The following is a 50243-nucleotide window of genomic DNA, read 5'->3' as shown; positions in this document are numbered from 1 at the left end:
TAGCTCCCAAAGAAAAAGCAAAATTTGTTCTAGCTTCATCAAAGAAATCTTTAATCTCAGCTTTGGAATTAAAGTGAATTTTTTTATTTGTAAAAATATTTCTCTTATTTAAAACAACATGGACATGCGGATTGTTTTGATGAGTGTGTAAAACAAAAGCGTATTTATGACCTGTAAAATTTGTTCCCAAAGTATCCTTAACAGCATCACATAAAGCATTTAATTTTTTCTCATCATTGCATGACTCATTAATTGAAAAAATCAAATGCCATGCATCTTTTGAGTTTAAATTTTTGCCAAAATCTTTGCTCCAACCTTTCATTATCTCATCACTGCTTACCTTGTTGCCATTCTCATCAATAGCAAGTCCATCAATAGAATTTTTTAAAGTATAATCAATACATCTTTTAATGGAAGTTTGTGGCAAATTTGAAATCATTTTTATAACTGATTGCTTTGAAAAATTATTTTTTGAAAAAGAAGTCCTAGCTTTTGAAAATCCACCACCACTAAAAGAAACATACTTGTGTTGACTTTTCGTGTATTTAGTTCGTCCAGCTCTAACTTTTTTTAGATTATCAAAAAACTCATCCCAATTAATATTGCTCACAATAAAAACTCCTAAAAATTTATAAAAAAATTAAAAAATTAAAAAATTAAAAAATAAATTCTAAAAAAATAAAATCTTTTTAAAAAATATTTTTATCCCTTTTATAAAAATCTTTGTAAATGTTAGTGTAGATAAGATTAAAAAAAGATTATGCGAGAAGTTAGGCAGGATAACCCCTTTTATATATAGTTTTTAGCCTTAAATACCGATATAATTGGCATTTAAGAGCAATTTTTGATATTTTAACAAATATCAAAAATAAAAAATAAAAATGAATTTTTATTTTTTTAGATAATGCTGGAAATTTTTTAAAAATTTGAAAAAGTTTTTGAAAAAAGAAATTTATAAAAATATTTGCAGAATTTTTATATCAAAGAAAATAAATTATAAAAATATTTGAAAAATTATAAAGCTAAGAAAAAATATTTACTATTTGTAAAACTCAAATAGATAAGAAAAAATAAAAATATCAAGCAATAGTTCAAAAAATATGTAAAAATTTAAAAAATATGCAAAAATATTAAAAAATAAACAAATTTTTTTATACCGACATTTTGTCAAAGATATTTTTTTAAAAAAATAAACTCAAACAGCGACACTATAAGCAAAGTAAAAAAATTAAAAAGTAAATGAAAACTTATTTTAAAATTAAATCAAAAATTATAAGTGCGAATACACCGAACTTTTAAAAATTCGTTTTACAAAATGTCGCTTTTGAAAATTTAGTATAGTGCTTGAAATATTAAATTTTTTAAAAAACAAGGACAAAAAATGAAAAAATTTTTTTTACTTTTAACTCTTTTTTTAACAGGTTCATTTGCTGCAGGTGGAGGAGATAATATAGCTAAAAAATTATCAGATGCTGCAAACACTCAAATCACAGAAGTTGGAAAAAGCGTAGCCTCTATTGTTAATACGATTTCAATTACGTTCGGTGGACTTTGGATAGTCATTATGCTTTTAATTGCTTATTTTAATATTGAAGCTTTTAAAAACAATGCAAAACTTTTATTTGGTGCATTGGCAATTATCGGAATAGTTTATGCATTATCTTCATCAATGATGTGAGTTAAAAAATGATTGTGACAGATTGCTATATGGATCTTACCAAAAAAACAAAAATCTTAGGTTTAACTACAACAAGCCTAGGATTAACAATCATTATAGGATTTATTTTTTGGTTCATTATGATTTTATATTCTTTAATCGTAGTTGTATTTTTATATTGCTTTTTTTTCACAATTGAATACTTAGACGAAGATATATATGACATCATTGGCTCAAAAATGAAAATATCTCAAAACAAATTTTATGCTTAGGAAATAAAATGACTCTATTTAAAAATTTTAAAAAACCAAAGCAAGAAAAAAACATCGAAAACAAAAAAGATAAAAAACAAAAGAAAAATAAAAATAGTTTTTTATCTGGAATTAATAAAAAAGCCGATGAAATAATAATGCTAAAAGAACCACAAATTTATACTCTTGCAAAGGAAAATAATATAGCTTGTAAATATGATGAAAATTTTATTATTACAAAAGATGGTAATGTTTGTATTGGCGTAGAATTAAAAGGGACAAGCTATGCAGGAATTAGCTTAGACGATGAGACTGATTATTTGTTAAGCCGTGTAATGTTTTTTACAACACTAAAAAACGATGTGGAAATTAATTTAATTATCAAAAAAAGAAAACAAGAAAATAAAAGCTATATAGAAAAAAATATAAATCCATATGCAAACGAAATCATAAAAAAATGGGAAATTAATCAAGATATTTATGAAATCAGATATTTTTTATTTATTTCAACAGTTACAAAAAATATAACAGGTATGCTCGAAAGCTTTAAAACAGGCGTAACAAGTGAAAAAAGGGAAGAAAATAAAGATAGTGTAAATTTAACTCAAAAAATGGAGCTTTTAAAAGAAACTCTTCTAAATATAAAAAATCATTTATCAATTTATCAGCCAAGACAAATGGATGGTAATGAAATTCTAAACTTTTATGCAACTTACTCAAATGCACAAGAAACAAATTTAAAATACACAAATGAGTTAATTACAGATTGTTATATTAGCTCAGACGTTGAATTTAAAAAAGACTATATAGAATTTCATTTAAATGATGGAAGAACGAAGTATGGTAGATTTGTAAGCGTAAAAGCATATGAGACAGAGCAAATAAAATCAATTATTACATCAAATTTAATTAAAAGTAATTACGAATTTATGGTAATGATATATTTAAAGCCATATGAAAAAAGAAAAGCTCTTAAAAAAATTAAAGACACAAAAACATTTTCGGTTGATTTAGTTAAAGCAGAACTTGATCAATTAATGGAGTTAGTCCAAGCAGATAGAGAAAACCTAGTAGAGACAAGCTTTTCAATTTATGCTTTAGCAGACGACTTGGATGAATTAGACGAGAAATCAAATCAATTAAAAAATATACTTGAAAATCAAGGCTTGAATGTAGTTAGAGAAACAATTAACCAAAAAGCTTTATATTTTAGCTTTTTTCCAAGTCGTGGAAATTTAAACGCAAGAAAAAAGACATTAAACATAAGTAACCTTGCAACAATTGCTAGTTTTGAAAATGAAGTAACTGGCTTTAATCAAAACGATTGGGGAAATGAAGCAGTAACTACATTTAAACACTTAAACGGAACACCTTTTTTATTTAATTTTCACTGCCAACCAGCAGGTGATCGTCCAAGTGGACACACAATGATCATGGGTGGAACAAGTAGCGGAAAAACAACACTTGCTCAATTTTTAATGACAAATTTATTTAAATATCCAATAGACATATTTGCAATGGATAAGCTTCGTGGTATGCATAATTTTACAAATTATATGGATGGGGAATACCATGACAGTGAAAGTAGCGATTTTAAATTAAATCCATTTAGCTTATCCAATACAAACGAAAATAAAGACTTTTTAAAAATGTGGCTAAGATTTATGGCTGAAGTTAAAAATGATGAACACAAAGCAATAGAAGATATAAGTAGCACAGTAGAAAGAATTTATAACAACAAAGAAGATGATCAAGTAATGTCGTTGAGTGATTTTATAACATCACTTCCAGCAGAAGATGAAGCAAAACTAAAAACTAGATTTGGAAATTTTAAAGACTCAATATTTGATAACAAAGAAGATGCTTTAAATTTTACAAAACAACTATCAGTTTTAAATATGGATGGAATATTAAGCGACAAAAAAGCGTCTGGATTAACAGCCATGTATATATTTCATAAACTCAAAAATCAAGCAAAAAACAACACCCAAAAGCGTGGCTTTTTTTGTTTTATAGATGAATTAAAAGATTACTTACAAGATCCTACAATGCAAGAAAAAATACTAGAAGCCATCCTTGAAGTAAGAAAAATAGGTGGCGTAATGTGCATGGGTTTTCAAAATATTAATTTGTTTAGTGGAATTGAAAGGGGATCATCATTTTTAGATAATATTGCAAATTTTATAATTTATCCAACAAGTAACGATGAAACAATACAACAACTTAATAATTCGATCGGAATAACGCCAACAGAAGCTAAATTCTTAAAAGATACAAACTCAAATGCAAGGCAAATTCTTTTAATGATGAAACAAAGAAACGAAAGTGCAAAATTAGATATAAATTTATCAAGACTTGGCGATTATATGAAAGTATTTTCATCAAGCTCAGATAAGGTAATGCTTTTAAAACAACTAAAAAAAGATAGTCCAAAACATTGGCGTAAATTTTATATAGAAGATAAAGGAGCTAATAAATGAAAAAAATAGCAGTAATTATGGGAATTTTAATGATTTTTTTAACTGGATGTGCAGATAAGCCAAAAAAAATAGAAAAAATCAGCCCTTGTGCTTTTAGTAGTTTAATTAAGGTTGGGTAAATGGCATTTGAAGATAAAAAAGTAGATCCAAATTTCATCTTTAAAACAGAAAGAACGATAAAAGCTTATATGTTTTGCATAATAATAGTACTTTCAGTGGTTAGTATAAGCTTATCAGTAGCATTGATTTTTTTAACACCTTTAAAAGAAACAAAACCTGTGCTTTTAAAATTTTCAGAAGCTGATGCAAGATTTGTGACGATAGATGATACGGATTTAAATGTTAGAAATAGTGAAGAGCTTTTAAAAAGCATTCTTGCAGGTTATGTAAAAAATAGAGAAATGATAAATAGAATTGATGATATAGAAAGATACAACGAAATAAGAACGCAAAGCAGTCGTCAAGTATGGGAAGCATTTCAAAATTTAGTAGCAAATCCAAATTCAATCTACACAGCAAAAAATTACTTCAGAGATATACAGATTTTAAATGTCTCTCTTTTGAGTAGTAGTGTCGCAACAATTGACTTTCAAGCAGAAATCACAAATGCAGGAAGAACAGAAGTAAGTTATAAAAAATATAGAAGTGCATTGGAATATGACTTTATAACAGATGGAAACACATATGCAGATGTAATGAAAAATCCAACTGGCTTCATTGTAAATAAATATCAAGTTACACAAATACTTGATGAAAAGGTAAAAAATGAAAAATTTAATTAAATTTTCACTAATTGTAATGTTTGCTTTAAATTTAAATGCAAACAATAACGATGCTGGATTAAGCCAAGCACAAATGGATGAAATAAGAGCCATTATGAAGCAAACCCAAGAATTAGCAAACGAGCAACAAGGAATGGGCGAAAGCATATTTAACGATAAAGAAAAAGATATAAACAAAAATATAAGATCGAATTTTAAAATAAATCCACTTGGGATGCGTGGAGAAGAAACACAACCAAATATAGAAAGTTTTCACAATTCACAAGATAGCTTTAATGCAAATATGGAAGTAATAGATTTTAGCAAAGAAGAGCTAGAGCTAATGCAAGGAGCTATGAGAAATCAAGACTTAAAAGCATTACAGAAAAAATTTCACTCAAAAAAATATAGTGGTTATGAAAACACTAAAACAATACCCTACACCCCAAATAAAACACATAAAATAAGAACTCGTCAAGCAATGGCTACAACTTTAATATTTGAAAGCGATATAGATAATTTTATACTAGGAGACCAAAAAGGCTTTAAAATAGCACAAATTCCAAGCAAGGCAAATGCTATAGCCATAATTCCACAATTAATTGGAATAGATACAAGCTTAACCATTTTTACAAATGATGGAAAAATTCATACTTTTTATCTTTTTTCAACAGACTATAAAAATGTAAATGATCCAAGTTTTGTGATAAAAATAGAAGATGAAGAAGCAAAAAAAATAAAACTAGCAAAACAAGAAGCAATCAATAAAGAATATAAAATAATAAAAGATGGCATTGCAGAAGTAAAAGTCAAAAAAAGCGATATTTATAGTGGATACACTCAAAAAGCAAAAGAAGAAAATGAATGGCTTTTATCAGCTGAAATATTTGACGATAAAAAATTTACATATTTTAAATACTCAAAAGATGAAATGCCACAAATTCCAGCAATTTTTGCAGTAATTGATAAACAAGATAGTCCAGTAGAAACAAGAATAGTAGGAGATTACATCATAGCAGAAACTACAAATCCAAAATTTACAATTAAAAGTGGAAATAGTTATGTGTGTGTAAATAGGCAACCAAAACAAGCTGAAATTCAAAGAAGAGAAGAAAGAAAGAATTTAAATATAGAAAACAAAAAAGAAACAATAAAAAACAATAATAAAATAATAAAAAATAAAAAAGAAAAACAAGAACACGAAGCTGTAAAAAAATTAAGGGGAATATAAATGAAAAAAAGGGAAAAAACGCTTATTTTTAGCCTTATTGTATCTTTATCATCTCCCCTTTTTGGTGGTGATATTTTCACAGACGAAGAAATTAAGAATTTACAAAATCAGTCAAATTTGGATCATCTGTTTAATAATTCTAAATTTCCAGTTGATGATTATATTTATAAAGCTGGTAAAAAAGAACCAAAACAAGATGGAGCTAGTATGGTTGAAGTTATTAAAAAACTTGATGAATTTGAAGAAAAAACCAAACCAAATGAGCAAACAAGTAGCCCAGAAGATACTTTAAAAGAACAAGAAAATTTAAAACAAAAAGCAATAGAAAAACAAAAAGTTTTAAAAACACAACAAATAGAATTAAAAAATGAAATTCAAATGGATAATCAAAGAGCTTATGAATATAAAATGAAAAAACTAATCAGGGCTCAAATTTTATCAGATCGTGGAAGTGAAATATCAAGCATTAATCAAAGCTCAAAATTTGGTGTTGATGGCTTTTCAAATCAAAAAAGCATAGATATAAGCACAAATGAACATAGGCTTTATAGAACAATCAGAGCTGGAAGAATGATACCTGCAATTTTAACAACTGCAATCAGTTCAGATTTAAATGGGGTCGTAACAGCTCAAATAGAACAAGATATATACGCAACAATGGGAAAAGCAGTATTAATACCAAGGGGAAGCAAAGCAATAGGATTTTATACAAACGATACAGAAATTGGTCATGAAAGATTGGAAATTATGTGGAGAGAAATTATCACTCCACAAGGTATTAACATAATGCTAACTGATGCTATTGTTGCTGATAATATGGGAATGAATGGGGCAGTTGGTGCAGTCAATAATAAATACTGGGAAAGATACGGCATAGCTTATTCAATATCAACCGTTACAAATGCTTTACTTCTAACAATTGCATCAAAAATGAAAAATTCAAACCAATATGCAACGGAAGTGTATTCAAATGCAAAAAGCGATATAAGTAGCGTAGTCCAAGACATAATCCAACAACAAAGCCAAATAAAACCAACAATTGAAATTCAAAGTGGTAGTAGGATATTTTTAGTGCCAACAAATCATATGTGGTTTGCAAAACCAAAAAATGGCGAAGTGTTAATGCAATATTTTAATGATTAAAAAGGATAAAAAATGGAATATGAAAATATAAAAAATCAAATTAAAGCTGAAATCGAAAATAAAAAAGCAAATGATAAATTACTTGTAAAGATTTCAAACCAGATAAAAATTACAGAAAAAGCACAAGCAAATGTAGACAAGGAAAAAGAAAAACTAGAAAAACTAATGGAAGAAAAGCAAAACTTAGCTAATCAAATCCAAGCAAATTTTACGAAAGAAAACGGTAATGAGTGAAAGTGTAATATTAAATAATATTTTAGGTGTTTTAAAGCCATATTTAACACTAAAAGCAAATGAGATTATTTTTAATAAGCCTTGTGAAATTCACATTGATTATGGAGATCACTGGGAAATAATGCATGACCCAAAACTAGACATTACATTTTTAAACAACTTTTTAATTGAATTAGCAACAAGGAGAAATCAAAGATTTGATGAAATGCATTGCAGTTTATCATGTGAGTTACCAAGTCCATATTTAAGATATAGAGTTCAAGCACAGCATAAATCTAGCCTTTTTAACAGTGATATATCTATTTGCATAAGAATACCAAGTAAAGAAATTTTTAAATTAGAAAGCTTTATTTTAAGCGATAAAGTAAAAAATGATGGTTGGAATTATGAAAAAATAAAAGAGCTAATCAGAAAAAAGAAAAATATATTATTAAGCGGTGGAACAGGTAGTGGAAAAACAAGCTTTTTAAACTCTTTAATGGGCGAAATTGACCAAAACGAAAGAGTCGTAACAATTGAAGATAGTCAAGAATTACGAGTAGAAAATATTAATAAAACACAACTCGCAGTTCCAAAAATTGCAACTGAAATTTATAGTTATCAAATAGCAATAGATAATGCTATGAGATTAAGACCTGATAGATTATTCTTAGGAGAAATTGACATCAGAAACACTTTTTCATTTTTAAGAGTAAATAACACAGGACACGCTGGAAATTTAAGCACACTTCATGCAAATAGTCCAAAAGATGCTATTAAAGCTATTAAAACAAATGTGATACTAGGTGGTGGATTAACAAGCGTGGATGATAAAATGTTAAATAGCTTAATTGTAACAGCAATTGATTACATAATTCAAATTGAAAGAGTTAAAAACAAAAGAGTAGTCACTGATATTTTAAATTTAAAAGCACTTGATATGCAAAAGGTTGGATTATGAAAAAACCTTATTGTATATATTTTACCGAAACAAATATGCGAGTACTAAACCGAATTGCCAAACAGAAAAAAGAAAGTAAATCATCAGTTGTTAGAAAATTAATAAGCGTAGAAAAATATACAAACACTCTTAAAGAAATTGAAATAAGAAATAGATTAATTGGTGAATTGGTACAAGAACTAAATCATGTAGGAACAAATTTAAATCAAATAGCATATCACTTAAATGCAGATATTACAAACATTAAAGAAGCTAAAAACGATTTAGAAAAAAATATGTGTAAATTACAAACTCAAATTAACGATTTAAAAAAAGAAATAAAAAAATTAGAAATAGACATAGGAGTAAATCATACTAAAACACCAAGTGAGTTTTTAAACAAGGAAGAAAATGGATAAGGAATTTAGTAAAAAAGAGTGGTTGGCAATGTTTATCATCTCTATACTTATGGGTGTAATATTGTATTTGATTATGATTAAAGTAATTTTTAATCCAATTTTAGTCAAAGTTCCAGTAGTAGCACTTCAAATATTGCAAAACATTGGAGAGCCAACACTTAAATTAAAGGCTTATGTTGCTATATTTTTATTAATTGCTCCATTTTTAGTAGTTTTGGCTTGGTGGCTATTTCCATTTTTAAAAGATAATGGAGAATACGGCTCAGCTAGATTTGCAACACCAAGTGATTTTAAAAAAATGAAAATAAATTATGACACAGGTCTAGTTCTAGGATGTTTAGATATTGAGAGCGAAAATCCTAAATTTATAAGAGCTACCCAACCTTTATCAACACTAGTAGTCGCACCCCCTGGTTCAGGTAAAACAGCAGGTATGATTATTCCTAATTTGCTAAGTGTTTCAAATTCATGCTTAGTACTTGATATAAAAGGTGAACTATATCAAAAAACAGCTGGATATAGAGAGAAAAATTTCAATAATGAAGTTCAATTATTCTCCCCTTTTAGCTGGGATAATACACTGTTTTTTAATCCATTTGATAACTCAATTGTAAAAGATATGCAATACATTCATATTAAAAAATTGGCAGAACAAATAGCCTCTACAATTTTTGTAGGCGAAAAAGGGAAAGAAAATGATCACTGGATAATATCAGCAAAAACAATGTTTGTATTCTTTGCCGAATATTTTATGCAAAAAGATAAACATGCAACACTCTCTCAACTTGCAGAAGCTCCAAAAATGGATTACTTTGAATACTTAGATGAAAAATTTGGAGAAGAAGCAATGCTTCCTGAAAATGAAGATGACCCAAGTGAGCCTAGAAAAAGAGATTATGATGCAGACACCTTTAAAATTTGGCTAAAACAAACCAGCTTTGATGAAAGTATTGATCCAAGCACAAGAAATCAGGCAAGAGCCTATTCAAAAGCAGCCGAAAATGAGTTTGCAAGTATAAAATCAACTTATGATACATTTATGAAAGTTTTTAGTAATCCGCAAGTAGCAAATGCAACAAGTAAAATGAGCTTTGCATTTGAAGACTTAAGAGAAAAGCGACTCTCAATGTATGTAGTAGTTCAAACAGAAGATATGGAAATTTTAGCTCCTTTAATTAGAATTTTTATAGAAACATTATTTAAAAAGTTAATGAGTGGACAAGAAAACTCAGACCCTGATAAATTTATATATTGCTATTTAGACGAATTTGTAAGATTTGGAAAAATGCCATTTTTATTAGAAGCACCAGCACTATGTAGAAGTTACGGACTATTACCAGTATTTGTGACTCAAAGCTATGAGCAAATTAAAAAATACTACGGAGATGACGACACAAATATAGTTAAAAATAATAGTGGATATCAAATAATTTTTAATATGAATAGTGATAAAGACGCAAAAGATACGAGTGAGCTAATAGGAGATTATACACATATTAAAATCAGTAAAAGTCAAGGAAATATGGACTTATTAAAAAGCAATATTTCAAAAAGTAAAGAAGGTAAAAAATTAGTAACCTCACAAGATCTTAAAAATCAAGATAGTAGCGATGTAATAATTTTAGTAAAAGGCTTTTATAAAATGCCAATTAAAGCAAAAGTTCCTTATTGGTTTAAGATGAAACAATGGGCTGGAGCAGATAAAATAAAATTAGAAGATAAAGAAAAAACTGATGAAAACAAAACAAACAATAAGACAGAAAATACAAATATAAAAGATAGAAATAAAGAAAAAGAAATAAATCAAGAAAAAGATGAAAATTTAAAGCAAGTTCAAACAGAAATAAAAAATGAAGAAGAATTAAAAAAGACAGAGGAAAGGAATCAAAAATATGAGTTATTAAAATCATTAAAAATCAAAGTTGAAAGGGATTAAAAATTATTGTTTTATTATATTAATTTTAGTAAAAAATTATATATTTTATTTCTTATTTTATTAATAAAATTAGTGAATATATAATTTATTTATTTTATATTTTATTATTTTTTAAAGATTTTAATCTAAATTTTAAGAAAAAAATAAGATTTAAATTAGAGTCTTAAAAAAGCTCTAAATCTATCCTAAGGAGTAAAAAATGACTTACGCAGAAAAATTGGCACAAGATAAAGCATATAAAGAATATGAAAAACATCTTGCCGAACAATTTGAAACAAGCGAAGATGGTGAGTTTGAAATCAGCGATGAAGAAAGCAAGGAGTGGGATTATTTAAATAAATCCAATCAAAGCTTAGAAGATTTTGATGGAAACGAACCCAACACAGACTCATAGCCCAAAAGTTATGAGTAAACAACAGATATAAGGAATACAAAATGCCAAGAAAAAAAGAAGTTAATGCAGAAATAAAGCAAGAACAAAAAGCAGAAGTAAGAAAAAGCTGGAATGAAATGAGTAATGTGGAGAAAAAAGAGAGTTTTGATAAACATGTCAAATACAAGCTTTTTGAAGCACATAAAACAGCAAAGGCAGACTGGCAAAAGGATATGACCAAAGAACAAGTAGATAATACAATGCCATATAACGCCTCAACTGGAAAAACATACTCAAGAGAAACCAGCATGATGCTAAGAGCTGAAATGGCAATCAAAGGTTATGATAAAGCTCAATTTGTAACAATGGAGCAAGGTAATGCGATGGGTGGAGTTTTAAAGCTTAAACACGACGAAAAAACTGGTGAAGTTCTAAAAACAAAAAGTGGCAAAGATGCAAGAGTTGATGGTGTAAAAATGTTATATATCGCAACTCATGAAATAAGACCAAAGCTTGATCAAAACGGCAATGAAGTTAAAGCAATTGCCAAAGACAAGGATGGAAACGATAGGCTTGATAAAGACGGAAAACCAATCACTTATACAGTAAAAGAAAAAATTCCAATCAAACCAAGACTTGAAACTAAGACACTTTACCATGTAAGTCAGTTTAATGGGCTTGATGAAAGTAAAATAAAAGAACGAGACCTAACTGCAATACAGAACTACCGAGAAAAAGCAAAAAGTCAACCTTTTGAAATAGAAGTAAATTACGGAAAAACTCTTGGAATTGGTGGAAATTTAGCAAAACAACTAGATAATTTAAGCATTGCACAAATTAAAGGAGTTGATTATTACAATCCAGCACAAAAGCTTGATATGAACAAAGAACAAGACAAAGCTAAAAAGCAAACCAAAGACAGGGGCATGGAAAGGTAAATTTATGAAACTTAGGATAGATGGGGCGAAAGCCCCAAATTATAAGGATAAAAAATGTTATTTGAATTTTTAAATTTTTTAGGCTTATCAGATAATAAAATAAATAATAAAACAAAAATAAATAGCAAAAATAGTGAAGATACAGAAATAATAAATAGCAATGAAAAATATAATATAGATATAAAAGAATTTACAAATTCAAAGAACGAAAGAATACAAGAAGCAACAGAAATTATACCATTGGGAAATGGTAAAGCCTTAAAAAGAGTAAAAACAAAAATTATAGGCAGGATATAGAAATGGCAAATGAAAAACAAGTAGCAAAAGAGCTTTTACAAGATAGTAATTGGCTAGACAAAATTCAAGGGGTAATGCAAGATAATGTGTTTAGTTTATTTGAAAAATTTTATAATGGAGCTCACGATTTAGTTTATTCATCAGCATCGCTTACAGCAATTTCAATAATTGTAATGTTTTGGCTACTTGATAAATTAAAAAATGGATACCCAACAAATCAAGAACTTTTTAAAGCCATAAAATACATAATTATATTATGCTTTATTTTTGCAACACTTAGCTCATATGGTGCATATGAAGGTGCTTTGTATGTGTTAAATATTCCAGTAAATATGGTTAAAGGTGTAGTTGGATCAATGTTTCAAGGTCAAGATTTTGGGGCAATGATAACAGATGCTCTAAATCAAGTCGAAAATATAAGAAAGATGATGTGGGAGTATGGAAAAAATGAATTCTCAAGTGGTGTAAATTTCCTTGGTTTTACAATTAAAAATCCTATAGATGCCCTAACATCAAGGATATTTACTATTTTTGCAATGATACCATTTTGGATATTTTACATAATATTTTTTATTTTACTAGTAGGAATTACAGCAGTTATACTCATATCAACATTTATGGCATATTTAATTTTAAGCACAATGCCTATCATTATCCCTTTTTTAATTTATAGGGGATTTTTACCATATTTATGGAGTTGGTATAAGCTTTATTTATCATATGCTCTTATTGCACCATTATCATTTATAGCTTTAAATTTAGCAATTAATCCAATTATGAAACTTGCAAATTATGAAAACAATATAGGCGATTTATTCGTAAAACAATTCGAATATTTATTAACTGGAACAATTACTTGTATTACAGCATATTACATTATAAAGAAAATTCCAAATTGGATAAATGCAGTTTTAGGAACACAAATGGAAAGTGGAGCAGGTGGAGTAGGTGGAGCATTAATGACAGGAGCTATAGCTGGAAAAACATTCCTTGGTGGACTTACTGCAAAATCAATGGGTAAAAGTTTCTTAGGTGGAGCTATGAGTGGATTAGGAAGAGCAACTGGTGGTTCAGCTGGGGCTAGAATTACAAGTATTGGTGCAGGAGCAACAGCAAATGCAATCAAAGACATGGGAAAAGGAGTTGGTAAGATTTATGATACATATAAAAAATTTAGAGGTGGGTATGCAACACCTTAATGATTGAATTTTAAAAAGGAGAATAAATGAAAAAAGAAAACAGCATTGGAGATATAAGCACACATGTAAATATAAAAGAAAATATATTTAAAATTGTTTTTAGTGATAAAAATGCTTTTTTTAATTTTTTTATTTTATATATGGATTTATGCAAAGAAGCAAATACAAAAGACTTAATAAACAGCAAAGTAAATATGCAAAGCAAATTATTTTTTTATAGATTTTTACAATCTTTTAAAGAGTATATAGAAGAAAAATCAAAAGAAAAAATAAACATAAAGGAAAATGAAAACCAAAGAATTTACGAAAAAGATGGTAATGGAAGTGGAAATATAATAATAAATGATAATGAACTAGTTATAGAGTTTTCAAATAAAGAAATCATGAATGACTTTATAGCCTCGTATTATAAATTACTACATTACCATTTAATTAGAATAAAGCAAGGAAAAGACTATAAAAACTATCCAAAATACAATTACATAGATGAAGTAAATCAAATTTATTTTATGAAATTTTTAGAACAACACATAAGTGAAAAAAATAAACAAATAAAGGATGAAAAATGACAAATACGATAATCATAATTGAAAGCCCAAACAAATGCGATAAAATCGCAAAAATTACAGGTGCAAAAGTTTATGCAACACAAGGACATTTTAAAGAATTAAGTAAAGAAATTGTAAAAGATTATGAAAATTATGAACCGATATTTGAATTTAAAGAAGCAAAAAAAGGAAAAATTAATGCAATATTTAATGATTGCAAAGGTAAAGATGTAATTGTAGCAACAGACCCTGACCGAGAGGGCTATGGAATCGGTTACATGGTGTATGACACAATCAAAAATATAGCAAATAGTGTAAAAAGGGCAGAATTCCACGAAATAACAGAAAGTGGAATTAAAAAAGGGCTTGAAAAAGCTGTACCATTTGCAAACTCAAATTTAAAAGAATTTGATAGCTTCAAAGCAAGAGCAGTTGGCGATAAGTTGGTGGGCTTTATAATGTCGCCAACTTATATCAATAAATTAAATGATAAAAATTTAAGCGTAGGAAGAGTTCAAACTCCAGCACTTGCCTTGATCGTAAAAAGAGAGTTAGAAATAAAGGAATTTTTAGAAAATCCAGCCTCAAAACAAGTAAGCTACAAATTAAAAGCAAATTTAAAGACAAAAGATGGCGTAGAATTTAGTGCAATTAATGACAATATTTTTACACAAAAAGATGAAGCAGAAGCAAAAATAAAAGATTTAAATGGATCATTAGCAAAAGTTTATCAAATAGAGACAAAACAAAGCGAAATTAAACCATCAGCACCACTAAGAACAAGTCAATTACAAGAAAGTGCAAATAAAAAGCTAGGATTTTCAAGTGATAAAACAATGGGACTAGCTCAGAAATTATTTGAAAAAGGATTGATAACTTATCATAGAACAGATAGTAATGCATTATCAAACGAATTTATAAACGAAGTAGAGTCAAAATTCAAAGAAAATGAGTGGTATCAAAAAAGAGAATATAAAGCAGGAGCTCAAAGCCAAGCCGAAGCTCATGAAGCTATCAGAATATCACATGTGCATGAATATAACAAAATTGATGAAATAGCAAAAAATGAAAATTTATCAGATGATGAAAAAGCATTATATGAGTTAATCTTTTTAAATTCAATTCTAAGTCAAGCCAAAAATGCTATCAATGAAAATACTACATACGACATAGATATTAAAACTCTTAGCTTTAAAACCAAAACAAGTAAATGCGTTTATAAAGGTTTTAAAGGGGCTTTAAAACAAGAAGATGAAGATAATGAAGATAAAGACAAAGACTTATTAGAAATAACGCTAAATTTACAACAAAACGACGAGTTGCAAATAATAGGATTTGAATTGCAAGAAGTTAAAAAACAAGCTCCACAACATTATAAAGAAAGCAATTTTATCTCCCTTTTAGAAAAAGAAGGTATCGGAAGACCAAGTACATACGCTTCATTTTTACCGATTTTACTAAAAAGAGATTTTATAGAAATACAAACAAAAGGTAAAAATAACAATATTGTAGCCACAAATAAAGGTATGAATTTCATTGAAACAATAAAAAATGATGATGAATGGATCACGCAAAGTGAATTCACAAAACAGATGGAAAGTGTGCTAGATGAAATAAGCAGTGGTAAAGTAAATTATTTAGATTTTATAAAGCCACTGCACGAAAAAATGAGTTTTAAAAAGATAAATAGCGGAGAAACTAAACCACCAAGTGAAAAACAGCTTGAATGGGCTAGAAATTTATCAAAAAATTTAAATATAGAACTGCCAAAAGATATTGAAAAAAGCTGGAAAATTTGCTCGGAATTTATAGAAAAGAATAAAGATAAAGATATCAGACCACCAAGTGAAAAGCAAATCGCATTAGCAAAAAAGTTGGCACAAAGTAACAATGTAGAGCTTCCAAAAGACCTAGAAAAAAATGTCAAAGTGTGTTCTAAATTTATAGATAAATATATAAAAAAGAAATAATATGAAGCATAAAACACCAAAAGAAATTTTTAACTTTAGAAATCAAAAAGAAGAACTTGGGAAATTGGAGAATACATTACAAGAAATTACTAATAATTTTAAAGATATGCTTATTAAAATTTTAAAAGAATATTCAATAATTTTTAAAAATATTAATCAAAATAAAGCAACAAGAGAAAATATTTTTAATATTCAAAACACAGTGGAAGAAACAAATGATTATGTAATTAAAACCATTATAGAAATGGCAAAAAATCATATGCAGTATGAATTAAAATTAAAAGAAAACATTTTTTTTCTTGCTGATTTAAGCATACTTAGTAATGAGAGATATGAAAAACTAGAAAATTTAGTAGAGAAGTATTTAAATAAAAAGAGTACTAAAGGTATAAAATGAGTCAAATTTTCAATATTCAAAGCAATAACAACGAAAAGCAAAGCTGGATGGATGACAAAGAAAAAAAGCCAAATATCTATCTCATGAGAGCAATTTATACAAGCTTTGATGAAATAAGAGAAGAACTTGAAGACTATAAAATTCACTTTAAAAATAAAATTGTGGTATGTCCCTGCAATGATGGAAAGAAAAGCAATTTTTACAGATATTTTGCTCTAAATTTTAAAACTTTAAAATTAAAAAAATTAATAACAACAACATTTAATATAAACGATCCAAAGGCAAAAGGAACAAAGATAGAAATAACAGCTGACAGCATAGAAGAGACAATACTTGAAGGTAGTGGTGATTTTAGAAGCAAAGAAGTAAAAGAGATTATAGAAAGTGCAGATATTATAGTCACAAATCCACCTTTTTCTCTTTTTAGAGATTTAATAGACATTGTACAAGAAAAAAATAAGAAATTTTTAATAGTTGGAGCAACATACTCAATAACATATAAAAAGATTTTTGAACTTTATAAAAAAGGCAAAATTTGGCTAGGAAATAATCAAGTAAATATATTTACACGACCTGATGGAAGTAAAAAAAGATTTTCAAATGTATCATGGTTTACAAATTTAAAAAGTATGAAAAATTTTGAAGGTATAAGGCTAACTAAAAAATATAAAGGAAATGAGCTCAAGTATCCAGAATATGATAATTATAAAATAATTGAAGTAACAAATTTAAAAAATATTCCAGTTGATTATGACGGAGTAATGGGCATTCCACTAACACTTTTTATAAAACATAATCCAGCCCAATTTAACATACTAGGGTGTGATTTTGAAATTAAAGAAAAATATCCTGAGCTAGTAAAATGGGACTATACAAAAAACAATACAAAATCAGCAATTTTAAATGGAAAAGAACTATTTACAAGAATTATAGTTCAAAAAGCAAACAATATAAAACCAAGGGTTATGCTAAAAAACCAAATTTAAAGGAAAATATCGTGGAAAAAGAAGTAAGAGGATAGATGAGTAAAGGCTTAATATGGATTATTTAGCACTAGTTGGAATAACAATAGGATATTTTATAGGATATCTTTTTGATAAAAGAATAGAACAAATTTTAAAGGAGAAAGAATGAACAATGCAATTTTATGTGGAAATTTAGGAAGTGATTGGGAGATACTACAAAGCCAATACGGAATAGTAGCAAAAAATAGTATAGCAATTACTAAAAAATATACGCCAAAAGATAGCAATACTCAAGTAACAAGAACTCAATGGCTTAAATTAGTTGCTTTCAACAAACAAGGCGAAATATTGGCACAATATACAAAAAAAGGAGATAAGTTACTCGTTCGTGGCGAAATTAAAACAAATGATTATGAAAACAATCAAGGAGAGCCTAGAACAAGCGTAAATATAAAAATAGAAGAATTCACACTTCTAGGATCAAAAAATCAAGAAGAAAAAGAAACAAATTTTAATAATTATTCAGATGGTAATATTGAGAAGATGTATGAAGATGTTTTTTTAGGGCAATCAAATAACTACACCCAAGCTTATCAAAACCAAAACAAAAATAACAATCAACACAATACAACAAAAAACAATCAACAAAATAGCAATAAAACGCAAGGGCAAGGAAATTGGAACAATCAAACACAAGTACAAAATAGCCAAACAAATGGCAACACATCAAACTTCAACAACATCCAATCACAACATCAAAACATAGGTCAAACAGACAATGAAAAAAAGAGAAGTTAAGCTATTTAACAGCCCACTTAAAATATTTATGTGGGTATTTTTTGTAGTAAACTTATTAGGTTTTGGGGTAAATTTTATACTTTATTTTTTTAATAAGCCAAATAGAGTAGAAACTTTGCTAAATGCTGATTTTTTCTTTATAGCTATGGCAATAATATGCTATATAGCTTTTAATCTAATTTTATATCTAATCATAAAAATACATTTTTTATTATCAAAAAAAGAGTAATCAATATGGGGCTAAAATCAAAATTAAATTTTAGCCCATTTTTGAACTTTAAGCTTTAACTAAGATTTTATTATCCTTTGTTTTTCCCCTTTTTGTCGTGGTTTGTAGCTATTTGCAAAATGTCAAAAAATTACAAAATGTGCCGTTACCCATAGGGCTTTTGCATTTTCTTTAAAAAGGGAGAAAAAGCAGATTTTAACTTAAAATAAGCTTAAATATTATTGTTATTTTTATGTTTTTTTATTGTTTTTATATTTGTATTTTTTATTTTATTTAGTTATTTTAATTTTGTTTTATTTTAATATTTATTATTTTTTAAGTTATAAAATGGTATAATTTGAATTATAAAAAGGATGTTAAACATCCAAAAATAAAAAAGCAAAAGGTGTTGAAATGAACAAATTTAAAAAATACTGCCCAAATGTATGGATAGCAGAATGTGAAGCAGAACATACCAAAGGAGAAATAATAGAATTAACCACCAAATATGGCAAAGGTGTAGAATGCGAAGTATATAATTTACTTTATAAAAAAGATAATAAATTTTATTATTCAATTATAAGACTAGATGAAAGTTATGCACAAAGAAGATTAAATAAACACCAAAATGCACAAGTAAGACATGAAAAACTAAGTAAAGAATGGTATGAAAAATCACAAGAAGATAAGGAATTTTTAAGCCTAGGAGAGCCAATCAAAGTAGGACACCACAGCGAACAAAGACACAGGAAACTAATTGAAAAGAACTGGGAGAGAATGGGGAAAGCAGTTGAACACGAAAAACTAGCAGAAGATAGACAATCTAAAATAGAATATTGGGAGAAAAAATTAAAAGAGATTAATCTCTCAATGCCTGAAAGCTTGGAGTATTTTGAACTAAAATTACAAGAAGCCACCGAAAGGCACAAAGGGCTAAAAAATGGAACAATACCGAGAGAGTATGACTTAGAGTTGGCTTATGCAAATAAGGCAGTTAGAGACTTTGAAAAGAAGTTAGAAATCGCCCAAAGGCTATGGGCTTAAACAATAGGGGACTTAACTCCCCTTTAAATATATAAACAACAATAGGAGATAAAAAATGAAAGACTATAACGAGACCATAAAAGAGTTAAAAAGACTTTTGGAGAAGAACCCGCGTAATATTTTAAATGAAGTTATAAGAGAGACGCTATTAGATCACAGCAAAGACATCAGGACGATTAAGAGCTTTTTGCAACTCACTAGTATGGATTATGGATACGTTGCTGACATATACTTGAATCGAGATATCAATGTGAGCGACTTTTATGAGAGATATAAGTATGAGATCGGATACCTTTTAATAAGTGAAAATTTGCAGGTGGTGGATATTGTTGGGGAACACGCTTATAAAAATGATCCTCTAATTTTAAATGATTGTAGCATCAAGGCGAATTTACTGTACTATGCTTTTGCTAGAGTGACTACTATACTTTATAGGTTTTTATTTGAAGACGATGAGAGTCTTTTGCTGGAGTATGAAAAAATTCAAGATGAGATAAAGAAAGAAAATGATAACAGATAAAGAATTAGTATGCCCACATTGTGGGCATAAAAACAATGTTGATAAATTTATTAAAACGTTAAATTTAGAATTGTGTTTAATACGTTTTGATAATGAGATAGACTGGGAATGTGAGAAATGTAAACAAGAATTTATAGTCAGAATATATCTCAATATTAAATACAGCATTGATTATACAATAGAAGACATAAAGGAGAAAAAATGATCATATCAATTTGCAACGAAAAAGGTGGAAGTGGAAAAAGCACATTAGCTACAAATATAGCCATAAATCAAGGAATAGCTAAAAACAAATTTATGCTATTAATTGATACGGATCCACAAAAATCAATAGCTACATTTCTAAATATAAGAAATGAAGAAAACCATAATAAAGCTTTTGATTTTGCATATAAATACGGCGAAAATTTAAAAGAATTTTTGCAAAACGATAAAGGGGAAAAAGATATATTAATAGACACAGGTGGAAGAGATAGCAGAGAAATGCGAATAGCAATTGCATTAAGCGATATAGTGATAATTCCAACAATTCCAAGCCAGTTTGATGTAAGTGTTTTAGATAAAATGATAAATGTCGTAAAAATGGCAAAAGAGCAAAATAATAAACTCATAGCATATATTGTCATTAATAGAGCATCTCCAAATCCAGTTTTATATAAAAAAATTGAAAGTCTCATAAGCTATATAAACGACATAGAAGAAGATTATATAAAATTAGCAGATACGATTATTTATGAAAGAGAAAGATATAAAATTGCAACACAACTTGGACTTGGAGTAGTTGAAATTAATGATGGCAACAAAGCAGAAAATGAAATAAAAAATTTATGTAATGAAATTTTATAAAATTATGCTTTTATTTTTTAAATTTTAGTATTTTTTTATATTATTTATTATATTTTTAGTTATAATAATTCTATAAAATACTTTTGAAATATTTTTTATTTCATTATTTATTAAGACAAAAGGGAAAAAAATGAATTTTAAAAAAACAACAAATTCAATTGAAAATTTAGATAGTTTTATCGATGGAGCAGAAACACAAAAAGAATTATCATCTAAAAAAGGAAAAGAGTCATTTGGGGCAAAATTTTCAAAAGAACTTGGAGTAAAAATAAGAAAAAAATACACAACATACACCTTAGCTAAATTTATAGAAAATTCACTTGTGTCACAAATTCCTTATATTAAAGACGAAGTTTTAGTTTGGATATTTGATCAAGCAAAATGGTACAACACAAGCATGAGTGAGTTTGTAAAATTTAAAATGGGATTAGTAGAAGCACCACAGCCAAATGATGAAAAAATAAAAGAACGTATGACAAATTATATTATTTATATAAGCCATGAAAACAAAGAATTAATCCGCAAAATAGCTGACAATTTAGGAGTAAGTATGGCTACTTATTCAGAAATTAAGCTCACAGCAACATATGAGTTAAAAGATATTTTTACATTTGATCAAATAATGCAATTCAGAGCAGAAGCTATGAATTTTGATTTAGATTTAGAAGAATATATAGCAATGAGAATAAAAGGGTAAAAAATAAATAAAGATTGAAATATTTAAGATTAATTTAAGTTGCCACAAGCCCTAGAAAGCAAAAACTAAATTTAAGTTGATGTAGTATAGGGCTAAATAGCTTTAAACGACTTGCTCATTAAGCATAAATTTAAATGAATATCCAGTAATTTCTTTTTTATTTTTCTTTGAAAATTCTCTTTCAAACATCAGCTTTTTAAAGTATTTTTCGTTAAGTTCATTAACTGATGGTTCAATTACACGACGATTTAAATCAGTAGAATCATATTTTATAGGAACACTCATTAAGTTTTCAAAATCAAATCTAGTAAATTTAACACATTTAAAGCCATCTTTATCTGGTTTCAGATTATCATATTGGTGCAAAAGACGATAAAGAGTTTTTGCAAATTTTCCGTTAATTGAAACAAAATCATAAAGATCAATTTTCATAAAATTCAGTGTTTTAAATAAAATGTCCAAAGCTCTAGGATTGAGTCTAAATCTTAAAATTTGTTTATTTCTGAAAACATCTATATCAATGAAAAATACACCAACGCTTGAAATCTCATCATCTTCTGTAAATTCCACTGTTCTATAAATTGCTGCACCATTTCTACCCAAAACCTTATCTCTAAAAATTTTAATTTCATTATTAAATCTAGTCTTGTTTATGTCTTTTTCATAAAACTTAGCAATTTCAGAGTATGGCATTTCAATAGCCCCTCTATTCTCGGCGTAGCCCATTTGTTTCGCATACCAACAAATCGTGAAAAATACATCATAATCTCTAGCTGTAAAATTTACAGGAAATAATATAGAATTCATTTTATTACGAAAAACAAGAGTCCCATTTGGTGTTTTTTTAATTGTTTTTGTAGCCTCGATCACAAATTCATCCTCTCTAAAATAGAAAGAAAATTCGCTCATTTTTACCCCTTTTTTATAAAATATGGGCAAATTATAAGATACCTTTATTGTATTGTAACTTAAATTAGCTAAAATAAAAACTTTGAAAGGAATTAATGAAAAAATTTAGGCAAGTTTTAGCAGATATTAACGAACTTATTGTTTTTAAGCACTCAGTTTTTGCTCTGCCATTTATTTTTATAGCTATGATTACGGCTTCAAAACTTGAAAATAACACGATGTGGTTTGGGTGGAGACTACTTATTTTAGGAATTTTATGCGCAGTAAGTGCAAGAAGTTTTGCTATGGCTTTTAATAGATTTATGGACAAAGACATAGATGAACCAAATCCAAGATGTGCAAATAGACCAAGTGTTGATGGAAGAATTGGAAAGACAAATTTACTTATTTTCATAGGAGTAAATGCTTTAATTTTTATAGTAGTAGCATATTTTATAAATAGTTTAGCCTTTTATTTATCATTTCCAATTTTACTTTTTTTAGGTGGATATTCAATTTTTAAAAGATTTTCACAAACTGCTCATATAATGCTTGGATTTTGTCTAGGGCTTGCTCCAATAGCAGGAAGTGTAGCAGTTTTAGGAGCTATTCCTCTTTGGGCTATTTTATTATGTTTTGGAGTTGCTTTTTGGGTAGCTGGGTTTGACATACTCTACTCACTTCAAGATATGGAATATGATAAAAAAGCTGGTCTTTATAGTATTCCAGCATGTTATGGAAGTAAAGCAGCTATGTTTATATCAAGTATTTTTCACGCAATTACAATTTTATTTTGGTTACTTTTTTGCATAGCTTCAAATTTGGGATTTTTTGCATATTTGGGTGTTATAATTTCAGCTATTATTTTGTATAAAGAACATGAGATTGTGAATAAAGACTTTACTAAAATAGACAAAGCATTTTTTACACTAAATGGCTATTTGGGAATAATGTTTTTTTGTTTTATATTTTTAGATCACTTATTTTAAGGAGAAAAAATGGATGCTAATAGCATTATTATTTTAGGGCTTTGCGTAGTGCTTTTTATAGTACTGATTTTACTTTATGTAAAGGATAGCCAAACAAATAAAAAATTTGATAGATATGATCATATAGTCAATGATAATATGAACGAAATTTTTATCTTAAAAAAAGAGGTTGCAAAACTAAAAGAAGAACTTGAAATGTTTGATATAGGTATACTTGCCGATGAGCTTGATAAACAAATCGATGATAAGATTGAGCCTGTTATTAAGTCTTTGCAAAACATAGATAAACTTGTTAATAAATAAATTTTATTTGTGCTAAATTTAAAAAAGTCTTTTATAATCCAACAAAAGGATAAAAGATGTTAATAGACGGGCATGGAAGAATTGTTGATTATTTAAGAGTTTCTGTTACTGAAAGATGTAATTTTAGATGCAAGTATTGTATGCCAGATAAGCCATTTGAATGGGTACCGCATGAAAAAATTTTAAGCTTTGAAGAGTTATTTTTATTTATAAAAGTTGCAATTGATGAAGGTGTTAAAAAAATAAGAATAACAGGCGGAGAACCTTTAGTTAGAAAAGATACTGACAAATTTATCAAAATGATAAGTGATTATGCCCAAAATATTGATTTGGCTATGACTACAAATGGATATTTCTTAAAAGATTTTGCTAAAAAACTAAAAGATAGTGGACTAAAAAGAATTAATATGTCTCTTGATACATTAAACAAAGAAAAAGCTTTTAAATTAACTGGAAAAAACGTCCTTGAAAAAGTTATAAGTGGCTTTGAGGAAGCCCTAAATGTTGGACTTAAAGTCAAATTAAACTGTGTAGCTTTAAAAAATTTTAACGATGATGAGCTTATAAATCTTTTAGAATTTGCTAAAAATCACGGATGTGAAATTAGATTTATCGAATATATGGAAAATATCCATGCAAAAAACTTTTTAAAAAGTCTTAAAAAAGATGAAATTTTAGCTATTTTATCAAACAAATTTAAATTCAAAGAAAGCATTAAAAAACTAAACTCCCCGGCCACTCTTTTTGAGCTAGAAGATGGATATAAATTTGGAATAATTGATCCACATAAACACGATTTTTGCGATACTTGCAATAGGATTAGGCTAAGTGCGGAAGGGTTTTTAATACCTTGTTTGTATTTTGAAGATGCACTAAGCATAAAAGAAGCTGTTAAAAGCGGTGATATTATAAAAGCAAGTGAAATTTTAAGAGAGGTTTTAAAAAATAAACCTGAAAAAAATAGATGGGAAAACAGCATAAATCAAAATGAAATTTCAAGTAGAGCTTTTTATAAAACTGGTGGCTAAGACATGAATAAAGTTTTTATATTTAGAGTAAAAAATTAAATGTCTTTAAATCTAGTTGAGGTATTTCACAGTATTCAAGGTGAGGGAAAATATACTGGCATAAATGCTATTTTCTTTCGTTTTGCTGGGTGCAATTTAAAATGTCCAGGCTTTAATGTAGTTAAAATTTCTCCAAAAACAGGGGAGGCTTTAAAAGGATGTGACACAATCAAAGCTGTTTTTACAAGTCATTTCAATTATAAAAAAATTGATTGTGTAAAAACTCTTTTATCAAAAATTCCAAAACTAGATTATAAGCCAGCCATTATAATAACAGGTGGTGAGCCACTAATTCACCATAAAAATCCCATTTTTTATGATTTTATTACCGAAATTTTACATCAAGGCTATGAAGTTCACTTTGAAACAAATGGGACGATTGAGATTGATTTTGAGAAATTTCCTCTTTATAAAAACTGCATTTATGCAATCTCTACAAAACTTTCAATTTCTGGCGAAACAAAAGAAAAAAGGCTAAATTTTAAAGCTTTAAATTTATTAAAACAAAACACAAAAGAATGCTTTTATAAATTTGTAATAAGTCCTGATTTTAATCCAAATGATGAAATTTGTGAGATTTTAAACGCTATTAAAGATGCTAAAAAAAGTGATGTTTTTTGTATGCCACTAGCTAAAAACATAGATGAGCTTGAAAAAAATGCTAAATTTGCATTTAATTTCTGTCTTGAAAACGGCTATAATTATACAGATAGAGTTCATATTAGAATATTTAACGATAAAGAGGGTGTATGATAATAAGAAAAATTTATGACTTTGAAAATGCACATATTGTAAGATTTTGCTCTTCAAAACGTTGCAGGACGAGTATTCACGGACACTCATATAAGTGCGAAGTAATGCTTAGTTCAAATTTTTTAGATAGTGCTGGAATGGTATATGATTTTGGATTAATGAAACAAGGCATAAAAGCAATAATTGATAGTTTTGACCATGCTACAACACTTTTTTCAGGCGATAGTGATGAATATAAAAATGATATTAAAAAACACTCAAAAAGATGGATAGAAATTCCACAAAACCCAAGCGCAGAGCAGTTTTGTAGAGTTTTTTTTATTTTAATTGACAGACTTTTAAGCCTTACAAATATGCACAATAATGAAAAAAATGTTACACTTTATAGTATTATAGTTCATGAAACAGCCACTGGATATGCACAATGCTTTAGAGATGATGCATACAATGAAGATATGGGAAAAATAGAACTTAAAGATATAAGTTTTAGTCCTGAAATTTTAGCTGATTTAGATGATAAAGAGTTTTTTACAAAACTTAAAAATGGCATTAAGTTTAATTTTCCAAAAGATTGCTAAATGATAGAATTTTATGATTTGAGTCTTGCTTTACATAGTTTTTTTTCAAAGTTTTTTATAGTCTTAAGCTTGATTTTTTTAATTTTTATTTTTTCTAACTCGCAAAATGGTATTAAATTTCATAAAAGAATAAGATTTTTTATACCGCTTTATAGTTTTAGTCTTTCAGCTTTAATTTTTACAGGCATTATAATGTTACCTGTTATTAATTTTCACATAAGCTTCAAGGTTTTTTTGATGATTTTAGCTAGCATTATTTTTCCAGCGTTTATTGGCATTAGTTTTAAAGCCTTAAAAAAAGGATATTACACAAAAAGTTATGAAAATTTTAAGAAAAAAGCTAAAATTTTAGTTAGCATAATTTTAACAATTACACTTATTTTGGAGATTTTATAAATGGTTTTTTTATATGATAAAAATGCTGGGGATGAGCTTTTAAAGATAAACGACTTTAAACATCTAAAAGCTAGACGCGTTCAAACAAGTCAAAGAATTGATATAAGAAATTTAAAAGATAACTATAATTATATTTATGAAATAACAGAAATTTCAAAAAAAGAAATCTCTTTAGAACTTGTTTTTAAACATTCCCTACCAAAAGATGAGCTTTTTTTAAGCATTGCATGGGCAGTTGTAGATCCTATAGTTATAGAAAAAACTCTTCCAACTTTAAATGAAATCGGAGTTAAAAAGATATTTTTTATCTATACTGAGTTCTCACAAAAAAATTTTAAACTCGATATAGAAAGATTTAAAAGAATTTTGATAAACTCATCTCAACAATGTGGGCGAAACTCTATAATAGAGTTTGAAATTTACAATAGTTTTGATGAGTTTTTAACTAAATTTGATAATGTCGTGCTGGTAGATTTTGGTGGCGAAAAAATCCAAAATTTAAATAAAAATAAAATTTATTTTATAGGACCTGAGGGTGGGTTTAGTGAGAATGAAAGATTAAAAGTTAAAGATAGGGTTGGACTAAACTCACCTTTTATTTTAAAATCAAATAGTGCTGTCGTAGGAATTGCATCAAAAATTTTACTTTAAATTTGATTTTTTATATTTTTTATAGTAAAATGCAAACTTATTCTAAATTCAAAACTAAAAATATAAAAAGGAAAATTTTATGAAAAAAGATATTCATCCAGATTATATGGATTGCACCGTAACTTGTGCTTGTGGAAATGTTTTTGAAACAAAGTCAAACAAAAAAGAACTAAGAGTTGATATTTGCTCAAAATGTCATCCATTTTTTACAGGAAGTGAAAAAATCGTAGATTCAGCAGGTAGAGTCGATAAATTTAAGAAAAAATACGGTATGAAATAATTGCTTTATTTTATTCCTACACCAATAGGAAATTTATCTGATGTATCCTTGCATATTTTAGAAGTTTTAGCCAAATGCGAGGTTATTTTTTGCGAGGATACAAGAGTTACTAAAAAATTTTTAAACCTACTTCAAACTCGCTATTCTTTAAAACTAAAAGATGTATCTTTTTACTCACTCCACTCACACAATGAAGATGAAATTTTAAAAAATATTGACTTAGATATTTTTAAAAAAATATGTGCATATATGAGCGATGCTGGAATGCCATGCATTAGCGATCCTGGAAATAGCTTAGTTAAATTTGCTCAAAAAAATAAAATTAAATACGAAGTTTTAAGTGGCTCAAATGCCTTAATTTTAGCAGCTGTTGCAAGCGGATTAATAGAAAAAGAGTTTAGCTTTTTAGGTTTTTTACCAAATAAAGGCGATGAGAGAAAAGTAGCTATCCAAAATGCTTTAAACTCACCTTATCCAACAATAATTTATGAATCCCCAAAAAGAGTTTTGAATTTAATAAAAAATATTGCAGATATAGACCCACAAAGAGAAATTTTTATCATAAAAGAAGCAACTAAAAAATTTGAAACAAAATATTTTGATAAAGCTATAAATTTAGCTCAAATTTTAGAAAATGAAAATTTAAATGGTGAGTTTTGCCTCGTATTAGATAAGAGCAAAAATACAAAGTTTGAAACCATTTTAGAAAGCGATATTTTAGATCTTGATATACCTCCAAAACAAAAATCAAAACTTTTATCAAAAATTACAGGAATAAACCAAAAAGAAATTTATAAAAATTTAATAAAATAAGCTATTTTTTAAGGCTCTTTGGATATGATTTTAAAATGATAATTTATGGAAAACAGTTATTTTTACATCTGTTAAAAAATCATAAAGATGAATTTTTAAAGATTTTTCTTGCCAAAGAGTGTGATAAGGCTTTATTTAGGGAGATTTCAAAGCTTAATATAAAAATAGAAAAACTTGACTTTAAAAAAGCTCAAGCCCTAGCAAGGGGTGGCAATCATCAAGGTTTTTTAGCTGAAGTTAAAGATTATAAGTTTAGTGAATTTAAAGATTTAAAATCTAAGAATTTTTTGGCAGTTTTATATAATCTAAGCGATGTTGGAAATATAGGCGCAATCGTTCGATCAGCTTATGCACTCGGAGTTGATGGTGTGATTATCGTAACCAAAAGTTTAGCAATAGAAGGTATTATTAGATCTAGCAGTGGTGCTGCATATGAAATACCAATTTGTAAATTCGAAGATGGGCTAACTCTTTTAAATGAGTTAAAGCAGGTTGGTTTTAAAATTTACGCATCAGATGCAAAGGGTAAAAATTTAAAAGAATTTGCCAGCAAAAAGGTGCTTGTGATGGGAAGCGAAGGTGAAGGAATTCCAAATAAGGCCATTCAAAAATGCGATGAATTAATTGGCATAAAAATGAGAAATAACTGGGATTCTTTAAATGTTAATGCAGCATTTGCAATATTTTGTGACAGGATGACAAATGGACAACAATAAAAATAATGCTTTAGAAAAATTAGAAAGTATTGGAATCAACGAAATAGCCAAAACAACACATATAGAAGTTGATTATATAAGGTGGATTTTACAAAAGGATTTTGATTCACTAAAAGAAACAAATGTAAAAGCATATATAAAGATACTAGAAAGAGAATATGGGGTTGACTTGCAACCTTGGCTTGATGAATTTAATGCAAACAACATAGAAGATTTTACACTAAAAAAAGAGACTAGATTCAACAATCCTTTAAAGCAAGAAGTTGCAATAACAGAACATAAAAAACTTCCAAAATTTTTATTTTGGTTAGTTTTATTTGTTATCATAATTTGGGTTATTTTCAACTTTAAGCTTTATGAAATAGATAAGTTTTTAAATTTTAAAGATACTAAAACCGAAGTTTACTCAACAAATTCTACAATGATAGATGAAACAAACCTAAAGCTTGAAAAAACAGGAATTGAAATTTTAAATCTTGATAATAAAACACCAGAATTTAATATTAAAGAAGATGAAAAAGAACTTAACAATGAAGAAAATTTAGAAGAAATAGTTGATGAAAATGAAAGCCTAAATGCTCTTGAAAAACTTACCTTATTAAACGAGGATGAAAATTTAAGCAATGATAATTTGAATAATAAGGAGTCTTTAAGTGAAAATTTAGCAAAAGATCAAAAACAAGGCATAAATCCAACTGAAAAAATTTGGATAGGCATAATTGATTTAAAAACTGGATCAAAAACTACAAAAACAACAGACAAATTCTTTGAATTTGATATTAATAAAGATCAACTTATTCTAACAGGACACGGACTTTTTACACTAAACACAAAAGAAAAAGAAGAAAAATTTAATGATAAAAATCCACATAGATTTCTAATAAAAAAAGGTAATGTAAACACAATAAGCTATGACGAGTTCTTAAAGTTAAATAAGGGCAAAGCGTGGTAAAAAGTTTAATTTTAACACTATTTTTTTTAAACCTAGCATTTGGAGTAACACCTAAAGAAATATCACTAAATTTAGGTGGAGATGGTGAGGGTGTGAATGAGTTTATAGACGAGTATCAAAACCCAGATATTAGAAAAATCACAAAAAAATTGATTGACGATAAAATTTTAAGCAACTACTCAAAAAACTCAAAAACTGAGATTGTTTTTAATTCGAATTCAAAAGGCGTCATTTTATTGAAGCTTGTTAGTGATGTTTTAGAAGAGCTTGGATTTAAAAACTATCAAAATTTAGAATTTACAAACAGCCAAAACTCAAGTTATAAAATTTTAATAATAGGCTCAAGAGTTTTAACTCCAGATAAAGTTTATGATGAGTTTAAAAAAAGATCAGCATATATTAAAAATGTATCAAAAAAAAATGATATTTTCACATATGAGGTAAATTTATCAAATTTAAATTTAGCACCTGAGTTTATATATGACTTGCAAAAACCACAAAAACCATATTTTTTAAACATAAAAGGCAAAAATGAGATAGATATTATCTCTCAAAATATGGATGCTTGGCATCCAGAAGTTAGAATTTTTGACAATGAGTTAAACCTATTGCAAAGCATTAGGGAGGATGATGCAAAAAAAAGCTTAAATTTAACTATCCCAAAAGATGCAACATATATACAAATTGGCGATAGCGCTAGCTTAGATAATATAAAAAATGGACTTAAATTTAACCTTAAATAAAAAAGGAGAATGCTATGTTTGATGAAATTCGTTTTAATAAAATAGAACGCCTTCCAAACTATGTTTTTGCTCAAATAAACGAAATAAAAATGAAAGCAAGACACGAAGGTAAGGATATAATTGACTTTTCTATGGGAAATCCAGATGGAAGAACTCCACAACACATCATTGATAAATTATGCCAAAGTGCAAACAAAGACAAAACCCATGGATATTCTGTTTCTCAAGGAATTTATAAATTAAGACTAGCGTGTGCTTCTTGGTATAAAAGAAAATTTAATGTCACTCTTGATCCAGATAAAGAAATAGTTGCAACAATGGGAAGCAAAGAGGGATTTGTTCACTTAACAACAGCTATTATAAATCCTGGTGATGTAGCTGTAGTACCAGATCCTGCATACCCTATACATACTCAAGCCTTCATAATAGCTGGTGGAAATGTTGTAAAAATGCCACTAGTCTATGGAGATGACTTCTTTTTGGATGAAGATAAATTTTTTAAAGACCTAGAGCAAACTTTTGAAGAAAGCATTCCAAAACCAAAATATGTAGTTGTAAATTTCCCTCATAACCCAACAACTGCGGTTGTAAATTTGAGTTTTTACGAACGTCTTGTAAAAATGGCAAAAGAAAAAAGATTTTATATAATTAGTGATATTGCTTATGCTGAACTTTCTTTTGGTGGATATAAAACCCCATCTATACTAGAGGTCGAGGGAGCAAAAGATGTAGCAGTTGAATTTTATACACTATCAAAAACTTATAATATGGCAGGCTGGAGAGTTGGTTTTATGTGTGGAAACCAAAAACTAGTATCAGCTTTAAAAAAGATAAAATCATGGTTTGACTATGGCATGTTTACACCTATTCAAGTTGCAGCTACAATCGCACTTGATGGAGATCAAAGTTGTATTGATGAGATAAGATTAAAATATGAAAAAAGAAGAGATTTTTTAATAAAATCTTTTGAAAATGCCTCTTGGGAGATTAAAAAACCAGTTGCCTCCATGTTTGTTTGGGCAAAAATTCCAGAAAAATTTTCAAAAATAAAAAGTCTTGAATTTAGCAAAAAACTGCTTGAAGAGGCAAATGTTGCGGTAAGCCCTGGAAGTGGTTTTGGAAGTGGTGGAGATCAATTTGTAAGAATTGCTTTAATAGAAAATGAAAACCGAATCAAACAAGCAGCAAAAAATATAAAAAATTTCTTAAAAGGAAATGAATGAATGTAGCAATTTTAGGTGTTGGAACAGTTGGAAGTTCTGTTATTAAAATTTTACAAAAAAATAAAGATCTAATAAGCGCAAGAGCTGGAAAAAAGATAATTCCAGTAGTTGGTACAGTTAGAGACCTAAATAAAGATAGAGGTGTTGATATCCCATTAACTGATGATATTAAAAGTGTACTAAATAGAGATGACATAGATATTTATATTGAACTTATGGGTGGTGTTGAAAAGCCTTTTAATATAGTTAGCGAAATTTTAAAGAAAAAAAAGCCGGTTGTAACAGCAAATAAAGCCATGCTTGCATATCATAGATATGCCTTACAAAATCTTGCAAAAGATACACCTTTTGGCTTTGAAGCAAGTGTTGCAGGTGGCATTCCAATCATAAAAGCCCTAAGGGAAGGACTTAGCGCAAATAGGGTTGAAAAAATAGTAGGAATTTTAAATGGAACAAGCAACTATATTTTAACAGATATGATGCAAAATAACTCAAATTTTGAAGATGTACTCAAAAAAGCTCAAAGTTTGGGCTATGCTGAGGCCGATCCAACATTTGATGTTGATGGTATTGATGCAGCTCACAAGCTTTTGATTTTAAGCAGTATTGCTTATGGCGTTCACGGCGATCCTGAAGATATTTTAGTTAAAGGCATTAGAAAAATTTCAAATGAAGATATCTTTTTTGCAAAAGAGTTTGACTATACCATAAAGCTTTTAGGAATTTCAAAAATAACTGATGGCAAAGCTGAACTTAGAGTTCATCCGGCATTAATTAATAAGGATAGGATAATTGCTGAAGTTGATGGTGTAATGAATGCAGTTAGTATAAATTGTGATGCACTAAATGAAAGTATGTATTATGGCCCAGGTGCTGGAGGAGATGCAACTGCAAGTGCCGTTATTGCAGATCTTATAGACATTGCAAAAGGAAATAAAAATCCAATGCTTGGATATGCTCAAAATTTTAAAAAAATGGAGTTAATCGAACAAAAAAACATCCAAACAAAATACTACCTAAGGGTAAAAGTCGAAGATAGAACTGGTGTTTTAGCTAGTATTACAAATGTAATGAGTCAAAACAATATCTCAATAGATAGTTTTTTACAAAAACCAAGAAACAAGGGTGAAAAACACACTACGCTTTATTTTACAACCCATTTGAGCCTTGAAGCAAATATTAAAAGAGTTATGGGAATTTTAGAAAATTTTGAATTTGTTCTAAACAGACCTTTTATGATAAGAATAGAAGAGTAAATTTAGGATTAAAAGAGTATATTTTGGATTTTGAAGGCAAATAAAAAGCTATAAAGTTTTTTTAAAAACTCAAATTTGAAATAATTAATAAAAATTTTAATTAAATTTGGTGAAACTGATATCATCACTAAAAAAGATGATGCTTATCATTTCATCAAAGAAAAGCTACAAATGGTAACCATAAGACAATTTATTGCACAACTTCTCAAAAATTAGAAGAAATTTTTAAATCTTTAAATTTTTATCTTTTAAAAAACTAAAAACTACAAACTGCCAAGTCGATACTTTGGTGTTTTAAAAAGATAAATTTGAATTTATAAAAAATATTGCTTATTTGATAATACATATTGTTTTTTGGTTAATAGTTTTTTCGATATAATCTATAATATTAATTTTTCTAAAAGGAGAAAAAATGGCAAAATATATAGAACTTACATCAAAAAATTTTGATGTAGCAAAAGAAGGCGTTAGCTTAGTTGATTTTTGGGCTCCATGGTGTGGACCTTGCAGAATGCTTGCTCCTGTTATTGACGAGTTGGCAGAAGAATTTGAAGGAAAAGCTAAAATTTGCAAAGTAAATACTGATGAAGAGCAAGACTTAGCAGTTGAATTTGGTATAAGAAGCATTCCAACTTTACTTTTCTTTAAAGATGGCGAGATAAAAGATCAGCTTATTGGCGCTCAGTCAAAACAAGCAATCACTGATAAAATAAACTCACTTTTATAGTAAATTTGAAGCTTTTTAGCTTCAAATTTTATTATTAATCTATTTTTTTAAAATAAATTCATAATAAAATTAAAAGGATTAAAATGTTAAATTTAGCTATCATTGGCGGCGGACCAGCAGGTCTTGCAGCAGGACTTTATGCCACAAGAGGCGGACTTAAAGATGTTGTTTTATTTGAACTTGGTATGCCTGGTGGCCAAATCACAGGAAGCTCTGAGATAGAAAACTATCCAGGAGTTGCAACCATAATGGATGGGCTTAGTTTTATGCAGCCTTGGCTTGAACAATGTTTTAGATTTGGCTTAAAACAAGAGAGTAAAAAAGTTGTAAAAGTTGTAAAAAACAAAGACCAAAGTTTTAGCATTTTTACAGATAGCGGTGATGAGTTTAAGGCAAAAGCTGTTATCCTAGCAACTGGCTCAGAACCTAGAAAAGCAGGCTTTAAAGGTGAAAATGAGTTTTTTGGAAAAGGAGTTAGTACTTGTGCAACATGCGATGGCTTTTTTTACAAAAATAAAGAAGTTGCTGTTTTGGGTGGTGGTGATACTGCATTAGAAGAAGCCATTTATTTAACAAACATTGTCTCAAAAGTCTATTTAATACACAGAAGAGAAGGCTTTCGTGCCGCACCAATAACAGTTGAAAAAGCTAAGAAAAATCCAAAAATAGAGTTTGTTTTAAACGCTATTGTTGATGAAGTTTATGGAGATAAATCAGGCGTTACTGGAGTTATAGTAAAATTTAATGACGGGAAAACAAAAGAGTTAAAAGTTCCTGGAATTTTTACTTTTGTAGGGCTTAATGTTAGAAATAGCATTATTAAAAATGATGATAAATTTATTTGCAACACAAATGAAGTCGGCCAAGTAAAAGTTGATTTAAAAATGCAAACAAGCATTAAAGGTCTTTTTGCAGCAGGCGATATCAGACAAGATGCTCCAAAGCAAGTTGTCTCTGCAGCTGGAGATGGTGCAGTTGCAGCACTTAGCGCTATGAATTATATAGAAAACCTACACTAAAACTTAAAATATTCAAAGAGTAAATTTGCTCTTTGAATTCTACTTACTATAATGACCTACTTTTACTTTAATTAAAAAATCATATTAAAATCATTAATATTCACTTTAATTTAACTATTTTTTAATTTAAATTTCATCTTAAAGTTTAATGCTAGATTAAATAATATTATTTTATATCATATTTATATTATTTATGATATAATTCATAAATAGTTATAAGGAGGGTATATGAAAAAAATTTTATTATTTGTCTCTGCCTGCGCTTTTGCATTTGCAAATGAGATAGTTTATAGTGATGTTGTAAAGTCTCTCTATGCAGATAAAGGCGATAAAAAGGCTATTGGAAGGCTACTTCCAACGGCACCTGTAGAAATATTAGAAAAAGATGGCAATATACTTAAAATTAAAATTGAGGGCTATATCCAAGATGATGTAAGTGAGGCTATTTATTTTAGTGAGGGAAAAAGAATCTTAACCGCAGCTTTTGGAAAAAATGCAGCCGTAGATGTTAAGGTTCTAGATAAAGGTGCTTGGAGTAAAGTAAGTGTTGAAGCCTATACCGATGATAAGGATTTTTATAAAGAATTAAAACCTATCATGGATAGAGCTGCTAGTATCTACACTGAGAGTTGTTCAATGTGCCATGCTCTTCACAACATTAACGAATACAACGCAAATCAGTGGCCAAGTATATTAAAATCTATGTTAAGTAGAACTGTAATGGATAAAAAAGATAGATTTTTAGTTTCTCAATATTTACAAAAAACTACTACAAAGGAGTAAGAAATGTCAGTAAATTTATCAAGAAGAAATTCACTTAAAACAATTGGTGCGGCATTTTGTGTGCCATTTTTTATGAAAATGAACCTTTTTGCGGCCGAGAATGCTACTAAAAATTTCAAGATTATTAAAGATGGTGAAGTTATAACAGGAGCTCACTGGGGAGTTTTAAAACTTACCATAAAAGATGGTAAAATCGTAAAAAGTGAGCCTTTAAACAAAACTTCAAGCATAAAAAATCCTCTTCAACACTACACAGCTGATTTGGTTTATGCAAAAGATAGGGTCAAATATCCTTATGTAAGAAAAAGCTATTTAGAAAATCCAGATAGCCCAAAACCTGAACTTAGAGGAAGCGATGAGTGGGTTAGAGTAAGCTATGACAAAGCTATAAAGCTAATTGCAAACGAACTTAAAAAAACAATAAAAGCAAGCGGAAATACTAGCGTTTTTGCAGGAAGCTATGGATGGAAAAGTCCTGGAAATATGCAAAATGCAAGAATCTTACTTCATAGATTTATGAACCAAATAGGTGGTTTTACAGGAACTTTAGGTGATTATTCAACTGGTGCATCACAAATTATTATGCCACATGTCCTAGGAACAATTGAGGTATATGAGCAACAAACTTCTTGGCCTTTAGTATTAGAAAATGCCGATGTTGTTGTTATTTGGGGCGCTGATCCATACTCAACTTTAAAAATAGCTTGGACTGTAAGCGATGAGCAAGGTTTAAAATATCTTGAAGAACTAAAAAAGAGTGGAAAAAAAGTTATTTTCATAGATCCTATAAAAAATGCAACTTGCAAATTTTTAAACGCCCAGTGGATAGCACCGTTACCAAATACCGATGTTGCGATGATGCTTGGTATGATGTATGAACTCTATGAGTCCAAAAAATATGACCAAAAATTTATAGAAACCTACACAACAGGATTTGATAAGTTCTTGCCTTATCTTCTTGGAAAAACAGATAATACTCCAAAAACTCCAAAATGGGCTTCCCAAATTTGTAAAATTGATGAAAAAACCATAAAAGAGTTAGCTCATACACTTTATGACAATAAAACTATGATAATGAGTGGATGGGGTATGCAAAGAGCTCATCATGGCGAGCAACCACATTGGGCACTAGTAACTCTTTGCGCGATGCTTGGACAAATTGGAAAGCCAGGATGTGGATTTGGATTAAGCTATCATTACAGCAACGGCGGAACGCCTGATGCAAAAGCTGGAATTGTTGGTGGTATAAGCTCAGGTGCTGCAAACGTTGGAACTGGTCAAAGCTGGCTTCAAAAAGCAACCGATTCAGCATTTCCACTAGCTAGAATTTCAGACGCTCTTTTAAATCCTGGAAAAACAATAGATCACAACGGTAAAAAAATAACCTATCCAAAAATTGACTTTATCTACTGGGCAGGCGGAAATCCTTTAGTCCATCATCAAAATACAAATGAACTTGTAAAAGCTTGGAAAAAGCCACGAACTGTTGTAGTAAATGAAATTTACTGGACTCCAACTGCTAGAATGGCAGATATTGTTATGCCTGTAACTACAATCTATGAAAGAGATGATATTTCTATGATTGGTGATTATGCAAATTTAGGAATAACTCCAATGAAACAAGCTGTTGAAAAAATAGGTGAGAGTAAAAATGACTATGAAATTTTTACCGATTTAGCAGCAGAGTTTGGCGTAAAAGACAAATATACAGAAAATAAAAGCGATATTGACTGGATAAAAGAGTTTTATGAAAGCGCAAGAGATCAGGCAAAGAAAATGCAACTTGAAGAGTTAAATGGTGTTGTTATGAAGCCATTTGAGGAATTTTGGGCTGATAATAAGCCGATAACTTTCCTTCAAACTCAAGAGGGCTTTGAATATAATAGATATGGCGATTTTAGAGAAGATCCTATTTTAGAGCCACTTGGTACACCATCAGGCCTAATTGAAATTTACTCAGAAGTAATTGAGAAGATGAATTATGATGATTGTAAAGCTCATCCAACTTGGTTTGAGCCAATTGAATGGCTTGGTATGAAAAACAAACCTGCTGAGTTTCACCTAGTTACTTCTCACCCTGAAGATCGTCTTCACTCTCAGTTAAATAACACAAGTCTTAGAGATGAGTATGCTATCTCAAACTTAGAGCCTATCTGGATAAATAGTGAGGATGCAAAAGCAAAAGGCATCAAAACTGGTGATGCGGTTAGAGTATTTAATGCTAGAGGCGAGGTGTTGGCTGGTGCAAAAGTAACAGATGACATTATAAAAGGTGTTGTTAAGCTATGTGAAGGTGCTTGGTATGATCCACTTGATCCAACAAAGGCAGAAAGTTTGGATAAAAACGGAAGCGCAAATGTCTTAACTATAGATATGCCAACCTCAAAACTTGCAAATGGAAATATCTCTCACACTGGCCTTGTAAATATAGAAAAATTTACAGGCAAAGTTCCTGAGCTTACTATCTTTAAACAACCTAAGATAAAAGCTTAAATTTATCCCCTCAAATTTGAGGGGAATTAAATAAAGAGAATTATTTTTTAAAAACTATCTATCAACTCTTTGTTTTTATCATCTACTTCTAAATCAAAATAGATAATTTTTAATATCATTTCATCATTAAATTTCAATATATAATGATCTTCTTCCAGCCTATCAATTGCCTTAGGATATATTAAAAATAGCCTATAGCAATTATATTTTTTCCCATAAGTATAAAGTTGATATAGGTCGGCTTGAGATATATCTTTTGGGGATTCTACTATTTTCCATTTTGTATCGGCTATAATTTTACTTTCGCCTGCAATAAAAATATCAGGTATTAATCTAAAGCTTTTTGGACTATCTACAAGATATTTGTTAAAATACTGAAGCTTTACATTTTCATAGTTTTTTTGTATAAACTTCCCAACGTAATTTTCAAAAAGCCTGTTCATATCAAAAAGAAAGGCAAATGCTAGATTAGCCCCACTATATGGAGTAAAAGATTCTTTTAAAAGAAAAATTTTGCACCATAAAAGTGCTTGTTCATAATGCTTGGTTTGGCGATTTATACAATAATACTTAAAAAAATTTTTATAATTATTATGTTTTGAAACCTCATCAAACATAAATAAAAACTTTCTAATTCTTTGCTTATTATATGAAGATATTTTATATAAAGACTCAAGTGTTGTTTTTATGATTTGATTTATCTCTATATCGTTTGTAAACTCATCGTATTTTACATAAAATCTATTTTTATGAATATTGTTTTTATCTATTTGCCTGTTTATTATGAGTTTTCCTTTTAAAAAATTTAGGTTACCACTAAAATTTACATAATCACTTTTTATCCCCTTTTTTAAAAGAGAGCTAAGCTCATCCAAAAACATACTTATAAAAATTTCCAAAATAGACATTTTTTTTAGATCAAGATTAGCAAAATTTGAAATTTTAAATGGAAAATTTTTAAGAGTTTTTAACATTTTTATAAAAATTTTTTTTGATGCTTCTCCATCTGAGTTTTTAGCTATTTTAGGCAAAATTTCTAGTGTAAATCCGCTTTTTGTTTGCAAAACACCCACATAATTTTTAGCTTGTATAAATTTGCCATTACAATTACTTCCAAGTCTTAAAAACTGTGTGTTTTCACTATTTTTAAGTATAAAATTTTCTATATCGTCAAAATCTTTTTTGTTAAAATTTTTTTGATATAACTTTTCAAATTCAACTATTTGAATCAATCTGCTCATCGTTCTCTTCGGTTTTTGATTTTGGATAAATTTCTATATAGCTTTGTGGGTTTTTAAAAGCATCACTGTTTATCTCATACAGTTTTTTTTCTACTACATCTTCCAAATCTCCACTAAATAATTCTTCTAAGTTAATATCCTTTTCTTTAACAAATTGACAATCTTCATCTTTTTTATCATCTGCTAAAATAAGTCTTATTTTCTCCCAGTCATCATAAAAATACTCACAAAGAAGCGGAATTATTCTGTTTCTAAACACATCTGAAAGTTCTTCTATACTTTTAATACCCAAAAAATAAGCATGCCCTATCATGTGATCTCTATCATAAAGACATTCTATTCTTTCATTTATAGCTTTAAGCATTGTGGCTATTTCTATATCATCTATTTTTATGTCTTTTAATAAACTATAATCAGGCATCATCTCTATAAAATTAAATCTTCTTCTAAGGGCCACATCCATGAGAGCTATGCTTCTATCGGCAGTATTCATAGTGCCTATAATATATAAATTTGAGGGCACGCCAAATTTATTTTTTGAGTATGGCAACTCTACTGTTATAGCATCTTTTGCCCCAATTCTTTTTGAGGGCTCTATAAGGGTTATAAGCTCACCAAAAATTTTTGATATATTTCCACGATTTATCTCATCTATAATTAAAACATAGTTTTTGGATTCTATTTTTGGTTTATCACTTAAAATATTTTTTAATTCATCAATTTTTACATTATCTTTTATATTATAAATAGTAAATTGAGAAAAACGGTTTATTAAAAATTTATCATAAGGAAATGGCTCATTTGGGATTAAAAGCCATTCTACTTCTCTTGCCTGCACAAAAGAATCTAGGCTATCATCATCAATTAATTTATATTCGCCAACTACTCTAGCTATTGCTCTTAATTTTAAATTTCCATATGAAATTAAAACTAAATCTCCTTTTTGCATTTTATTCTTAAAAATATCTATGGCTTTTATAGGATAGCCATTCTCAATATTTAGCTTTTTAGAAATGGATCTCTCATCATTACAATCACTAAAATCTTTATTTTCTCCAAAACCAAGTAAAACAACACTGTTTTTTATACAGTAATCAAACACATAATTCTCTTTTTCCAGTTGAGAATTACCAAGTGACATTTTCCATATATTTGGACTACTATTGAATAAATAGTTCTTTTTACTTTCTATTTTTATATTTTTGGCTTTTTCGCAAATATCTTTAAAAACGCCATCTTTTATTTCATATTTTATATTATTATTTTCATCACTTTCTGCTTTTAGCCCTTCTATAAACTCTTCGTATGAGTAGTTTTGATGAAAAGTTATAAATTTAATCTGCCCATTTTCTATATAATTATCAAATCTCTTTTTTAATTCATCTCTATCTTCATTATTATCAATGTTTCCTTCTATTATTTCAATAGCTTTTTTTATTGTGTTGTATGTTTTTCCGGTTCCCGGAGGACCATATAGTATTTGATTTAATGGCTGTATTGTCATTTTTAACTTCTCCTTATTTATTTGTTCATCTTGATCAACCTTTAAAATATATTCAAGCAGTTCATTTTGAATTTGTTGCTTTGGCTGTGCAGATTTTAGTCCATGTTTTTGAAGGTTGTTAAGATTTAATTTTTCTGTATCTAACATGTGAATCAATTCTAATTCAAATTCTTTATCATCATTTATTTTTACAATTTTAGTTTTTATTTTTATTGATTGAACTGGTTTAGCTAGATAAATATAGACTATATCGCCTATTTTAAATCCATTAAGAGGACTACTCCAGCTGACAATTTTATTTTTTTTTAATTCCTCAATGGCATTAAAAAACTCAGGATCGCTTGGTATAAGCCAGTAGTTTTTATTTTTATCTTGCATAAAATCTCCTTATTTACGCACTATTTTACCATTTTTAAATACAAAATATTTAAAAATTAAAAATTTCAAACCTTTACTTCAAATTTACCCTATTTTTATAAAATTATTTCACTAGTATCTAAGGAAATATCATGGAAAAAAATTCAATCATAGCTCACATGAATGAGCATCACAGCGATGTTTTAATTAAACTTTTTAACAAATATTCAAAATTTAATGTAAAAAATGCGAAATTAGTTGATTTTGATGAAAATGGGATTTTTCTAAGATCGGATAATTTAGAAGCAAAAGTACCTTTTAATGGAAGAGTTACAGATGGTGATTTTGTAAGTGCTATTAAAAATTTAGCCACAAGTTTAAAAGAGGATTTTTCTAAAATTAAAAATGAAATTAATGAGTTTAGAAATTCTTTTAAAAGTGTTGTAATTGCGAGTATTTATAATGATCAAGCGATTGCAAGCTACTCACCACTTATTAAATTCAATGATAATTTTTACATCTACATAAGTGAAATTAGTGAACATTTTAAAAGCATAAGCATAAATCCCGACAAAATTGAAATTTTATTTTTACAAGATGAAAATAAAGCTGCTTCTATAATACTAAGAAAAAGGCTTACCTATAAGACAAATGCAGTTGAAATTCGAAGAAATAGTGATGAGTTTAATGGTGCTATGACAAGTTTTTTAAATCAAACTAGTGGAAAAGGTGGAACAAAACAGATCTCAACTATGCAGGACTTTCATCTTTTTAAATTAGAGTTTAAAAAAGGTAGATTTGTAAAAGGATTTGGTGGTGCGTATGATATAATCGGTGATGAGATAAGCCTTCCACACATAAAAAATCCACATAAATTTTAAAAGGATTTTAGAAGTTTTTTACTCTAAATTTGTTATACTCACTACAAATTTGCAAAAAGGAATGTAATGCTGAAAATAGGAATTTATGGCTCAAGTGGTAGAATGGGAAAAATGATACAAGAGTGCTTAAAAGAGTATGAAAATGTAAAAACTGCGGCTTTATTCGATAAAAATAGTTCAAATTTAGAGGATTTTTTCAAATCATCAGATGTTATAATTGACTTTTCTATGCCAGAAGGAACTAAAGTTCTTTTAGAATTTGCTAAAAAAAATCCAAAGCCACTTTGTATCGGTACAACCGGACTTAGTAAAGATGAATTAAATTTAATGAAAGAAATTTCAAAAAATATGCCTATTTTATATGCCACAAATATGAGTTTAGGAGTAGCTGTTTTAAACAAACTTGCATTTTTAGCAAGCAAAGCCTTAAGCGAATTCGATGCTGAAATTCTAGAAATGCATCATAGATACAAAAAAGACGCTCCAAGCGGAACAGCCTTAACATTAGCTGAAAATGTTGCAATTGCTAGAAATTTAGACCTTGATAAAGTTAGAGTTAGTGGAAGAGATGGCATAATTGGACAAAGATCAAAAGATGAAATTGCTGTTATGAGTTTAAGAGGTGGAGATATTGTTGGTCGCCACACAGCAGGATTTTATGGAAATGGTGAATTTATAGAGTTGAACCACACAGCAACATCAAGAGCTACTTTTGCAAATGGAGCCATAAAAGCTGCTATTTGGTTAAGCTCACAGAAAAATGGGCTTTATGATATAAATGATTGTTTAGGACTGTAAAATGTGTGCTATCGTTGGTATAATAAATTCAAAAGATGCTGCAAAAACTGCTTATTATGCACTTTTTGCGATGCAACACCGTGGACAAGAATCAAGCGGAATCAGTGCAAGTTTTAATCACAAAATAAAAACTCATAAAGCTCAAGGCTTGGTTAGTGATATTTTTAATAATGAAATTTTAAACTCTTTACAGGGAAATATCGCAATCGGACATAATAGATACTCAACCGCTGGTAGTAAAGATAGCAAAGATGCACAGCCTATTTGGGCTAGTTATTTGCTTGGTGAAATATCAATAGCACATAATGGAAATTTAATAAATAAAGATGAAATTAGACAAAATTTAATAAAAGAGGGTGCAATATTTCACTCAAATATGGACACTGAAAATATAATTCATTTAATTGCTAGAAGTAAAAAAGAGCACTTGCAAGAGCGAATCATAGAGGCTTTAAATATTATAAAAGGAGCTTACTGCCTTCTTATAATGAGTAGATCAAAAATATTTGCCATAAGAGATAAATATGGAATTAGACCTCTTAGTATAGGAAAATTAAAAGATGGTGGATATATAATCGCAAGTGAGACCTGTGCTTTTGATTTAGTTGGTGCTACTTTTGTGCGTGATGTAAAGCCGGGTGAAATGATTATTTTTGAAGAAGGAAGTGATGATTTTGAAAGCATAATGTTATATGAGGAAAAAACTCCTAGAATTTGTGCTTTTGAATACATATACTTTGCAAGGCCAGATAGCGTTATAGATGGAAAAAATGTTTATGAAGTAAGAAAAAATTTAGGAAAAACTTTGGCTTTAAAAAATAAAATAAAAGCTGATCTAGTAGTTCCTGTGCCAGATAGTGGAGTGCCAGCAGCACTTGGTTTTTCGAATGAAAGCAAAATACCTTTTGAAATGGCAATAGTTAGAAACCACTATGTAGGAAGAACCTTTATAGAGCCAACCCAAGAAATGAGAAATTTAAAAGTAAAATTAAAGCTAAATCCTATGAGTGAGGTTTTAAAAGGAAAAAGTATTATTGTAGTCGATGATAGTATAGTTAGAGGAACGACTTCTAAAAAAATAGTTGAACTTCTAAAACATGCTGGAGCTAAAGAAGTTCATCTTAAAATAGCTGCTCCAAGAATAAAATTTCCTGATGTTTATGGCATAGACACACCTACAAAAAGTGAGTTAATAAGTGCAAATTTAAGCGATGATGAAATTTTAAAATACACAGGGGCTGATAGTTTAGAGTTTTTAGAAATAGATGAACTAAAAAATGCTATAGGAAACGAAAGAGAATATTCACTCGTTAGTTTTGACGGAAACTACTTTGTAAAATAAATAATTTAAGAAGTGCAATAATACTGCACTTCTTAAAGCTTAAGCCTCCAAAATCGCCCCATTACTTGCATTGGTAACTAACTTTTGATACTGTCTTAACCAGCGAGAACTTACTTTTTTGCCCTCATATTTCCACTCTTTGCGACGTTTTGCAATTTCATCGTCGCTTAAACGGACATTTATAGAGTAGCTATCAACATCAATATCTATAATATCGCCATCTTTTAAAAGTCCTATCATTCCGCCCTCTGCTGCTTCTGGGCTTACATGACCGATTGAAAGTCCCCTTGTAGCACCGCTAAATCTACCATCTGTTATAAGTGCCACATCAGCTCCAAGACCTCGGCCCATTATAAGACTTGTTGGACTTAACATCTCTTGCATTCCAGGACCACCCTTTGGACCTTCATAGCGAATTACCACAACATCGCCCTTTTGAACTTTTCCACTTGAAATTCCACTAATTGCTTCATCTTGTGAGTTAAAGCAAATTGCTTTTCCACTAAATTTACGCTCTCCAACAATACCAGCTGCTTTTATAACACACCCTTGCTTTGCTAAATTTCCAAATAAAATCGCCAAACCACCTACTTTTGAATAAGGCTTATCAACACTTTTTATGATATTGTAGTCAGTTACTTTATGGTTTTTTACGCGCTCACTCATCATCTCACCAGTTACTGTTAGATTATCAAGATCAAGCATACCTTTGTCTCTTTTTGAAATTTCATTTAATATAGCAATTATTCCTCCAGCTCGTGCAATATCCTGCATATGCACACTTGGAAGACTAGGAGCTACTTTTGCAATGTGGGCTATATTTTTACTGATCTCATTTAACTCTTTTATATCAAGCGCACACCCTGCTTCACGGCTAATTGCTAGCATATGCAAAATTGTATTTGAGCTTCCACCCATTGCCATATCACATACAAAAGCATTTCTAATAGCTTTTTTATTTAAAATGTTTTTCATTTTAAATTTATCATCAAGTGCAATTTTACAAATTCTTCTAGCTGCAGCTCTTGCGAGCTCTTCACGTTCAGGAGTTAGTGCTAAAATAGTGCCATTACCAACTAAAGCTATTCCCATCGCCTCGCAAAGCGAATTCATAGAATTTGCTGTAAACATTCCACTACAGCTTCCGCCACCTGGACAGGACTCACACTCAAGCATTTTTAACTTTTTTTCATCGATTTTACCAACCTCATAAGCTCCAACGCCTTCAAACACACTATTTAAATCAAGCGCTTCCCCACTATCTTTATCAACTCCAGCAGCCATTGGACCGCCACTTATAAACACAGTAGGAACATTTACTCTTAAGGCTCCCATTATCATGCCAGGAACAATCTTATCACAGTTTGGTATGCAAATAAGTGCATCTAAACTGTGGGCATTCATCACGGTTTCAACTGAATTTGCTATTAATTCACGACTTGGCAAAGAATAAAGCATTCCCTCATGGCCCATTGCAATGCCATCATCAACACCTATGCAATTAAATTCAAAAGGTGCGCAACCATTTTTTCTTATCTCATCTTTTATAATTTGGCTAAATTTATTTAGATAAAAATGTCCTGGAATTATCTCTATAAAACTATTTGCAACACCAATAAATGGTTTATCAAAATCCTCATCTTTAAGCCCCGTTGCTCTCAAAAGTGAGCGGTGAGGGGCTTTTGTATAACCTTTTTTGATTATATCACTTCTCATAAACTCTCCTAAATTTAATTTTTATATTTTATCAAAAAAATAATTCAAAAACTATATTAAGATATTTTTTGGTTAAATTTAAAATAATTTGTTACAATTGTCTTTTTATAAAAGGTTTAAAAATGAGATGGCGAAATCAAAAATCAAGCAGCAATATAGACGACAGAAGATTTCAAAAAACTCCTGCTAGTATGGTAAATTTACAGATTTTAATACCGCTTATTAAATGGCTTTTAAAAACAAAATTTGGAAGAGTTGTATTATTAATAGGCGTTATAGCTATGTTTTTAGGATACAATCCACTTGCTTTAATTTCTACTGGCGGAGTTCAAAATGCACAAATTTCAAAAAATGATGATAAGTATGCGGAATTTATAGGAGTTGTTTTAGCACAAACCGAAAATGTATGGAATAAACAATTTCAAATAATAGGAAAAAATTACAAAGAACCAAAACTTGTACTTTTTAGAGGTGCCGTTCAAAGTGGATGTGGATTTGCGAACTCGCAAGTTGGACCATTTTACTGTCCAGCCGATCAAAAAATCTATATTGATTTAAGTTTTTTTGATGAGTTAGCCAATAGACATAACGCTCCAGGAGATTTTGCAAATGCTTATGTTTTAGCTCATGAAGTAGGTCACCATGTACAAAATTTACTAGGAATTTTATCTAAAGCAAATAAAGAAAAACAAGGAAAAAATGAAAAAGATCAAAACGCTATACAAGTAAAAGTTGAACTTGGAGCTGATTGTTTAGCTGGAGTTTGGGCACATTATCTTGGCGATATTTTAGAAGATGGCGATATAGATGAGGCCTTAAATGCAGCAAGTATGATAGGCGATGACACACTTCAAAAACAGGCTAAAGGATATGTTGTACCTGACTCCTTTACTCACGGCTCAGCTATGCAAAGAAAAAATGCTTTCTACAAAGGCTATAAAAGTGGCAATATATCAATATGCGAATTTTAATTAAATATATATACAAATAAAAGATAATTTAGCTGATTTTTATTTATTTTCAAGTAATATTTATGTTTAAGAATTTTAAAAGGAAATATCAATGATTAAAAAAAATATTATCTTTTATTTAACTTTTATAATCGTAACAAATTCTTTTTCTAATAATCTAGAAGATTTTGGTTTATTATTAGAAGAATCTTACAAGTTGATTGGTTTAGAAGAAATAAGAAAAAATAATGAAAATTTAAAAAACGATGAAAAAATAACAGGAAAAGGTATTGGCGTAGGAATAGTAGATAGTCCTATTAACTATAGTCATCCAAGCCTAAATGACAAAAATAGAATCAAACCTAGTGTTAAATTAAATTTTCCATGGAATTCAAAACACAGTGAGCATGGAACACATGTCGCAGGAATTGCAGCTGGTGCCAAAGTTAGTGAGAATGAGCCTTACGGCGTAGCACACGAAGCAACTCTTTATGGAATAGGGATAAATAGCAATAGAAATGGTCAGATGATTTTTCCAAATAAAGACGAATCTAGTCATTTGCTAAGTGAAATAAATGTAAGAGTTATAAATAATAGCTGGGGAAGTTTATCGTATCCACTTATAAATAAGCAAGTAAGAAATGGGCTTTTTACAGATTATATAAAAGCTGGCTCTATAAATCATAAGTCTGTTTTTGCAAGTGCAAATCCTATGTCAAGAGAACTTGCAAATTTAGCAATAGAAAAAAAAGTTATAAGTGTTTTTGCAAGTGGAAACGGCGGAGTAATAACTCCTGCAAGAGATAGCACACTTCCTAGCTATGATGAAAACATAAGAGCTTGGTTAAATGTTGGAAATCAAAATGCTTTTAATACCATTAAAGAAAAAGATGGAAGTATCACCTTAAAAGGCGAACATGATATAGTTTTTAAAACAGATGATTTCGAATTTAAAACAAAAGATACCTCTTTATCAAGCTCGAATTCATTTAAAGGAGCGACCAACTACTCTTTACTTGCTCCTGGATATCAAATTTTATCTGCAAATGCCGATTATACAAAACAATATGAATATGGTGGTGATCAAATTAATAAAAATGAAAAATATATTCCTATGACAGGAACATCTATGGCAGCTCCTATGGTGACTGGAGCAGCTGCTTTAGTAGCTCAAAAATATAAATTTTTAGATGGTGAGCAAATAGCTGATGTATTACTTACAACTGCAAATAAAAAGCTAAATTTACCAGATGTTGTAGTAAAAGCAATAGAAAATGGTAGTGCAGGATACTATGTTATTTATTTAAATAAAAAAATTCCTAGAAATTTAAATGGTGATATAGACGAAGAAGAGATCAAAAAAGATTTAGATAGATTAAAAATTCCTAAAAGTATGTCTGAAATAACAATTTCTAAAATTTTAGGTCATATTAAAGATTTTAAAACAAAAAAAATTTCTGAAGAATATGTAGTTCAACTAACACAAGAAGAATATGCCGGCCAAGGTGTTTTAGATGTAGAAAAAGCACTAAAAGGTTTGGCTATTTTAGATCTTAATAGGTTAAATAATAAGGATATAGAAGAATTTAAAGGTGAAAATACAGCATTTTACACTATTAATACAAATAATTTAAGTGGTGTATTTTCGAATGATATATCCCAACAAACTTGGCTTGACAGTAGACATTTACTTGGAAAAGATAAAAATGGTAAGCCTATAGCAATAAACATATTAGATGAAAAATACAGAAATATAAATAAAATAGGTCTTAAAAAAGAAGGGCTTGGAACTCTTACATTAAGTGGACAAAATAGTTATGAAGGTCCAACTAGAGTAATAGGCGGTATTTTAGAGTTAAAAGGAAATAATAGTAAAAAAGCTAGCATTAAAGGTGATGCATACGCGGAAAATAATGCCAAATTCATAGTAGATAACGCCAAAATAGAGAAAAATGCTTATGCTGATAATGGAAATTTAGAGATAAAGAATAATAATGAAATTTTAGGTAAAACCTATGTTCAAAATAATGGAATAATAAATTTAGTTAAAAACTCTTTTTTAAAAACAAGTGAAGTGATTTTAGAAACAAGCGGAATACTAACAGGCGATGGAAAAATAGATAGCAAAGTTACATTAAATAATGGAGTAATAGATAAAGCAAATATAAATATAAATGGGCTTTCTTTTGATAAAAATCATAACAAAATTTCAGATTCAACTTTAGATATAAAAACTAATGTTATTAATAGTGCAAAATCAACACTTGATATACTTGGTAATGTGTTTTTTAATTTCCCAGCAGCAACCTCTAGTTTTAATAACTTTGGAAATATAAATATAAAAGATAAATTAGAAATAAAATCAAAAACTGATTTTAAAAACAATAAAAACAGTACTTTAAATTTAGATACAAAAGGTGCTATTTTTCACACTCTTGGAAACTTTATAAATGAGGGAAAATTAAATTTTAAAACAGATACAATAAATGATTTAGGTCTTATAGTAGCTGACGAAAAGGCTATCCTAAAAAATACTCAAAAATTAAATATAAGCCTGGTGTCTCCTGCAAATATCGACATTATAAATCAAAAATATCAAGATGGATTAGGTATAGAAATAGTAAGAACAGGTGAAGGCATAGATACAAATATAGCTAAAAATCTTATAACCTTAAATGAGCAAGATAGTGAACTTTTGGAGCTATCAACTGAAAAAACTGGTGATAAAAAATCACTTTATTTTGTTATGAATACAAAAAAAGAACATCAAAATAAAACTGTTCAAGACCTTATAAAATCCATAAATGATAGCAAAAAACCAGATACAATAATTCCAAATAATAAAATAGTTGGTAAAAAGTCACACCCAGGAACTGAACCAGGAACTGAACCAGGAACTGAACCAGGAACTGAACCAGGAACTGAACCAGGAACTGAACCAGGAACTGAACCAGGAACTGAACCAGGAACTGAACCAGGAACTGAACCAGGAA

52 protein-coding genes are annotated in these 50243 nt (G+C 28.8%); 47 read left to right on the top strand and 5 right to left on the bottom strand.

The features are described from left to right. The coding region (locus tag O6B72_RS07225) for a relaxase/mobilization nuclease domain-containing protein (RefSeq protein WP_269492687.1) at positions 1 to 610 on the bottom strand (610 nt) is incomplete at its 3' end. Between the two features lie 771 nt (positions 611 to 1381). Here O6B72_RS07225 and O6B72_RS07220 point away from each other — a divergent pair. From O6B72_RS07220 to O6B72_RS07105, 24 genes are all read left to right on the top strand, one after another. Continuing rightward, entirely contained in the window at positions 1382 to 1678 is a 297-nt protein-coding gene (locus O6B72_RS07220; protein WP_016646363.1) for a hypothetical protein, read from the top strand. 259 nt (positions 1679 to 1937) lie between these two features. Continuing rightward, on the top strand, positions 1938 to 4388 hold the full coding sequence (locus O6B72_RS07215; RefSeq protein ID WP_269492686.1) for a VirB4 family type IV secretion/conjugal transfer ATPase: 2451 nt from the start codon (positions 1938 to 1940) through the stop codon (positions 4386 to 4388). Beyond that, entirely contained in the window at positions 4385 to 4507 is a 123-nt protein-coding gene (locus O6B72_RS07210) for a hypothetical protein (protein WP_256378706.1), read from the top strand. The genes O6B72_RS07215 and O6B72_RS07210 overlap by 4 nt, the downstream gene beginning before the upstream one ends. Further along, positions 4508 to 5170, top strand: coding sequence for a VirB8 family type IV secretion system protein (locus tag O6B72_RS07205; protein ID WP_050335890.1), 663 nt, complete (start codon positions 4508 to 4510; stop codon positions 5168 to 5170). Then, the gene (locus tag O6B72_RS07200; RefSeq protein WP_269492685.1) at positions 5154 to 6380 is read left to right on the top strand and encodes a TrbG/VirB9 family P-type conjugative transfer protein; all 1227 of its coding nucleotides are present in this window, start codon (positions 5154 to 5156) and stop codon (positions 6378 to 6380) included. Before O6B72_RS07205 ends, O6B72_RS07200 begins: the two co-directional genes overlap by 17 nt. Then, positions 6381 to 7523, top strand: coding sequence for a DNA type IV secretion system protein ComB10 (locus O6B72_RS07195; protein ID WP_269492684.1), 1143 nt, complete (start codon positions 6381 to 6383; stop codon positions 7521 to 7523). Positions 7524 to 7535: 12 nt separating this feature from the next. Further along, positions 7536 to 7757 (top strand): hypothetical protein, encoded by a 222-nt coding sequence (locus O6B72_RS07190; protein WP_016646356.1) that lies wholly within the window; start codon positions 7536 to 7538, stop codon positions 7755 to 7757. Beyond that, positions 7750 to 8697 carry an ATPase, T2SS/T4P/T4SS family gene (locus tag O6B72_RS07185; protein ID WP_016646355.1) on the top strand — a complete coding sequence of 316 codons (948 nt, stop codon included), beginning with the start codon at positions 7750 to 7752 and terminating at the stop codon, positions 8695 to 8697. Before O6B72_RS07190 ends, O6B72_RS07185 begins: the two co-directional genes overlap by 8 nt. Then, positions 8694 to 9095 carry a hypothetical protein gene (locus O6B72_RS07180; RefSeq protein ID WP_024962918.1) on the top strand — a complete coding sequence of 134 codons (402 nt, stop codon included), beginning with the start codon at positions 8694 to 8696 and terminating at the stop codon, positions 9093 to 9095. The genes O6B72_RS07185 and O6B72_RS07180 overlap by 4 nt, the downstream gene beginning before the upstream one ends. Beyond that, positions 9088 to 11031 carry a type IV secretory system conjugative DNA transfer family protein gene (locus O6B72_RS07175; protein ID WP_016646353.1) on the top strand — a complete coding sequence of 648 codons (1944 nt, stop codon included), beginning with the start codon at positions 9088 to 9090 and terminating at the stop codon, positions 11029 to 11031. Before O6B72_RS07180 ends, O6B72_RS07175 begins: the two co-directional genes overlap by 8 nt. 199 nt (positions 11032 to 11230) lie before the next feature. Continuing rightward, the gene (locus tag O6B72_RS07170) at positions 11231 to 11425 is read left to right on the top strand and encodes a hypothetical protein (RefSeq protein WP_269492683.1); all 195 of its coding nucleotides are present in this window, start codon (positions 11231 to 11233) and stop codon (positions 11423 to 11425) included. Between the two features lie 41 nt (positions 11426 to 11466). Next, the gene (locus tag O6B72_RS07165; RefSeq protein ID WP_269492682.1) at positions 11467 to 12342 is read left to right on the top strand and encodes an ArdC-like ssDNA-binding domain-containing protein; all 876 of its coding nucleotides are present in this window, start codon (positions 11467 to 11469) and stop codon (positions 12340 to 12342) included. 54 nt (positions 12343 to 12396) lie between these two features. Further along, a complete protein-coding gene (locus tag O6B72_RS07160) occupies positions 12397 to 12639 on the top strand; it encodes a hypothetical protein (RefSeq protein WP_016646350.1) in 243 nt (80 codons plus the stop codon). A 2-nt stretch (positions 12640 to 12641) separates the two neighbouring features. Next, positions 12642 to 13838 carry a type IV secretion system protein gene (locus O6B72_RS07155; RefSeq protein ID WP_269492681.1) on the top strand — a complete coding sequence of 399 codons (1197 nt, stop codon included), beginning with the start codon at positions 12642 to 12644 and terminating at the stop codon, positions 13836 to 13838. A 26-nt stretch (positions 13839 to 13864) separates the two neighbouring features. Further along, entirely contained in the window at positions 13865 to 14407 is a 543-nt protein-coding gene (locus O6B72_RS07150) for a hypothetical protein (RefSeq protein WP_269492680.1), read from the top strand. After that, positions 14404 to 16356, top strand: a complete 1953-nt coding sequence (locus O6B72_RS07145) for a type IA DNA topoisomerase (protein ID WP_269492679.1) — start codon at positions 14404 to 14406, stop codon at positions 16354 to 16356. The genes O6B72_RS07150 and O6B72_RS07145 overlap by 4 nt, the downstream gene beginning before the upstream one ends. 1 nt (position 16357) lies before the next feature. Then, the gene (locus O6B72_RS07140; protein WP_269492678.1) at positions 16358 to 16753 is read left to right on the top strand and encodes a hypothetical protein; all 396 of its coding nucleotides are present in this window, start codon (positions 16358 to 16360) and stop codon (positions 16751 to 16753) included. After that, positions 16750 to 17739, top strand: coding sequence for an adenine-specific methyltransferase EcoRI family protein (locus O6B72_RS07135; protein WP_269492677.1), 990 nt, complete (start codon positions 16750 to 16752; stop codon positions 17737 to 17739). Before O6B72_RS07140 ends, O6B72_RS07135 begins: the two co-directional genes overlap by 4 nt. A gap of 144 nt (positions 17740 to 17883) precedes the next feature. Next, positions 17884 to 18516: a single-stranded DNA-binding protein gene (locus tag O6B72_RS07130; RefSeq protein WP_269492676.1), complete on the top strand. Its 633-nt coding sequence runs from the start codon at positions 17884 to 17886 to the stop codon at positions 18514 to 18516. A gap of 622 nt (positions 18517 to 19138) precedes the next feature. Next, positions 19139 to 19768, top strand: coding sequence for a DUF3560 domain-containing protein (locus tag O6B72_RS07125; protein WP_269492675.1), 630 nt, complete (start codon positions 19139 to 19141; stop codon positions 19766 to 19768). A gap of 55 nt (positions 19769 to 19823) precedes the next feature. After that, positions 19824 to 20288: a hypothetical protein gene (locus O6B72_RS07120; protein WP_269492674.1), complete on the top strand. Its 465-nt coding sequence runs from the start codon at positions 19824 to 19826 to the stop codon at positions 20286 to 20288. Beyond that, positions 20275 to 20493 (top strand): hypothetical protein, encoded by a 219-nt coding sequence (locus O6B72_RS07115; protein WP_269492673.1) that lies wholly within the window; start codon positions 20275 to 20277, stop codon positions 20491 to 20493. Before O6B72_RS07120 ends, O6B72_RS07115 begins: the two co-directional genes overlap by 14 nt. Then, the gene (locus tag O6B72_RS07110) at positions 20490 to 21134 is read left to right on the top strand and encodes an AAA family ATPase (protein WP_024962905.1); all 645 of its coding nucleotides are present in this window, start codon (positions 20490 to 20492) and stop codon (positions 21132 to 21134) included. Before O6B72_RS07115 ends, O6B72_RS07110 begins: the two co-directional genes overlap by 4 nt. Positions 21135 to 21264: 130 nt before the next feature. Beyond that, the gene (locus O6B72_RS07105) at positions 21265 to 21831 is read left to right on the top strand and encodes a hypothetical protein (protein ID WP_269492672.1); all 567 of its coding nucleotides are present in this window, start codon (positions 21265 to 21267) and stop codon (positions 21829 to 21831) included. 102 nt (positions 21832 to 21933) lie between these two features. Here O6B72_RS07105 and O6B72_RS07100 read toward each other — a convergent pair whose 3' ends face one another. After that, complete coding sequence (locus tag O6B72_RS07100) at positions 21934 to 22740, bottom strand: replication initiation protein (protein WP_024962904.1); 807 nt, start codon at positions 22738 to 22740, stop codon at positions 21934 to 21936. Between the two features lie 95 nt (positions 22741 to 22835). On the opposite strand from O6B72_RS07100, the gene mqnP reads away from it, so the two are divergent. From mqnP to O6B72_RS07010, 18 genes are all read left to right on the top strand, one after another. Continuing rightward, positions 22836 to 23708: a menaquinone biosynthesis prenyltransferase MqnP gene (mqnP, locus tag O6B72_RS07095; protein ID WP_269492671.1), complete on the top strand. Its 873-nt coding sequence runs from the start codon at positions 22836 to 22838 to the stop codon at positions 23706 to 23708. Between the two features lie 9 nt (positions 23709 to 23717). Next, entirely contained in the window at positions 23718 to 24011 is a 294-nt protein-coding gene (locus O6B72_RS07090) for a hypothetical protein (RefSeq protein ID WP_016646332.1), read from the top strand. A 56-nt stretch (positions 24012 to 24067) separates the two neighbouring features. Then, the gene (gene moaA / locus O6B72_RS07085) at positions 24068 to 25039 is read left to right on the top strand and encodes a GTP 3',8-cyclase MoaA (RefSeq protein ID WP_269492670.1); all 972 of its coding nucleotides are present in this window, start codon (positions 24068 to 24070) and stop codon (positions 25037 to 25039) included. 39 nt (positions 25040 to 25078) lie between these two features. Next, complete coding sequence (locus O6B72_RS07080; protein ID WP_269492669.1) at positions 25079 to 25831, top strand: 7-carboxy-7-deazaguanine synthase QueE; 753 nt, start codon at positions 25079 to 25081, stop codon at positions 25829 to 25831. Next, on the top strand, positions 25828 to 26409 hold the full coding sequence (locus O6B72_RS07075) for a 6-pyruvoyl trahydropterin synthase family protein (RefSeq protein WP_269492668.1): 582 nt from the start codon (positions 25828 to 25830) through the stop codon (positions 26407 to 26409). The genes O6B72_RS07080 and O6B72_RS07075 overlap by 4 nt, the downstream gene beginning before the upstream one ends. Next, entirely contained in the window at positions 26410 to 26805 is a 396-nt protein-coding gene (locus O6B72_RS07070) for a hypothetical protein (RefSeq protein WP_101637652.1), read from the top strand. After that, complete coding sequence (locus tag O6B72_RS07065; protein ID WP_101637653.1) at positions 26806 to 27456, top strand: 16S rRNA (uracil(1498)-N(3))-methyltransferase; 651 nt, start codon at positions 26806 to 26808, stop codon at positions 27454 to 27456. A gap of 79 nt (positions 27457 to 27535) precedes the next feature. Continuing rightward, positions 27536 to 27736 carry a 50S ribosomal protein L31 gene (rpmE, locus tag O6B72_RS07060; RefSeq protein WP_016646326.1) on the top strand — a complete coding sequence of 67 codons (201 nt, stop codon included), beginning with the start codon at positions 27536 to 27538 and terminating at the stop codon, positions 27734 to 27736. Continuing rightward, entirely contained in the window at positions 27737 to 28549 is an 813-nt protein-coding gene (gene rsmI / locus O6B72_RS07055) for a 16S rRNA (cytidine(1402)-2'-O)-methyltransferase (RefSeq protein WP_269492667.1), read from the top strand. It abuts the gene before it with no gap. Between the two features lie 35 nt (positions 28550 to 28584). Further along, positions 28585 to 29265, top strand: coding sequence for a 23S rRNA (guanosine(2251)-2'-O)-methyltransferase RlmB (rlmB, locus tag O6B72_RS07050; protein WP_016646324.1), 681 nt, complete (start codon positions 28585 to 28587; stop codon positions 29263 to 29265). Continuing rightward, entirely contained in the window at positions 29252 to 30217 is a 966-nt protein-coding gene (locus O6B72_RS07045; RefSeq protein ID WP_269492666.1) for a hypothetical protein, read from the top strand. The genes rlmB and O6B72_RS07045 overlap by 14 nt, the downstream gene beginning before the upstream one ends. Then, the gene (locus O6B72_RS07040; protein WP_269492665.1) at positions 30211 to 30960 is read left to right on the top strand and encodes a hypothetical protein; all 750 of its coding nucleotides are present in this window, start codon (positions 30211 to 30213) and stop codon (positions 30958 to 30960) included. Before O6B72_RS07045 ends, O6B72_RS07040 begins: the two co-directional genes overlap by 7 nt. Before the next feature lie 14 nt (positions 30961 to 30974). Continuing rightward, positions 30975 to 32183, top strand: coding sequence for an LL-diaminopimelate aminotransferase (locus O6B72_RS07035; RefSeq protein ID WP_269492664.1), 1209 nt, complete (start codon positions 30975 to 30977; stop codon positions 32181 to 32183). Continuing rightward, positions 32180 to 33439 carry a homoserine dehydrogenase gene (locus O6B72_RS07030; protein WP_269492663.1) on the top strand — a complete coding sequence of 420 codons (1260 nt, stop codon included), beginning with the start codon at positions 32180 to 32182 and terminating at the stop codon, positions 33437 to 33439. The genes O6B72_RS07035 and O6B72_RS07030 overlap by 4 nt, the downstream gene beginning before the upstream one ends. A gap of 412 nt (positions 33440 to 33851) precedes the next feature. Then, positions 33852 to 34166, top strand: coding sequence for a thioredoxin (gene trxA / locus O6B72_RS07025; protein ID WP_016646318.1), 315 nt, complete (start codon positions 33852 to 33854; stop codon positions 34164 to 34166). Positions 34167 to 34249: 83 nt separating this feature from the next. Beyond that, on the top strand, positions 34250 to 35185 hold the full coding sequence (trxB, locus tag O6B72_RS07020; RefSeq protein WP_269492662.1) for a thioredoxin-disulfide reductase: 936 nt from the start codon (positions 34250 to 34252) through the stop codon (positions 35183 to 35185). 228 nt (positions 35186 to 35413) lie between these two features. Further along, positions 35414 to 35968, top strand: a complete 555-nt coding sequence (locus O6B72_RS07015) for a hypothetical protein (protein ID WP_269492661.1) — start codon at positions 35414 to 35416, stop codon at positions 35966 to 35968. A gap of 3 nt (positions 35969 to 35971) precedes the next feature. Beyond that, positions 35972 to 38461 carry a molybdopterin guanine dinucleotide-containing S/N-oxide reductase gene (locus O6B72_RS07010; RefSeq protein WP_269492660.1) on the top strand — a complete coding sequence of 830 codons (2490 nt, stop codon included), beginning with the start codon at positions 35972 to 35974 and terminating at the stop codon, positions 38459 to 38461. 47 nt (positions 38462 to 38508) lie between these two features. Here O6B72_RS07010 and O6B72_RS07005 read toward each other — a convergent pair whose 3' ends face one another. Then, positions 38509 to 39702, bottom strand: a complete 1194-nt coding sequence (locus O6B72_RS07005; RefSeq protein WP_269492659.1) for an McrC family protein — start codon at positions 39700 to 39702, stop codon at positions 38509 to 38511. Beyond that, positions 39677 to 41584 (bottom strand): AAA family ATPase, encoded by a 1908-nt coding sequence (locus tag O6B72_RS07000; protein WP_269492658.1) that lies wholly within the window; start codon positions 41582 to 41584, stop codon positions 39677 to 39679. The genes O6B72_RS07005 and O6B72_RS07000 overlap by 26 nt, the downstream gene beginning before the upstream one ends. Before the next feature lie 131 nt (positions 41585 to 41715). Here O6B72_RS07000 and O6B72_RS06995 point away from each other — a divergent pair, with 131 nt between their 5' ends. From O6B72_RS06995 to purF, 3 genes are all read left to right on the top strand, one after another. Continuing rightward, positions 41716 to 42444, top strand: a complete 729-nt coding sequence (locus O6B72_RS06995) for a DUF2470 domain-containing protein (RefSeq protein WP_269492657.1) — start codon at positions 41716 to 41718, stop codon at positions 42442 to 42444. A gap of 66 nt (positions 42445 to 42510) precedes the next feature. Then, the gene (gene dapB / locus O6B72_RS06990) at positions 42511 to 43242 is read left to right on the top strand and encodes a 4-hydroxy-tetrahydrodipicolinate reductase (RefSeq protein WP_156847255.1); all 732 of its coding nucleotides are present in this window, start codon (positions 42511 to 42513) and stop codon (positions 43240 to 43242) included. Position 43243: 1 nt separating this feature from the next. Next, positions 43244 to 44584 (top strand): amidophosphoribosyltransferase, encoded by a 1341-nt coding sequence (gene purF / locus O6B72_RS06985; RefSeq protein WP_050335922.1) that lies wholly within the window; start codon positions 43244 to 43246, stop codon positions 44582 to 44584. A gap of 39 nt (positions 44585 to 44623) precedes the next feature. Here the strand turns inward: purF and ilvD are convergent, their stop codons facing one another. Then, positions 44624 to 46300 carry a dihydroxy-acid dehydratase gene (gene ilvD / locus O6B72_RS06980; protein ID WP_269492656.1) on the bottom strand — a complete coding sequence of 559 codons (1677 nt, stop codon included), beginning with the start codon at positions 46298 to 46300 and terminating at the stop codon, positions 44624 to 44626. A 122-nt stretch (positions 46301 to 46422) separates the two neighbouring features. Here ilvD and ypfJ point away from each other — a divergent pair, with 122 nt between their 5' ends. Together ypfJ and O6B72_RS06970 are read left to right on the top strand one after the other, a co-directional pair. Further along, positions 46423 to 47271 carry a KPN_02809 family neutral zinc metallopeptidase gene (gene ypfJ / locus O6B72_RS06975; RefSeq protein ID WP_258299093.1) on the top strand — a complete coding sequence of 283 codons (849 nt, stop codon included), beginning with the start codon at positions 46423 to 46425 and terminating at the stop codon, positions 47269 to 47271. Positions 47272 to 47362: 91 nt separating this feature from the next. Next, on the top strand, positions 47363 to 50243 hold a 2881-nt coding region (locus tag O6B72_RS06970; RefSeq protein ID WP_269492655.1), incomplete at its 3' end, for a S8 family serine peptidase.

The organism is Campylobacter ureolyticus, assembly GCF_027277485.1.
Classification (GTDB): Bacteria; Campylobacterota; Campylobacteria; order Campylobacterales; family Campylobacteraceae; genus Campylobacter_B; species Campylobacter_B ureolyticus_B.
The sequence above is the reverse complement of the archived record's forward strand: the minus strand, read 5'-3'. Positions and strand labels throughout refer to the sequence as shown.

What these genes read in the sequence shown, in the direction of transcription:
- O6B72_RS07220 (WP_016646363.1), top strand. Translation starts at nt 1,382, where the DNA reads ATGAAAAAATTTTTTTTACTTTTAACTCTTTTTTTAACAGGTTCATTT.
- O6B72_RS07215 (WP_269492686.1), top strand. Translation starts at nt 1,938, where the DNA reads ATGACTCTATTTAAAAATTTTAAAAAACCAAAGCAAGAAAAAAACATC.
- O6B72_RS07210 (WP_256378706.1), top strand. Translation starts at nt 4,385, where the DNA reads ATGAAAAAAATAGCAGTAATTATGGGAATTTTAATGATTTTTTTAACT.
- O6B72_RS07205 (WP_050335890.1), top strand. Translation starts at nt 4,508, where the DNA reads ATGGCATTTGAAGATAAAAAAGTAGATCCAAATTTCATCTTTAAAACA.
- O6B72_RS07200 (WP_269492685.1), top strand. Translation starts at nt 5,154, where the DNA reads ATGAAAAATTTAATTAAATTTTCACTAATTGTAATGTTTGCTTTAAAT.
- O6B72_RS07195 (WP_269492684.1), top strand. Translation starts at nt 6,381, where the DNA reads ATGAAAAAAAGGGAAAAAACGCTTATTTTTAGCCTTATTGTATCTTTA.
- O6B72_RS07190 (WP_016646356.1), top strand. Translation starts at nt 7,536, where the DNA reads ATGGAATATGAAAATATAAAAAATCAAATTAAAGCTGAAATCGAAAAT.
- O6B72_RS07185 (WP_016646355.1), top strand. Translation starts at nt 7,750, where the DNA reads ATGAGTGAAAGTGTAATATTAAATAATATTTTAGGTGTTTTAAAGCCA.
- O6B72_RS07180 (WP_024962918.1), top strand. Translation starts at nt 8,694, where the DNA reads ATGAAAAAACCTTATTGTATATATTTTACCGAAACAAATATGCGAGTA.
- O6B72_RS07175 (WP_016646353.1), top strand. Translation starts at nt 9,088, where the DNA reads ATGGATAAGGAATTTAGTAAAAAAGAGTGGTTGGCAATGTTTATCATC.
- O6B72_RS07170 (WP_269492683.1), top strand. Translation starts at nt 11,231, where the DNA reads ATGACTTACGCAGAAAAATTGGCACAAGATAAAGCATATAAAGAATAT.
- O6B72_RS07165 (WP_269492682.1), top strand. Translation starts at nt 11,467, where the DNA reads ATGCCAAGAAAAAAAGAAGTTAATGCAGAAATAAAGCAAGAACAAAAA.
- O6B72_RS07160 (WP_016646350.1), top strand. Translation starts at nt 12,397, where the DNA reads ATGTTATTTGAATTTTTAAATTTTTTAGGCTTATCAGATAATAAAATA.
- O6B72_RS07155 (WP_269492681.1), top strand. Translation starts at nt 12,642, where the DNA reads ATGGCAAATGAAAAACAAGTAGCAAAAGAGCTTTTACAAGATAGTAAT.
- O6B72_RS07150 (WP_269492680.1), top strand. Translation starts at nt 13,865, where the DNA reads ATGAAAAAAGAAAACAGCATTGGAGATATAAGCACACATGTAAATATA.
- O6B72_RS07145 (WP_269492679.1), top strand. Translation starts at nt 14,404, where the DNA reads ATGACAAATACGATAATCATAATTGAAAGCCCAAACAAATGCGATAAA.
- O6B72_RS07140 (WP_269492678.1), top strand. Translation starts at nt 16,358, where the DNA reads ATGAAGCATAAAACACCAAAAGAAATTTTTAACTTTAGAAATCAAAAA.
- O6B72_RS07135 (WP_269492677.1), top strand. Translation starts at nt 16,750, where the DNA reads ATGAGTCAAATTTTCAATATTCAAAGCAATAACAACGAAAAGCAAAGC.
- O6B72_RS07130 (WP_269492676.1), top strand. Translation starts at nt 17,884, where the DNA reads ATGAACAATGCAATTTTATGTGGAAATTTAGGAAGTGATTGGGAGATA.
- O6B72_RS07125 (WP_269492675.1), top strand. Translation starts at nt 19,139, where the DNA reads ATGAACAAATTTAAAAAATACTGCCCAAATGTATGGATAGCAGAATGT.
- O6B72_RS07120 (WP_269492674.1), top strand. Translation starts at nt 19,824, where the DNA reads ATGAAAGACTATAACGAGACCATAAAAGAGTTAAAAAGACTTTTGGAG.
- O6B72_RS07115 (WP_269492673.1), top strand. Translation starts at nt 20,275, where the DNA reads ATGATAACAGATAAAGAATTAGTATGCCCACATTGTGGGCATAAAAAC.
- O6B72_RS07110 (WP_024962905.1), top strand. Translation starts at nt 20,490, where the DNA reads ATGATCATATCAATTTGCAACGAAAAAGGTGGAAGTGGAAAAAGCACA.
- O6B72_RS07105 (WP_269492672.1), top strand. Translation starts at nt 21,265, where the DNA reads ATGAATTTTAAAAAAACAACAAATTCAATTGAAAATTTAGATAGTTTT.
- O6B72_RS07100 (WP_024962904.1), bottom strand. Translation starts at nt 22,740, where the DNA reads ATGAGCGAATTTTCTTTCTATTTTAGAGAGGATGAATTTGTGATCGAG.
- mqnP (WP_269492671.1), top strand. Translation starts at nt 22,836, where the DNA reads ATGAAAAAATTTAGGCAAGTTTTAGCAGATATTAACGAACTTATTGTT.
- O6B72_RS07090 (WP_016646332.1), top strand. Translation starts at nt 23,718, where the DNA reads ATGGATGCTAATAGCATTATTATTTTAGGGCTTTGCGTAGTGCTTTTT.
- moaA (WP_269492670.1), top strand. Translation starts at nt 24,068, where the DNA reads ATGTTAATAGACGGGCATGGAAGAATTGTTGATTATTTAAGAGTTTCT.
- O6B72_RS07080 (WP_269492669.1), top strand. Translation starts at nt 25,079, where the DNA reads ATGTCTTTAAATCTAGTTGAGGTATTTCACAGTATTCAAGGTGAGGGA.
- O6B72_RS07075 (WP_269492668.1), top strand. Translation starts at nt 25,828, where the DNA reads ATGATAATAAGAAAAATTTATGACTTTGAAAATGCACATATTGTAAGA.
- O6B72_RS07070 (WP_101637652.1), top strand. Translation starts at nt 26,410, where the DNA reads ATGATAGAATTTTATGATTTGAGTCTTGCTTTACATAGTTTTTTTTCA.
- O6B72_RS07065 (WP_101637653.1), top strand. Translation starts at nt 26,806, where the DNA reads ATGGTTTTTTTATATGATAAAAATGCTGGGGATGAGCTTTTAAAGATA.
- rpmE (WP_016646326.1), top strand. Translation starts at nt 27,536, where the DNA reads ATGAAAAAAGATATTCATCCAGATTATATGGATTGCACCGTAACTTGT.
- rlmB (WP_016646324.1), top strand. Translation starts at nt 28,585, where the DNA reads ATGATAATTTATGGAAAACAGTTATTTTTACATCTGTTAAAAAATCAT.
- O6B72_RS07045 (WP_269492666.1), top strand. Translation starts at nt 29,252, where the DNA reads ATGGACAACAATAAAAATAATGCTTTAGAAAAATTAGAAAGTATTGGA.
- O6B72_RS07035 (WP_269492664.1), top strand. Translation starts at nt 30,975, where the DNA reads ATGTTTGATGAAATTCGTTTTAATAAAATAGAACGCCTTCCAAACTAT.
- O6B72_RS07030 (WP_269492663.1), top strand. Translation starts at nt 32,180, where the DNA reads ATGAATGTAGCAATTTTAGGTGTTGGAACAGTTGGAAGTTCTGTTATT.
- trxA (WP_016646318.1), top strand. Translation starts at nt 33,852, where the DNA reads ATGGCAAAATATATAGAACTTACATCAAAAAATTTTGATGTAGCAAAA.
- trxB (WP_269492662.1), top strand. Translation starts at nt 34,250, where the DNA reads ATGTTAAATTTAGCTATCATTGGCGGCGGACCAGCAGGTCTTGCAGCA.
- O6B72_RS07015 (WP_269492661.1), top strand. Translation starts at nt 35,414, where the DNA reads ATGAAAAAAATTTTATTATTTGTCTCTGCCTGCGCTTTTGCATTTGCA.
- O6B72_RS07010 (WP_269492660.1), top strand. Translation starts at nt 35,972, where the DNA reads ATGTCAGTAAATTTATCAAGAAGAAATTCACTTAAAACAATTGGTGCG.
- O6B72_RS07005 (WP_269492659.1), bottom strand. Translation starts at nt 39,702, where the DNA reads ATGAGCAGATTGATTCAAATAGTTGAATTTGAAAAGTTATATCAAAAA.
- O6B72_RS07000 (WP_269492658.1), bottom strand. Translation starts at nt 41,584, where the DNA reads ATGCAAGATAAAAATAAAAACTACTGGCTTATACCAAGCGATCCTGAG.
- O6B72_RS06995 (WP_269492657.1), top strand. Translation starts at nt 41,716, where the DNA reads ATGGAAAAAAATTCAATCATAGCTCACATGAATGAGCATCACAGCGAT.
- dapB (WP_156847255.1), top strand. Translation starts at nt 42,511, where the DNA reads ATGCTGAAAATAGGAATTTATGGCTCAAGTGGTAGAATGGGAAAAATG.
- purF (WP_050335922.1), top strand. Translation starts at nt 43,244, where the DNA reads ATGTGTGCTATCGTTGGTATAATAAATTCAAAAGATGCTGCAAAAACT.
- ilvD (WP_269492656.1), bottom strand. Translation starts at nt 46,300, where the DNA reads ATGAGAAGTGATATAATCAAAAAAGGTTATACAAAAGCCCCTCACCGC.
- ypfJ (WP_258299093.1), top strand. Translation starts at nt 46,423, where the DNA reads ATGAGATGGCGAAATCAAAAATCAAGCAGCAATATAGACGACAGAAGA.